The following is a 56,843-nucleotide window of genomic DNA, read 5'->3' as shown; positions in this document are numbered from 1 at the left end:
CGAACTGAACGAAGACCAGATCGCCTTCCAGCAAAGCGCCCGCGATTTCGCCGAGCATGAGCTGGCGCCGCACGCGGCCGAATGGGACGCCGAGTCCCTCTTCCCGCTGGACGTGATCCGCAAGAGCGGCGACATGGGCTTTCTGGGCCTGTACACGCCGGAAGCTTACGGCGGCCTGGGCCTGTCGCGGCTGGACTCCGCCATCGTGTTCGAGGAGCTGGCCGCCGGTTGCACCTCCACCGCCGCCTACCTGACCATCCACAACATGGTCAGCTGGATGATCGCCAGCTTCGGCAGCAAGCAACTAGCTGAACAATGGGTGCCGAAAATGGTGACCGGCGAAGTCTTGGGCAGCTACTGTCTGACCGAGCCGGGCGCCGGCTCCGACGCCGCCTCGCTGAAGACTCGCGCCGAGAAGAAAGGCGAGGTCTATGTGCTGAACGGCGGCAAGATGTTCATCTCCGGCGCCGGCAGCACCCAGGTGCTGGTGGTGATGGCCCGCACCGGCGGCCCCGGCCCCAAGGGCATCTCCGCCTTCGTGGTGCCGGCCGACGCGCCGGGCGTCAGCTACGGCAAGAAGGAAAAGAAAATGGGTTGGAACAGCCAGCCCACCCGCGCCATCACCTTCGACAACGTCGAAATCCCGGTGGCAAACCGGCTGGGCGAGGAAGGCCAGGGATTCGCCTTCGCCATGAAGGGACTGGACGGCGGCCGCATCAATATCGCCACCTGCGCCGTCGGCACCGCCCAGGCCGCGCTGAACGCCGCGCAGCGCTATGTGCAGGAACGCCAGCAATTCGGCCACCCGCTGGCAGAATTGCAAACCGTGCAGTTCCGCCTGGCCGACATGCTGACCGAGCTGGTGGCCGCGCGCCAGATGGTGCGCCTGGCCGCCTGGAAGCTGGACAATGCCAGCGCCGACGCCACCGCCTATTGCGCGATGGCAAAGCGCCTGGCCACCGATCTGAGTTTCAATATCGCCAACAACGCGCTGCAGTTGTTCGGCGGCTACGGCTATCTGCAGGACTTCCCGCTGGAGCGCCACGTGCGCGACCTGCGCGTGCACCAGATTCTGGAAGGCACCAACGAAGTGATGCGGATGATAGTCGGCCGCAAGATGCTGCAGGACGGCGCGCTGGAAACGCTGCGCTAGGCAAGGCCGGCAAAATCCCTGATGCTGCGTTGCGCCGGCTGGCCGTACTCATATGTACTGTCTGCGCCGGCGCGCCTTGCCTCAGCCGCTGCGCTGGATTTTTCCAGCCTTGCCGGTTCAAAACAGAATTCATAAAGGCATAAATATGAATAGCTACGCCCACCTGAACGTGGAAAAACGCGGCCACACCGCCGTGGTGACCATAGACAACCCGCCGGCCAACACCTGGAACCGCGCCAGCCTCACCGCGCTGAAGCAGTTGGTGGCCGACCTCAACGCCGACCGCGACATCTACGCGCTGGTGATCACCGGCCAGGGCGAGAAATTCTTCTCCGCCGGCGCCGACCTGAACCTGTTCGCCGATGGAGACAAGAAAGTCGCCACCGAGATGACCCTGCTGTTCGGCGAAGCCTTCGAGGCGCTGTCGGCTTTTCGCGGCGTCAGCATCGCCGCGATCAACGGCTACGCCATGGGCGGCGGCCTGGAGTGCGCGCTGGCCTGCGACATCCGCATCGCCGAGGAGCAGGCGCAGATGGCGCTGCCGGAAGCCGGCGTCGGCCTGCTGCCCTGCGCCGGCGGCACCCAGAACCTGCCGTGGCTGGTCGGCGAAGGCTGGGCCAAGCGCATGATCCTGTGCGGCGAACGCGTCAACGCCGCCACCGCCGAACGCATCGGCCTGGTGGAACAGGTGGTGGCCAAGGGCGAGGCGCTGGCCGCTGCGCTCAAGCTGGCCGAAGGCGTGGCCAGGCAGTCGCCGTCGTCGGTCGGCGTGTGCAAGCAGCTGGTGCAGGCCGCCCGCACCCAGCCGCCGGCCTGGAACCTGATCAAGGAACGCGAAGCCTTCATCAAGCTGTTCGACACCCAGGACCAGGCCGAAGGCACCCGCGCCTTCCTGGAAAAGCGCGCGCCGAACTGGAAGAACGCCTGAAACCCGCCCATCACCCGAACGAGGTCCCGCCATGCAAGACGTGGTGCTGTTTGACGAACTGACTACCGGCGACGGCCATCGCATCGCCGTCGCCACCCTCAACGCCGAGAAATCGCTGAACGCGCTGACGCTGGACATGATCCGGCTGCTGGACGCCCGCCTCACCATCTGGGAGCGCGACGAAGGCATCGTCGCCGTGGTGCTGCGCGGCGCCGGCGAGCGCGCCTTCTGCGCCGGCGGCGACGTGCGCGGCCTGCGAGAAAAGCTGGTCAGCGAGCCGCACTACCCGCATCCGCACGCCGTGGCCTTCTTCACCGAGGAATACACGCTCGACTACCGCATCCACCGTTACCCAAAGCCGCTGATCGTGTGGGGCGGCGGCATCGTGATGGGCGGCGGCCTGGGCCTGATGGCCGGCGCCAGCCACCGCGTGGTCACGCCCGCCACCCGCATCGCGATGCCGGAAATCACCATCGGCCTGTACCCGGACGTGGGCGGCAGCTGGTTCCTGCAGCGCATGCCTGCGCACCTGGGCCTGTTCCTGGCGCTGACCGGCGCGCCGCTGAACGCCCACGACGCGCTGATCGCCAATCTGGCCGACCACGTGCTGGCGGCGGATGCCTACCCGGCGCTGCTGCAGGCCTTGCAGGCGGCAAACTGGGGCCACGACGCCCATGCGCGCCCGGCCCTGGTCAGCGCCTTGCTGAACCAGCTGGAAAGCCAGCTGGGCGACGCGCTGCCGGCGTCCAACGTCGAACGCAATCTGCTGGCGGTGCACCGGCTGATGAACAAGGGCGACCTGGCCGCCGTCAGCGCGGCCCTCACCGAAACCGCCTTCGAAGACCCGTGGCTCTCTGACGCCGCCAAGAACTTTCGCCATGGCTGCCCCACTTCCGCTGCCGTCAGCTGGGAAATCCTGGACCGCGCCAAGCACATGTCGCTGGCCGAGGCGCTGCGGATGGAACTGGTTCTATCCGTCAACTTCTGCGCCCGCTCCGACTTCCCCGAGGGCGTGCGCGCGCTGCTGGTGGACAAGGACCGCAATCCGCGCTGGAGCCGGCAGCTGGCCGACATCGACCAGGCCTGGGTGGACGGGCATTTCGAATCGCCGTGGCGCGAGGCCGACCACCCGCTGGCGGGATTGAAATAACAAGCATACAGAGGAGAACAGCATGGAAAACATCGCCTTCATCGGCCTGGGCAATATGGGCGGGCCGATGGCCGTCAATCTGCTGAACAAGGGCTTCAAGGTCAGCGCCTTCGACTTGTCGGCCGACGCGCTGGCCAAGGTGGCCGCCGCCGGCGGCCGCGCCGCGTCCAGCGCCGCCGACGCGGCCGAGAGCGCAAGCGTGGTGATTTCCATGCTGCCGGCCGGCAAGCACGTGGCCGGCCTGTATCTGGGCGATAACGGCCTGTTCGCCAGGCTGCCCAAGGGCGCGCTGGTCATCGACTGCAGCACCATAGACGCCGGCACCGCGCGCAAAGTCGCCGAAGGCGCGCGGGAAAAAGGCCTGTCCATGCTGGACGCGCCGGTCTCCGGCGGCACCGCCGGCGCCGCCGCCGGCACGCTGACCTTCATCGTCGGCGGCGCGGCGGAAGACCTGGCCCACGCCCGCCCGGTGCTGGAGGCGATGGGCAAGAATATCTTCCATGCCGGCGGCGCCGGCGCCGGCCAGACCGCCAAGATCTGCAACAACATGCTGCTGGGCATCCTGATGGCCGGCACCGCCGAGGCGCTGGCGCTGGGCGTCAAGAACGGCCTGGACCCGAAAGTGCTGTCCGAGATCATCAGCAAGAGCTCGGGCCGCAACTGGGCGACCGAGCTCTACAACCCCTGGCCCGGCGTAATGGACAACACGCCGGCCAGCCGCGGCTACGCCGGCGGCTTCATGTCCGAGCTGATGCTGAAGGATCTGGGCTTGGCCGAGGAAACCGCACTGCAGAGCCACGCCGCCAATCCGCTGGGCGCGCTGGCGCGCAATCTGTATGAGGAGCACGTGCACCAGGGCAACGGCAAGCTGGACTTTTCCAGCATCGTCAAACACTTTCACTCGCTGAATTGAAACAGGTCCAGATAACTGCCACAGCGATATGACATGTGATAAATTCATGTCATGTCTGCGACAGGGAGGGCGCTCAGGCGCCCTCCTTTCTTGTTTCGGCAGCTCCGAATCGGATAAGAACAAAGTCTACCAAGGATGAATATGTCTCATTCCCTCGCCCTGAAAGGCATCGCCGCCGCGACGCTGCTGGCTTGCGCCTTGCCCGCCGCTATCGCCGCCGGCTACCAGCAACCGCCGGCCAATATCCTCAAAGTGATGCGCGCGCCATCGCTGCCCGGCCCCAGCCTCAGCCCGACCCAGGACAATATGCTGCTGGTCGCCTGGCAGGAATATCCGTCCATCGCGCGCGTGGCCGCGCCCTATCTGAAACTGGCCGGCACCCGGATCGAACCGGCCAACCGCAGCAAGCACGACACGCCGGGCGGCTACGGCATCGCCCCGTGCGCGGAAAGCTTCAAGCTGGTGAGCGTCCCCGGAGGCAAGGAAACACCGATCGCGCTGCCGGCCGGCGCCTGCCCGGACGCGCCGCTCTGGTCCGCCGACGGCAAGCGCTTCGCCTTCGCCAACACCACCCGCGACGCGGTGGAGGTATGGGTGGGCGACGCCGCCAGCGGCAAGATCCGCAAGATTCCCGGCATCCGCCTCAACCCGATGCTGAACGACGAGCTGCAATGGATGCCGGACCAGAAAACCCTGCTGGTCAAGGCCGTTCCGGCCAAGCTGGGCGCGGCTCCGGCGCAAGCCAATACCCAGGATGGCCCCAGCGTGCAGGACAGCGGCGGCGGCAAGGGCGAGAGCAGCACCTACGAAACGCGCGACACCCTGTCCAGCCCGCACGACGAGGCCTTGTTCGACTACTACGGCGCCTCGCAGCTGACGCTGGTGGACGCCGCCAGCGGCAAGGCCACCCCGCTGGGCCAGCCGGCCATCTACGACGGCGTGGGCCCGGCGCCGGACGGCAAGCACATCCTGGTGTCCAGCGTGCGCAAACCCTATTCCTACGTCACCACCTACGAACGCTTCCCGCATCAAGTGGAAGTCTGGAATATCGCCACCCCCGGCCGCGTGGCGGTTCATACCATTGCCTCGCTGCCGCTGGCCGACCGCGTGCCGGTGCACGGCGAGCCGCTGGGCCCGCGCGACTTCTTCTGGCGCGCCACCGAGCCGGCCACGCTGCTGTGGGCCGAGGCGCTGGACGGCGGCGACTGGAAAAACACCGCACCGGCCCGCGACAAGGTGATGATGCAAAAGGCGCCGTTCACCGCGCCGCCGGTGGAGGTGCTGCGCACCGCCCAGCGCTTCGCCGGCCTGGACTGGACCGAGCGCGCCGACATCGCGCTGGCGAGCGAAGTCGATCTCAACAAGCACTGGCGCCAGACCCGCGTCGTCAACGTCGACCAGCCGCAACAAGCCGGCAAGCTGCTGTGGGACCTGTCCTACGACGACAAATACGCCGATCCCGGCAGCCCGGTGCGCCGCGCGCTGCCCAACGGCGAACGGGTGATCCAGCTGGATGGCGACGCCATCTATCTAGCCGGCGGCGGCGCGTCGCCGCAGGGCAACCGGCCCTTCCTCGACAAGCTGGACCTGAAGACCGGCGACAGCCAACGCCTGTTCCGCAGCGACAAATCCGCCTACGAGCGCTTCATCGGCCTGTCCGGCAAGGACGGCGGCAGTTTCCTCACCTGGCGCCAGACCCCGGCCGAAGCGCCCAACGCCTTCCTGCGCAAGCTGGGGGCGCCGATCCGAGCCGACAAGGGCGAGGCCGCTTTCGCCTCCACCGCAGCCGCCGTCACCCGCATTGTCGATCCGACGCCGGAGCTGCGCCAGATCAAGAAGCGTCTGGTGAAATACAAACGCGCCGATGGCCTGGACCTGTCGTTCACGCTGTACACGCCGCCAGGCTACCAGGAAGGCACCCGCGTACCCGCCATCCTCAACGCCTACCCGCTGGACTACGCCGACGCGGCCAGCGCCGGCCAGATCAGCGGCTCGCAGCAGACCTTCACCAGGCTGTATCAGTACAAGTATCTGCTGCTGGCTGGCTACGCCGTCATCGACCAGGCGTCGTTCCCGGTAGTGGGCAACCCGAAGGCCGCCTACGACAACTACCTGGACCAGCTGAAGATGGACGCAGAAGCGGCGGTGAACGAGGCGGTGAAGCTGGGCGTGGCGGACCCCGACCGCGTGGCCGTCACCGGCCACAGCCACGGCGCGCTGATGACGGCGAACCTGCTGGCGCACACCGACCTGTTCCGCGCCGGCGCGGCCACCAGCGGCTCGTACAACAAGACGCTGACGCCGTTCGGCTTCCAGAGCGAGCGCCGCTCGGTGTGGGAGGCGCCGGACGTCTACCGCAAGGTGTCCACCTTCTTCTACGCCGACAAGCTGAAGACGCCGATCCTGATCATGCACGGCAGCGACGACGCCAACCCCGGCACTACGCCGCTGCAGGCCAGCAAGTTCTACGAGGCGATCCGCGGCAACGGCGGCACCGCCCGCCTGGTGATGCTGCCGCATGAGCCGCACTGGTACGCGGCCCGCGAATCGAACGAGCAACTGGTGTACGAGATGCTGAGCTGGTTCGACAAGTATGTGAAAAACGCGCCGCCGCGCGCGGTGAAGAGCGCGCAGAGCCAGCCGCTTCCGGCCCAGCCGTAAGCGCCCGGCGCGGTCTGATCGAACGCCCCGCGCGCGGGGCGTTTTCGCTTTCGCCGTTCGCGGCAGCAGGCACGACGGCCGGCCCCGCCCCCCTCTAGCGCTGCCGCGCCGCCTTGTTGCGGACCTTCCACTCCCGCCGCTGCTGCTGGCGCTGCAGCGCGGTCTGCTCATGGCGCGCCATCTCGCGCCTCAGCTTGTGGTAGTTGCGCAGCCGGTCGCCATCCACGCCGGCCCTCACCGCGCAGCCCGGCTCCTCGCGGTGGCTGCAGTCGCGGAACTGGCAGCGGCCTGCCAACGCCTCGATGTCGGCGAAACTGCCCGCCAGCGCGCCGGCGTCGGGCGGCGCCTGCAGGGTGCGCACGCCGGGCGTGTCGATGATGCAGGCGCCGTCGGGACACTTCAGCAAGGTGCGCGCGGTGGTGGTGTGGCGGCCTCGGCTGTCGTCCGCCCTCACCCCGCCCACCGCCTGCGTCTCCTCCCCCTGCAACGTATTGCTGAGCGTGGACTTGCCGGCACCGGACGAGCCCAGCAGCACCAGCGTCTGCCCCGCGCCCAGCCACGGCCGCAAGGCGTCGCGGCAAGCCGGGTCGGTGCCGTTCAGCAACAGGATGGGCGGCAGCGGCCGCAGCCGCTGTTCCAGTTCGGCCAGCCTGGCCTCGGCGTCCGCGCACAGATCCGCCTTGCTCAACACCACCACCGGCGCCACGCCGGCCGCCGCGGCCAGACCCAAGTAACGCTCCAGCCGCCGCGGGTTGTAATCGCCATCCAGCCCCATCACCAGCAGGGCGGTGTCGACGTTGCTGGCGTAAGCTTGGCGCGCGCCTTCGTCATTGACGCGGACCAGCTGGTTGAATGGCTCCAGGCGCTCAAGCAAGCGCCATGGCTCATGCTCCCGCGGCTGGCACAATACCCAGTCGCCCACCGCCAAGTCGGCGTGAACGCCGGGCAAGGCATGGGCCTGGCGTTCCTCTTCGCCATCGTGCACCCATGCGCAGTCCCGCTGCACGCGGCATACGCGCGCCAGTTGCAGATCGCCGTCGCCCGCCTGGGCCAGCGCTTGTTGCAGCAATGCCGGCGTCAAGCCAATGGCGGCCAGACGCGGAAAATCGAAATTCAACATGGAAACTCCCGCGAACGCTCGCAAGCCGATCGCGCCAGACGCAACTTGGGCTCGATCAAGCATTCGGAAATGAATAGGGGAAACGCGCCTGATGAACAGGCTTGCTCACCGCGCGGATGCGGTGAAAGGGAACATGCCGGGGAACGGCCGCCGAGCGGCGCCGCTTACAACGGGAAAACTATCGGAAAATGAAACGACCGGGGCAACGGTTCAGCCGGCACGCCCTTGAAATTGAATATCGCGGCTCATTGGGTTCTCCTTTTCACTATGCGAAAAGAAAAGATTATGCCAATTGAAACCGGCGTCCGCAAGCCGAAATCATCGCCACGCGCGCGCAAAGCTTGGAAAAAATCCTGCCGGTTCTATAGATAGGAAAACAAGTTCGACCACCCGCCCGCCCTGATACCGACACTTGCCTGGAGAAATGAAGCGATGAGAACCTTGCCCCTGCTGATCGCCGCCGCCATCGGCGCCCCCATCCTGACCGCCTGCGCCAGCCCCGAGGAGATTCGGGCGATGGATCAGCAAGCCTGCGCCAACTACGGCTTCAAGCCAGGCACCGACACTTTCGCCAACTGCATGATGAAGCGCTCCGACAAACGCGCCGACGATATGCGGGCCAATATGCAGAATATGTCGCACCCCGCCGCGCAAGCTCCCGCCGCGCCGGCCACCACCGTCATCGTGATCCCGACCGACGGCAAGCCCAAATTGCCGGACTGCCGGATGCAGGACCCCGGCGTCACCCTCAACAGCGACGGCAAATGGGAAGGGCCAAACTGCACGCCGGCGCGCTGAGCCCGCCAGGCGTCATTCTCAAAAGACAGGCCGGCAACGGCCTGTCTTTTGTCCGCTCACGGCAATAGCGTGCGCGCCGGCTGCGCCCAGAACGCCGAATCCAGCGCATAATCCCCGTCCCGCTCCGCGCGCCCCGGATTGGCCAGCGTCAGCTGCAACCTGGGCGGCGCGCCTGCCGGCAGCGCGATCCTCCAGCCCGCCAGCGTATGCTCGCGGCCGCTCCGCCACAGGCTGTTGTCCGGCCCGTCATGGCGATCCCGGCTCAATCGCTCGAACTCGGAAAGCGTATGCGCCGGATGCTGATCCAGCAGGAAGCGGATGCGCTCGAGCCGCGCCTGGCTGCTGGGGCCGATTGTCTGCGCCCCATCCAGCAAGGACGTATCGGCATAATGGTTGGTATGCGCCAGCGTGCCGCTCTGCTGGCGGATGAGCCGGTAACGGCCATGCTGGCCGATTTCCACCTGCATCAGGCCGCCGGCGTCGGCCAGCAGCAGAAACACCGGACGCGCCTGCGCGAACAGCTTGTCCGCGGCGGACGCCACCTCGTCCAGCGAACCGTAATCGCGCAACAACCGCGTCAAAACGCCATGGCGCGCGCTATCGGCCCGTAGCGCGCGCGGCAGACTGCTGGCTTCGGCGGCGACGACCGCCAGTCCCTTCTGATTGACGCCGGCCTTGATGCCCGGCTCGCTGCCGTTGTCGGCGTACAGGCCCAGGTAGGCGTAGCCATGCTCAGGATGAAGCAGCCGCAACGACTGCGCATGGTCGGGCTTCCAGTCTCGGTTCTTGGCCAGCAATGATCCTTCCATGCTGGCCGTGCCCGCCGCGCCCCACAGCGTGCAGGCATCGACGGGCGGAAAAGCCAGTAAACCGGCAATGCCGGCAACAGCCAGCCATGAGTGGCGCATGACATTCATCCAGACATGGAAAAGAAAGCCGATTCTCCCACGGAGCTTGGAACGATCGGCGTTCAGCTTGCAAACAAATGTAGATCGGTCGCCCAGTCGGAGTCAGGCCGGCTCCGATGAAAACAGGTATTCCAGCACCTCATCGCCATAGGCATCCACTTCGCCGGTGGATTGCCAGCCCAGATGGCGATAAAAACCATAGGAGCGCACTGTCGGGTCGCTGCTGCATCCCAGAAACAGCCGCTGATGGCCGGCACCCCGCAAAATGTCCATCACCCGCGCCAGCAGGGTCTTGCCCAAGCCCGCCCCTTCGAACGCCGGGAGCAACGCCAGCACCGCGATTTCGCCGCTTGCCGCGCCGCCGAAGCAATAGCCGACGATGCGCCCTCCCGCCTCCGCCACCACGCCGGCCAGTTCGCCCGCGCGCACGCTTTGCGCCCAGCTCTCCCGAGTGATGCCCAGCTCATTCAAACGCGCTTCCGAAATGGCGTTCTCGCGGGTCTGTCCGCGGATGGCGACGCAGGCTGCCACATCGTCGGGATGGGCGATTCGATAAGAAATGGCGCGCATGTATTTTCTCTTTAAAGAACGACACTCGGTCCCTCTCCGACTCCGCCGCTCCCAAAATGGTTCGCAAGCCCGAAACATGCATTGGGCGCCGATTCTTCCCGGCCCATGCAAGCCGGCACAAGGACATCAACGTTCAAAATGGATTTTCATGCCGCCGCGCGGCCTCTACTCCGGATCACCCGTCCTCACTTCATATCCCAGCCCCCGCAGCGACTTCGCCCATTCAGCGATAGCGATCTCCACCAAGGCCGGCTGGCCTGTGAAGCCGAACTCGATATGCATGTCCGGAATCGCCTGATTGCCGAAATTGGGCAGGCTGGACAATTTGAGCGCCGGATAGCGGGCGGAAAAATCCTGCATCAGGCCGATCAGATCGCCCTCGCGGGCCTGAATCGCGATGCAGGACCGCTCGACGTCGGGTTGAGTCGCGAACAGATGGCGGCAATGCGTATCCAGCACCCATTCGGCCATAGGCCAGGCCATGCTGGGGAAGCCGGGCAGGAAATGGACATGGCCGTGCGAAAAGCCGGCGATCTGGTTGACCGGATTGGGGATGATGGCGGCGCCCTGCGGGAAATTCCCCATATGAATCCGGTGCGGATAGGCGTCCGCGCCGAAACGTCCCTCGATCAGCGCCTTGGCCTCCGGATGCAGCGCCAGCGGCACGCCCAGCGCGCGGGCGGCGCAAGCGCGGGTATGGTCGTCCGGCGTGGCGCCGATGCCGCCGAAGCTGAATACCAGATCGCCGCCGGCGAAGGCGCGGCGCAAGGCGGCTTCGATGCGGGCCGGATCGTCGCCCAGATATTCGGCCCAGGCCAGCTTCATCCCGCGCGCGGCCAGGATGCGGATCAAGGCCTGCATATGCTTGTCCTGGCGTTTGCCGGACAACAGTTCGTCGCCGATGATCAGCGCGCCCACTTGCATGGTTCTACTCCCTTCCGCCCTGCTCCAGCATGCGCCGGCAGACGGCGTAACAATCGTCGATATGGCTGTTGCCCACATAGCGCATCGCGGCGAAACCGATCGCCGCGTTGGCCGCCCACCCCAGCACCGGCACCAGCTTCAGCGCCTGCTTGCCGGCCCAGCGGCCGGCCGCGCGCCTGGCCACCGCGGCCAGCAACGTGCGGGTGACCTCCAGACCCAACAGCGCGCCGCCGGCGCGGCGGATCAGCTGATACAGCATCTGCTTGCGCGCCGCGTCGTAACCGGCGATCTGCTCCGGCGCCACGCCGAAGCGCTGGTTGATCGCCGGGATCAGCTGCAGCAGGATGGCCACGTCGGCGGCGATGTCGACGCCGGGCGCCGGCAAGGCGGACGCGCCGGCGGACAGCGCCGCCCGGCCGTTCACCATCGCCCGGCATTGGTCGCGGATGGCGTCCAGCTCTTGCAGGCTGGCGGGCAGCATCTCAGTGCGCCTCGCCCACTTGCGGCCCGGCCAGCGCGTCCTTGGGCATCGCCAATTGCCTGACCGCCGCCTGCGCGGCGGCGAAATCCGGCGTGGCGATCAAGCGCTGCCAATCTTCGGCGCGGCTCTTGCCCGCCATGCGCTCCAGCCGCTCCGCCAGCTGGGGTTGCGGCGGCGGCGCCAGCGCGGCCAGCATCGCGTCCGCCTCTTCCGGCTGGTTGCACACCAACACCATGTCGCAGCCGGCGGCCAGCGCCGCGTCGGCGCGCTGCACGTAAGTGCCGGCGCCGGCCGCGCCGGCCATGTCCAGCGCGTCGGAGAAGATCACGCCGTCGAAGCCTATCCTGCCGCGCAGGATGTCGGTCAGCCACACCTTGGAGAAGCCCGCCGGCTGGCTATCCACCGCCGGGTACAGCACGTGGGCCGGCATCACCGCGCCCATGCCGGCGTCGGCCAGACGGGCGAACGGCACCAGATCGTCCTGTTCGATCTGTGCCAGCGTGCGATCGTCCTGCGGCATCAGATGGTGGCTGTCGCCCTCCACATAGCCGTGGCCGGGATAGTGCTTGCCGCAGCTCATCATGCCGCCGCGGCCCAGGCCTTGCTGCAGCGCTTCGGCCAGCGCCGACACCGCCTCCGGATCGCGGTGGAAGGCGCGGTTGCCGATCACCGCGCAACGCTCCCAGTCCAGGTCCAGCACCGGGGTGAAGGACAGGTCTATGCCGCAGGCGGACAATTCGGCCGCCAGCACGTAGCCCACAGTCTCGGCCAGCTTCAGCGCCTGGTCGCGGTCGGCATCCCAGGCCTCGCCCAGCACGCGCATCGGCGGCAGGCGGGTGAAGCCGTCCAGGAAGCGCTGCACGCGCCCGCCCTCGTGATCGACGGCGATCAACAGATGCGGCGTACGCAAGGCGCGGATCTCGGCGGTCAGCGCGCGCAGTTGTTCGATGTTGTGGAAATTGCGGCGAAACAGGATGACGCCGCCGACCAGCGGATGGGACAGCCGGGCGCGTTCCGCTTCGGTCAGCGCGAAGCCGGCGATGTCCACCATCACCGGGCCGCGCGGGAGATTCAAAGTCGTTTGGCTCATGGTTTCATCCTCGACCATCGGGGCAGGCATGGCCACCCCGGGTATTGCTAAAGACAGGCGCGGAGCGCCGACCGTTCCCGCGTCCTCGCGCGCGAGGCGGCCTCCCGCCTTACGATTCAAGCACGACGAAGGCCAGCGCGTGGCCGCGCTCGTCGCTGATGGACAGATGCATGCGCGCAATGCCGCGCGCGGCGGCAAAGGCTGCCAGTTCATCCGACAAGATCAACACGGGTTTGCCCAATTCATCATGGCCGACGCCTATCGCCGTCAGCAAGGCAGGCGCCACCACGCCGGTGCCCAGCGCCTTGGCGAAAGCCTCCTTCGCGGCGAAGCGCTTGGCGAGAAAGCGCGCCGGCTCGGCGTGAGCCGCGAACTCGGCCTGCTCCGCCGCGGTCAGCAGCCGCCGCCCCGCCTTCTCGCCCCAGCGCCGGCACCAGGCCTCCATCCGGGCGATCTCCACCAGGTCGGTGCCTATGCCGTAAATCATGCGCGCGCCCCTGCCGAACGGCGCAGCCATAGGCATCGGCTCGCCCACAACGCGAGGCACGGCAGCCATACGTAGAGGAACTCGGTATGGACCACGCGCCAGCCCTTGGCGCCGAACCAGCGCTTGAGACCGATCGGAGAGCCCTCGATCGGACGCCATCCGCTGAGGTAGCGATGCTCGGACCAGGGCATGAACAGCGCCGGACCGAAGCTGGCGTCGCAAATCATGTCCAGCATCGGGTGGGAGGCGACCGCCAGGAACAACAAGGCGGCGGCCGGCGCGGCAGTCAGCCCCGCTCGCTGCCAGACCGGGCGGCACAGCCAGGCCAACAAGCCGGCCAGCAACGCCGCGGCGGCCAGCGAATGCGAGAAGCCCCGGTGCCCCCATGGGCTGGCATACGGAATCCCCAGCTTGAAGGTGACCACATCCAGATCCGGCAGCATCGCGGCCGCGCCGCACAGCGCGAGCCACGGCAAAACGCCGGGCGCGGACAACGGCTTGCGGCAGGCCAAGCCGACCAGCGTGGCGCCGGCCAGCGCGTGGGTGACGACCGTCGGCATCAGCGGGCGCGCGCGCTTTCCATCAGCGCCTTCATCTCGCGCACCGCCTGCGGGAAGCCGACGAACAGCGCATGGGCGACGATGGCGTGCCCGATATTCAGCTCGGCGATCTGCGGAATCGCGGCGATGGGCTTGACGTTGTGGTAATTGAGTCCGTGGCCGGCGTTGACCACCATGCCGAGGCTGGCGCCGAATTCGGCGGCCTCGCGGATGCGGGCCAGCTCGGCTTCGCGCTCGCTGGCGTGCGGCGCGTCGGCGTAAGCGCCGGTGTGCAGCTCGATCACGCGCGCGCCGGCGTCAAACGCCTTCTGGATCTGCTCGCGGTCCGGGTCGATGAAGATGGACACGCGGATGCCGGCCTCGGTCAGCTTGCCGGTGTAATGCTTGACGTCGGCGTAGTGGCCGCGCACATCCAGGCCGCCTTCGGTGGTGACTTCCTCGCGCTTTTCCGGCACCAGGCACACGTCTTCCGGCGCCACCTGCAGCGCGTGCGCCAGCATCTCCGGCGTCATCGCCATTTCCAGGTTCATCCGCGTCTTCAGCACCGGGCGCATCGCCTTGACGTCGGCGTCCTGGATGTGGCGGCGATCCTCGCGCAAATGCAGCGTGATCAGGTCGGCGCCGCTGGACTCCGCCACCAGCGCGGCTTCCACCGGGCTGGGATAGCGGGTGCCGCGCGCCTGGCGCAGCGTGGCGACGTGATCGATGTTTACGCCCAACAAAATCATTTCCATCCCCCTTGTCTATCCGCCATCAGTCCGAAAGGGACTGGATGGCCTGCAATAATTGGCGCGACGCCAGCGGCTCGTCGCCCAGCAGCGCGGACAGCCATACCCGGCTCAGCAGGCGGGCGTGGCCGCGCGTGGCCGGCTCGCGGTAGTCGTCTGCGTCCAGCGCCAGCAGCGCCTCGCCCGGCAGCCGGACCACTCGTCCGACCGGCGCCAGCTCCGGATGCTCGTCCGGCTCCGGCAGCGCCGCGTCGCGGCACAGATAATGGCGATCGGCGGCGATGGCCTCGCCGCGGCTGTCCCGGCTCAGCGCCGGCGCGTAGCCCAGCACCTGGGCCAGCCGGAGCTCGTAGCGGCGCAGCGCCGTCGACAGCGGCGCGCCGCCGGCCAGCTCCCGCACCGCCCGGTCGTAAACGGAAAAAGCCCGCGGCTCGGGATCGTCCCGCGCCGTGAGCTTCATCATCAGTTCGTTCAGGTAAAAGCCGCAGACCAGCGGCAGGCCGGTCAGCGCGCGCACGCCGCCATCCCAATCCGCCGCGTGCAGCGTGCGCAACTCGCCCTTGCCGAACCAGGACAGCGTCAACGGCTGGAACGGCAGCAACACGCCGCGCAGATCCGATCTGGGCCGGCGCGCGCTGCGCGCCACCAGGCTGAAACGGCCATGGTCGCGGCTCAGCACCTCCAGCAGCAGGCTGGTCTCGCGGTACGGCTGGGTATGCAGGATATAGCCCGGCTGCTTGTCCACCCTGCCCGGCTGGCTCATGCCGTCGCGCCTCCGGCCTGGCGGACCAGGATGGAAACCGCTTCGTCCGCGCCGCGCCCAAGGCGCTGCCTGGCCAACAGCTCCACCCGGGCGCGCCAGGCGGCGATGGCTTCGACGCTGTCCCAATAGGTGACCCGGTCCTCCGCCGTCACGCCCAGGCAGCCTGGCTGGCTTTCCGCCAGCCTCAGCGCGCAGCGCGACAGTTCCGCCGCCGCGCCGTCGCCGGCAAGGTTCGCCGCCCAGCAAGCCTGCGCCGGCGGCCTGTCCAATACTGTCATCAGTCCAGACCAAACTCGCGCAGGAAGCGGACGTCGTCGGCCCAGCCGGATTTGACCTTCACCCACACCTGCAGGAATACCTTGCCGTCGAACAGCTTTTCCATGTCCAGGCGCGCCTCGGTGGAGATCTTCTTCAGCTTCTCTCCGCCCCTGCCGATCACGATGGGCTTCTGGTGCTCCTTGTCCACCAGCACCGCGATGTGGATGCGGCGCAGCGCGCCGTCCATCTCGAACATTTCCACTTCCACGTTCATCTCGTACGGCAGCTCTTCGCCCAGGTAGCGGAACAGCTTCTCGCGGACGATCTCGGCGGCCAGGAAGCGCTCGTTCTTGTCGGTGATCATGTCCTCCGGATACAGGGGCATCGACTCCGGCAGATGCGGACGCACCTGGTCCAAGAGCTCGGCCAGCCGCTGGCCGTGCTTGGCGCTGACCACTTCCACGCCGGCGAACTCGAATTCGGCGGTCACCTCATCGATGAAAGCCTGCAGGGTCAGCTTGTCCTTGGCCTTGTCCAGCTTGTTCACCACCAGGATCACCGGGGTCTTCTTCGGCAGCAGCGCCATCACCTCGCGGTCGGCGGCGGTGAAGCGCATCGCCTCCAGCAGGAACAGCACGCAGTCCACGCTGCCCAGGGAATCCTTGACGCTCTTGTTCAGCGCCTCGTTCAGCGCGCCCTTGTGATAGGTCTGGAAGCCGGGCGTGTCGACAAAGACGAACTGCGCCGCGTCCTCGGTATGGATGCCGGTGACGCGATGGCGCGTGGTCTGCGACTTCTTGGACGTGATGCTGATCTTCTGGCCGATCAGGTGGTTCATCAGCGTGGACTTGCCCACGTTGGGACGGCCGACGATGGCGACGAAGCCGCAGTGGAATGGGGTATCGGTCATGATCTTTTCTTGCTTGCTGCGAGTTTCTGTTCCAGCAGGGTCAGCGCCGCTTCGGCGGCCTGCTGTTCGGCGGCGCGGCGGCTGCCGCCGTCGCCGGTGGAGATCAGGGCCATTTCGCCCAGGTCACACTCCACCTTGAACCATTGTTCGTGCGCCTCGCCGCTCTGCGACAGGATGCGGTACTTCGGCAGCGCCAGCTTGCGCGCCTGCAGCGCTTCCTGCAAGCGGGTTTTGGCATCCTTGGCCTGGCGCGTGGTGTCTATGGTGGCGACGCGCTGATTGTACAGGCGGCGCACCACCTGTTCGGCGGCGGCGAAATCGGCGTCGAAGCTGACGGCGGCGAAGGTGGCCTCCAGCGCATCGGCCAGGATGGACGGCCGGTTGAAGCCGCCGCTCTTGAGCTCGCCCTCGCCCAGATACAGGTAGTCGCCCAGCTTCAGCTCATGGGCGATTTCCGCCAGCGTGTTCTGGTTGACCAGGTTGGCGCGCAGCCGGGACAGCTCGCCCTCGGTCAGCTGCGGGAACTGGTCGTACAGCATGCGGGCCACGGTGTAATTGAGGATGCTGTCGCCGACGAATTCGAAGCGCTCGTTGTTGGCGCTGCTGTAACTGCGGTGCGTCAGCGCCTGGCGCAGCAGTTCCGGCTTTTGAAAAGCATAATCCAGCGCCTGGGACAGGCGCCGGAATCGATTGTCTATCTGGGTCACGGTATGGTTATTGCGCAGGCGGTTGTCCCGCCTGGGTATCGAAATGGAAAAGCAGGCTGACGTTGGCGAACAGCGGCACCTCGCGCTGGTACTTCGCGCGCAGGTAGTTGCTGCCGTTGCCGGACACCACCACCAGGTTCTCGCCCTTGATGGAGACGATGCCGGCGACGCTGGCCTTGCCGTCGAATTCCTGCCTGAGCGTCTGCTCGCCGACATTGGTCTCGGTGGCCAGCGTCGTCAGCGCGTTCTTGACGTCGCCGTATTCGGTGTAGACCGGCACGATCTTGAACACCAGCATCAGGCCGGCGCCGACGAGCGCCAGAACCAACAAAATCGCAATTACCGACAAGCCTTGCTGCTTCTTCATGCGTTTCTCCCGGTCATGGCCGCTCGTGGCCTGATTGTTTTTACTGGATCTGCGTGCCGATGCGGGACAGCTGGGTGAAATTCATCCAGATCATGAAGGCCTTGCCCACCATCAGCTTGTCGTCGACGAAGCCCCAGTAGCGGCCGTCCGAGCTGTTGTCGCGGTTGTCGCCCATCATGAAGTAATTGCCCTGCGGCACCTTGCAGACGAAGCCATCGTCATCGTAGCGGCAATTGTCGCGATAGGGAAAGTCCTGCACCTGGCTCAAGGCCACCACCGGCGCTTCGGCGTTGTTCAATACATGGTAGGTCTTGCCGCCCTGACTTTCCCGGAAACGCTGCGCGGTGATCTGCGCCAAGCCTTGCTCGATGTAGTCGTAGGTGCCGTCCTCGACATCGGTCAGCGGCTTGCCGTTCACGGTCAGCCGCTTGTTGCGGTACTCGACGGTATCCCCCGGCAAACCGATCACGCGCTTGATGTAGTTGACCTTGGGATTGGGCGGATAATTGAACACCACCACGTCGCCGTGCTTGACCTGGTTGACCGGGACCAGCACGTTGTTCAGCACCGGCACGCGGATGCCGTAGGTGAACTTGTTGACCAGGATGAAGTCGCCGACCACCAGGCCCGGCCGCATCGAGCTGGACGGAATCTGGAACGGTTCAACCAGGAAGGAGCGCAGCACGAACACCACGAGGATCACCGGGAAGAAGCCGCGCGAATAATCGACGAAATGGCCGGGCTGCGCGCCGCTGGCGGCGCGCTTCTTGGCCAGCATCCACTTGTCCAGCGCCCACACCGCGCCGGTGATCACGACGAACACCAGCATCACCGCGGTGAAGCTCATGTAGTCGGACAGCAGGCCGAAGCCGCCGATCACCAGGGCCAGATAGCCCCACTGCACCGATTGCGGCCAATCCTTGGCGCCTTCCTGCTTCTTGCCGCCCAGCAGAATCAGCAACAGGCCGACCACGACCGCGGCCGAGAACACCCAGAACAAGTTTGCACCCACTTATTTGTCCCCTACTTGAAGAATGGCAAGGAAGGCCTCTTGCGGAATTTCCACGTTGCCGACCTGTTTCATCCGCTTCTTGCCGGCCTTTTGTTTTTCCAGCAGCTTTTTCTTACGCGTGATGTCGCCGCCATAGCACTTGGCCAGCACGTTCTTGCGCAGCGCCTTCACCGTCTCGCGGGCGATGATGTGGCCGCCGATGGCCGCCTGCACCGCGATGTCGAACATCTGGCGCGGAATCAGCTCGCGCATCTTGGCCACCAGCTCGCGGCCGCGATACACGCTGGAGGCGCGGTGCACGATCAGAGACAACGCGTCCACCTTCTCGCCGTTGACCAGCACATCCAGCTTGACCAGATCGGCGCTCTGGAATTCCTTGAACTCGTAGTCCAGCGAGGCGTAGCCGCGGCTGGTCGACTTCAGCTTGTCGAAGAAGTCCATCACCACTTCGTTCATCGGCAGATCGTAGGTCAGCATCACCTGGCGGCCCATGTACTGCATATTGCGCTGCACGCCGCGCTTCTGGTTGCACAGGGTCATCACCGAGCCGACATAGTCCTGCGGCACCAGGATGGTGGAGGTGATGATGGGTTCGCGCAACTCGTCGTACTTGCCGGCTTCCGGCATCCGCGACGGGTTGGACACTACTTCCACCGTGCCGTCCTTCATCACCACTTCATAGTTCACCGTCGGCGCGGTGGTGATCAGGTCCATGTCGAACTCGCGCTCCAGCCGCTCCTGAACGATTTCCAGGTGCAGGAGGCCAAGGAAGCCGCAACGGAAGCCGAAGCCCAGCGCCTGCGACACTTCCGGCTCGTATTTCAGCGAAGCGTCGTTCAGCTGCAGTTTTTCCAGCGCGTCGCGCAGCGCTTCGTAATCGTGGCTTTCCACCGGGTACAGGCCGGCGAACACCTGGGACTGCACGTCCTTGAAGCCAGGCAGCGCCTCGGTAGCCGGTTTGGACACCAGGGTGATGGTGTCGCCAACCTTGGCCGATTTCAGTTCCTTGATGCCGGCGATGACGAAACCCACCTCGCCCGCGTTCAGGCTCGGGCGCTGGACCGACTTGGGCGTGAACACGCCCACCTGCTCGCACAGGTGCTCGGCGCCGGTGGCCATGAACTTGATCTTGTCCTTCGGCTTCAGCGAGCCGTCGATCACGCGCACCAGCATCACCACGCCGACGTAGTTGTCGAACCAGGAGTCGACGATCAGCGCCTTCAGCGGGCCGTCCGGATCGCCCTTCGGCGGCGGGATCTTGTTGACCACCTCTTCCAGGATGTCCTCGATGCCGATGCCGGACTTGGCCGAGGCGCGCACTGCCTCGACGGCCTCGATGCCGATGATGTCCTCGATCTCCTGGGAAATGCGCTCGGGATCGGCGGCCGGCAGGTCGATCTTGTTCAGCACCGGCACCACTTCCACGCCCAGGTCGATGGCGGTGTAGCAGTTGGCCACAGTCTGGGCTTCCACGCCCTGCGACGCGTCCACCACCAGCAGCGCGCCTTCGCAGGCGGACAGCGAGCGCGACACTTCATAGCTGAAGTCTACGTGCCCCGGGGTGTCGATCAGATTCAGGTTGTACACCTGGCCGTCGCGGGCCTTGTATTGCAGCGCGGCGGTCTGCGCCTTGATGGTGATGCCGCGCTCCTTCTCGATGTCCATGGAGTCGAGCACCTGGGCGCTCATCTCGCGCAATTCCAAACCGCCGCAAAACTGGATGAAACGGTCGGCCAGCGTCGATTTACCGTGGTCGATATGGGCAATGATCGAAAAATTTCGGATGTTCTTCATCGGTTTCCAGCAAAAGATAAGGGCACGCTAGCGTGCCCGGGGCTGCTGACGGATGGCCCTTCCGGGGGACCCCGCGGGTCCGGCGGCTGCCGGAAGCCGATCAGCAAGCGGGGGCGCGACCAGCGCGCCCCCGGTTTTACTCACACTGGCGCGGATTTTAGCCGATTTCGCCCAAGTGTGCAGCCAATCTCGCGCCATCCAGATGCCAATGGCAGATTTCGGTCTCGCCATCCATCAGCACCGGCACCAGCTCGTTGAAGCGAGCTTCCAGCGCCGGATCGGCATCGACGTCCACCACCTCCAGCTCGAAGCCGTGGCGCTCGCGCCAAGGCGCGAGCTCCGCCAGCATCTGGTGGCACAGGCTGCAATATTCGCGGAAGTACAGCGTCAGCGTCACTTGGCTTCGTCCACGGTCAGCGGCACGAACATGGTCACGCCCTGACGCATCACCTGCAAGGCCACGGCGCCGCCTTTCTTGGCCTGGTTCAGCGCATTCTTCAGCTGGGCGAAGTTCTTCAGCGGATCGCTGCCGATGCCGACGATGATGTCGCCCGGCTGGATGCCGGCGCGCATCGCCGCGCCGTTGGCGCCGCGCACCAGCAAGCCGTAATCGATGCCGGCGCGCTGCAGCTGGACGGGGCTCAGCTCCTGCAGGCGCAAGCCGATCTGGGCCAGGTTCTGCTCAGCCTCGGCGCCGGGCTTGCGGTATTCGCGCTTGGCGACGCGGGCATCCTCCTCCACCAGTTCGTCCGGCACCACGCGGACGCTGGTCTGCGCGCGGCTGCGCCAGACATCCAGCGTGATCGCCTTGCCCGGCGGCAGGTCGCTGATCAGGCGCTGCATGTCGCCGCCGTTCTCCACCGCCTGGCCATTGATGCGCAGCACGATGTCGCCCGCCTTCAGGCCGGCCTTCTGTGCCGGCCCCTTGGGATCGAGCGCGTTGATCAGCACGCCGCTGGGCTTGGCCAGGCCGAAGGACGCCGCCAACTCCTTGCTCAGCTCCTGCACCACCACGCCGATGCGGCTGCGGGTGACCTTGCCCTTGGCCTTCAACTGGTCGGCGACATTCATCGCGGTATCGATCGGAATGGCGAAGGAAATGCCCATGAAGCCGCCGGAACGGCTGTAGATCTGCGAATTGACGCCGACCACCTCGCCCTTCAGATTGAACAGCGGGCCGCCGGAATTGCCGGGATTCACCGCGGCGTCGGTCTGGATGAACTGCACGGCGCTCTCATCCGGCAGCATGCGGTTCTTGCCGGACACGATGCCGGAAGTCGCGGTGTTCTCAAAACCGAAGGGCGAGCCGATGGCCAGCACCCACTGCCCCACCTTCAGGCTTTTCGGATCGCCCATCCGCACCACCGGCAGGTTCTGGGCATCGATCTTCAGCAGCGCCACGTCGGAACGGGCGTCGGAACCGATCACCCGCGCCTGGAATTCGCGCTTGTCGTTCAGCTTGACGGTAATCTTGTCCGCGCGGGCCACCACATGCGCATTGGTCAGCACATAGCCGTCCCGCGAAATGATGAAGCCGGAACCCAGCGAGCTTTCCTGATGCTCGCGCTGCTGCGGCGGCGCGAAGCGGCGGAAGAACTCGAAGAACGGATCCCCCTCCATGCCCTCCGGCAGGCCGGAAACCATCTCCTTGACCGTGGAGGTGGTGCTGATATTGACCACCGCCTTGCCTTCGGCCTCGACGATCTGGGCGAAATCCGGCAGGTCCGCCGCCATCGCGGCAGGCGCCGCGGCAGTCAGGACAGATGCCGCCAGCATTGCAGAAACAATCAGTTTTTTGACCGACATGCGCGCTCCATCTTTGGAATGTTGTGGACTGTATATGCCGGCGGACGCCGGCTTTGCAACCATCGGATCGGGAAACGGCGCCACGCCGCGCCCCTCACGCTCCCTTGCGACGCGCCTGCCGGCGCATCACGCGAAACTGGCCACCCCGCATCGACTCGATTCGGAATGGCCAGCCATGATCATCACCGGACGGCGAACGGCGCACCCGCGGAAGAATCCCCGCGCGATGCCCAATCCGCTCCCGCGCCGGACACGGGCTCAGTCACCCTTGCCGTTGACATGCAAGCCCTTGAGCAGAGCCATCATCGCGGTTTGCGGCATGTCGCCCACCGCGGTCAGCTGCATATCCCCCTGGTAGCTGGTGGCCATGTTGATCGCCCCGTGCAGATTGCCCACCTTTTCCAGGCGCGCATGCTCCGGCGGCGGCGGCTCGACGAACACCGACAGCATGACCAGGCCATCGCTCAGCACCATGTGGCGAACCGGCTTGCCGCCCTGGCCGGGCAGCACGCGCTGCACCGACCGCAACAGCCGGAAGCCCTGCGGAAGGCCCGTCACCTCGCTTTGCGAAGCGGCCGCCTCCTCGCTCCCCGCGGATGCGCCGGAGCGCAGCTGGAAGCGCTGCGACAGCCTGGAAGCATACGCCCGCTTATCCTTGGCCCCGCCCAGCTCCACATCCGTGAAGGTGAACTGCTCGACTGCGTCGCCGCGCGGCGACAAGGTCATCACTTTCAGAGGGAGATAGGTCGCGGGCTCGATGCACATCCGCATCGTGTAACGCTGCGCGTCGCGCGGCTGCAGATCCAGCCACTGGCAGTCGCGCTTGGCCACGCGGTCGTGGCCGGTGCGCTTGAGGGCATAGGAGCGGGTAATGTCGTCGAGGTCGTCGGGCAGCAAGGCGGGGAACAGCCTCATCGCGCTGATCTTGCACGCCATCAGGGCGCGCTTGTCGGGCGCGAAGCAGGTGAGCTCCCTTCCCTTGCGAACCACCTCCCGCGTCGGACCGTCCAGCGAAGTGCGCTTTTCGCGCACATTGTCGCCTTGCCCCTGGCGGACGATGCGGAAGGTTTCCAGCGTGCCATTCATCTGATGCAGATAGGTGCCATCCAGCGGCTGCTGCCTGCCGGCGTTGCCGACATTGCGCAGCAGCTGCATGTCATCCTCCGCATGGGCCGCGCACGCGGCCCCGAACATCAAAACACCAATCAGAGGAACGACACGCATCAGTGGCGAGCTCCGTTTCCATAGGACACTCGCATCACGCTCTGGTCTGCGGTCACCTCCTGGTGCGCCAGCACATAGGGATCATCCTGGTCCATCACCGCCGCGGGGTTCGCGATCTGCACCGGCACGCCGCGATCGGCGATCGCCGACGGCGGAGCGTTGCGGTGGGACAGCTGCTGCCAACCCACTACGGCTGCGAAGCTGACGCTCGCGGCCAGCGCCACCGCGCTCGCGGCGCGCGCCTTGCGCGGACGCGTCCAGCGACGCGGCGCCAGGACCGTCGGCTCCTCCGCCAGCCGCGCCGCCACCTTGGCCCTCACATTGAGCGAGGACAGGCGGTTGGCGCGCATGGCGTCGCCGATCAGATGATACTGTTCCCAGGCATCATCCAGGTCCTTGTCTCCGGCGATGGCGGCGATTGCCTTGTCGGCATCGGGCCCGTCCAGTTCGCCGTCCATCAGTGCGGATATCGTTTCTTTCATACTTACCACCTTCTGTTCTTGGCCGTATCCAGCAAAGGCCTGAGCTCAGCAGCAATCGCCTCGCGTGCGCGGAAAATCCGCGAACGCACGGTACCTATCGGGCAATCCATCACCCTGGCGATCTCATCGTAGGACAGCCCTTCCATCTCCCTAAGCGAGATGGCAGTACGCAACTCCTCCGGCAAGGCCTCCACGGCGGCATTGACCGTAGCCAGAATCTCCTTGTTCATCAGCTCGGTTTCGGGCGTGTTCAGGTCGGGAATTTGCGACGCCATGTCGAAACTCTCGCCGTCCTCGTCCTCGATCTCGCTGTTCACCACCGGACGACGTCCGTTGGCGCTGAGGAAATTTTTGGCCGTATTGATGCCGATCCTGTACAGCCATGTGTAAAACGCGCTCTCACCTCGGAACGACGGCAAGGCGCGATACGCTTTGATAAACGCTTCCTGCGTCACATCCTCGATGTCAGAACCGTCGCGTATGAAACGCGACAACAGCCTGGCGAGACGTCGCTGATACTTGGCAACAAGCAGATCGAAAGCTCTTTTTTCACCTCGCTGGGCACGTTCCACCAACTGTTGATCGATGTCCCGATCACTCATAGTCGTTGTTATGCTCCCTGGTTTGCCCACTGTTCTATGTGGTCGTTACGTGGACTGTGTTCTAGACCACGGCTTAATGCCCGAGTTCCCACTGGCGAGGACGTTGCGAAACATATCACTCCCGGCACAAAACTTGAACATCCGAATATCAACTATTGCCAGCAATTTCTAGAGCCTTTACACTCCAACCAAGCACTTGCTTGAATGACAGGCAATTAATCCAATCCACCGTCAGGAGCATTCCATGAGCACTCCCGGGCAGCGTTTCCGCCAGGCCGTGGCCGCCGAAAAACCATTGCAAGTGGTGGGGGCGATCAACGCCTACGCTGCACGTTTGGCCGAACACTCAGGTTTCAAGGCCCTGTACCTGTCCGGCGGCGGCGTCGCCGCCTCGTCCTGCGGCATCCCGGACCTCGGCATCACCACGCTGGAAGACGTGCTGATCGACGCGCGCCGCATCACCGACAACACCGACCTGCCGCTGCTGGTGGACATCGACACCGGCTGGGGCGGCGCCTTCAACATCGCCCGCGCGGTGCGCAGCCTGGAGAAGGCCGGCGTCGCCGCCGTCCACATCGAAGACCAGGTGCAGCAGAAACGCTGCGGCCACCGCCCGAACAAGGCCATCGTACCTCAAGATGAGATGGTGGACCGCATCAAGGCCGCCACCGATGCCCGCCGCGACGCCAACTTCGTCATCATGGCGCGCACCGACGCGTTGGCCGTGGAAGGCCTGGACGCCGCCATCGCGCGCGCCATCGCCTGTGTGGAGGCCGGCGCCGACATGATCTTCCCCGAAGCGATGACCGACCTGGCCATGTACAAGCGCTTCGCCGAAGCGGTGAAGGTGCCGGTGCTGGCCAACATCACCGAATTCGGCGCCACGCCGCTCTACACCACGGAAGAGCTGGCCGAGAACGGCGTCAGCCTGGTGCTGTACCCGCTGTCCGCCTTCCGCGCGATGAGCCAGGCCGCGCTGGAAGTGTACGGCGCGATCCGCCGCGACGGCACCCAACAGGCGGTGCTGGACAAGATGCAGACCCGGATGGAGCTGTACGACCACCTGGGCTACCACGAATACGAAAAGAAACTGGACCAGCTGTTCGCCGCCGGCAAGCAATAACAATCAAGGCAGCGGCATCGCCCCAAGTCTGACAAAGGAGAAACAGCATGACCGAAGTGGTTCTGACCGGCAAACCGAAGAAATCCGTTGCCCTGTCCGGCGTCGCCGCCGGCAACACCGCGCTGTGCACCGTCGGCCGCAGCGGCAACGACCTGCACTATCGCGGCTACGACATCCTGGACTTGGCAGGCCACTGCGAATTCGAGGAAGTCGCCCACCTGCTGGTGCACGGCAAGCTGCCCAACAAGGCCGAGCTCGCCGGCTACAAGAAGAAGCTGAAATCGCTGCGCGGCCTGCCGGCCTCGGTCAAAGCCGCGCTGGAAGCGCTGCCCGCCGCCGCCCATCCGATGGACGTGATGCGCAGCGGCGTGTCGGCGCTGGGCTGCGCGCTGCCCGAGAAGGACGACCACAACCTGGCCGGCGCCCGCGACATCGCCGACCGCCTGATGGCCTCGATGGGTTCCATGCTGCTCTATTGGTATCACTACAGCCACAACGGCAAGCGCATCGAGGTGGAAACCGACGACGACAGCATAGGCGGGCACTTCCTGCATCTGCTGCACGGGGTCAAGCCTTCCTACGAGTGGGTTCGCGCGATGCACACCTCGCTGAACCTGTACGCCGAGCACGAATTCAACGCTTCCACCTTCACCGCCCGCGTCATCGCCGGCACCGGCTCCGACATGCACAGCGCCATCACCGGCGCCATCGGCGCGCTGCGCGGCCCGAAGCACGGCGGCGCCAACGAGGTGGCGTTTGAAATCCAGCAGCGCTATGAAAATCCGGACGAAGCCGAAGCCGACATCCGCGCCCGCGTGGAACGCAAGGAAGTGGTGATCGGCTTCGGCCACCCCGTTTATACGATTTCCGATCCGCGCAACAAGGTCATCAAGGAAGTGGCTCGCGAGCTGTCCAGGAGCAACAGCGACATGAAGATGTTCGACATCGCCGAACGGCTGGAGTCGGTGATGTGGGACGTCAAGAAAATGTTCCCCAACCTGGACTGGTTCTCCGCCGTCAGCTACCACGCGATGGGCGTGCCGACCGCGATGTTCACGCCGCTGTTCGTGATCTCGCGCACCAGCGGCTGGGCCGCTCACGTGATCGAGCAACGCCAGGACGGCAAGATCATCCGTCCGTCGGCCAATTACATCGGACCGGAAGACCAGGCCTTCGTGCCGCTGGAGAAACGCTGAGCCATGCAGCAAGCGACGCGGCCGGACAGCCGCGTCGGCAAGACTGGAGCAGTCAATGAAGCAAATGTTGTTCTGGCAGCGCCTGGACTGCCCGGGACTGGAGCAGGCGGAAATCGAAACCGGCGCCGGACTTTCCCTTTCCGCCAGCGGCAGCCTGCTGCACGCCGACACCGGCGCCAGCCTGCGCTACCGGATGCAGCTGGATCACCACGGCAGGCTCAGCCACGCCCACATCGACCTCTCCGCGCCCGACGCGCGCCAACTGACGCTGCAGCACGCCGAAACCGGCCGCTGGCTGGTCAACGGCCAGCCGGAACCGGCCTGGGACGGCTGCCCGGAGCTGGATCTGCAGGCCTGCGGCCTGACCAATGCTTTCCCCATACGCCGGCTGAAGCTGGCGGTCGGCGACAGCGCCGAGCTGTCGATGCTGTTCATCCGGCTGCCCGCCCTGACGCCCGCCGTCTGTCCGCAGCGCTACACCCGACTGCCGGACCGCGACGGCATGCCCTGCTACCGCTATGAATCCCCGGGCTTCGCCGCCGACATCGTCGTCGACCAGCAGGGCTTCACCGTCCATTACAGCGACTTCCTGCAACGGCTGCCCGCGGCGGCCGCGACTGAGCGAAAGTAAACACATGAACCGCCAATACCGTACCGCCCTGCCCGGCACCGGGCTGGATTATTTCGACGCCCGCGCCGCCGTGGAGGCCATCCGGCCCGGCGCCTGGGACAAGCTGCCCTATACCGGCCGCATCCACGCCGAGAACCTGGTCCGCCGCTGCGAGCCGGCCATATTGAGCGAATGCCTGCAACAGATCGTCCATCGCAAGCGCGAGCGCGACTTTCCGTGGTTTCCGGCGCGCGTGGTCTGCCACGATATCCTGGGCCAGACCGCGCTGGTGGACCTGGCCGGCCTGCGCGACGCCATCGCCGATCAGGGCGGCGATCCGGCGCAGGTCAACCCGGTGGTGCCGGTGCAGCTGATCGTCGACCACTCGCTGGCGGTGGAGTGCGGCGGCTTCGACCCGCAGGCTTTCGAGAAGAACCGCGCGATCGAGGACAGGCGCAACGAGGATCGCTTCCACTTCATCGAATGGACCAAATCCGCCTTCGACAATGTGGACGTGATCCCGGCCGGCAACGGCATCATGCACCAGATCAATCTGGAAAAGATGTCGCCGGTGATCCACAACGACCACGGCGTAGCCTACCCCGACACCTGCGTCGGCACCGACAGCCACACGCCGCACGTCGACGCGCTGGGCGTGATCGCCGTAGGCGTCGGCGGCCTGGAGGCGGAAAACGTGATGCTGGGGCGCGCCTCGTGGATGCGGCTGCCGGACATCGTCGGCGTCGAGCTGTCCGGCAGGCCGGCGGCCGGCATCACCGCCACCGACGTGGTGCTGGCGCTGACCGAATTCCTTCGCCAGCAGAAGGTCGTCGGCGCCTACCTGGAGTTTTACGGCGAAGGCGCGGCGGCGCTGACCCTAGGCGACCGCGCCACCATCTCGAACATGGCCCCCGAGTACGGCGCGACCGCCGCGCTGTTCTTCATCGATGCGCAAACCATCGATTATTTGAAACTGACCGGCCGCAGCGATCAGCAAGTCAAGCTGGTGGAAGCCTACGCCAAGACCGCCGGCCTGTGGGCGGACAGCCTGAAGACAGCCGAATACGAGCGCGTGCTGAAGTTTGATCTCTCCACCGTCGCCCGCAACCTGGCCGGTCCATCGAATCCGCACAAGCGGCTGCCGGTGTCGGCCCTGGCCAAACGCGGCATCGCCGGCAACCTCGCCGAAGCCCGCGCGCAGGAAGCGCAAGGCCTGCTGCCGGACGGCGCGGTGATCATCGCCGCCATCACCAGCTGCACCAACACCAGCAACCCGCGCAACGTGATCGCCGCCGGCCTGCTGGCGCGCAACGCCAACAAGCTGGGCCTGGTGCGCAAACCGTGGGTCAAGTCTTCGCTGGCGCCCGGCTCGAAGGCGGTCGAGCTGTATCTGAAGGAAGCCGGCCTGCTGTCCGAGCTGGAGAAGCTGGGCTTCGGCATCGTCGCCTTCGCCTGCACCACCTGCAACGGCATGTCCGGCGCGCTGGACCCGAAAATCCAGCAGGAAATCGTCGATCGCGACCTGTACGCGACCGCGGTGCTGTCCGGCAACCGCAACTTCGACGGCCGCATCCACCCCTACGCCAAGCAGGCCTTTCTCGCCTCGCCGCCGCTGGTGATCGCCTACGCCATCGCCGGCACCATGCGCTTCGACATCGAGAAGGACGTGCTGGGCATCGCGGACGGCAAGGAAATCCGCCTGCAGGACATCTGGCCCAGCGACGCGGAAATCGACGCCGTGCTGAAGCAATCGGTCAAGCCGGAACAGTTCCGCCAGGTCTACGAGCCGATGTTCGCCATCCATCGCGACAACGGCGCCAAGGCCAGCCCCTTGTACGCCTGGCGGCCGCAGTCCACCTACATCCGCCGCCCGCCATACTGGGAAGGCGCGCTGGCCGGAGAGCGCACGCTCAAGGGCATGCGCCCGCTGGCGCTGCTGCCGGACAACATCACCACCGACCACCTGTCGCCGTCCAACGCCATCCTGCCGGACTCCGCCGCCGGAGAATACTTGGCCAAGATGGGTTTGCCGGAGGAAGACTTCAATTCCTACGCCACCCACCGCGGCGACCACCTGACAGCGCAGCGCGCCACCTTCGCCAACCCCAAGCTGTTCAACGAAATGGTGCTGAACGACGACGGCTCGGTCCGCCAGGGCTCGCTGGCCCGCGTCGAGCCGGAAGGCGAGACGATGCGGATGTGGGAGGCGATAGAAACCTATATGGACCGCAAGCAGCCGCTGATCATCATCGCCGGCGCCGACTACGGCCAGGGCAGCTCGCGCGACTGGGCGGCCAAGGGCGTGCGCCTGGCCGGCGTCGAAGCCATCGTCGCCGAAGGCTTCGAGCGCATCCACCGCACCAACCTGATCGGCATGGGCGTGCTGCCGCTGGAATTCAAGCCCGGCGTCAACCGCAAGACGCTGGGGCTGGACGGCACCGAGACCTACGACGTGATCGGCCAGCGCCGGCCGCGCGCCGACCTGACGCTGCTGATCCACCGCCGCGGCGGCGAGACGGCGCAGGTTCCGGTGACCTGTAGGCTGGATACCGCGGAAGAGGTGTCGATCTACGAGGCAGGCGGCGTGCTGCAGCGTTTCGCGCAGGACTTCCTGGCAGCGGCGCAAGCCTGATCAAGCAACACGGCCGGCGCCAGCCGGCCATTCAACAAAGAAACAGGATGGACAGCATGGCTCACCCCGCCCAGATCCGCATTCCCGCCGCTTATATGCGCGGCGGCACCAGCAAAGGCGTGTTCTTCCGGCTGCAGGATCTGCCGGAAGCCGCCCGCCAGCCCGGCGCGGCGCGCGACGCGCTGCTGCTGCGCGTGATCGGCAGCCCGGACCCTTACGGCAAGCAGATAGACGGCATGGGCGGCGCGACGTCCAGCACCAGCAAGACCGTCATCGTGTCCCGATCCGCGCGCCCGGACCACGACGTCGATTACCTGTTCGGCCAGGTCGCCATCGACAAGGCCTTCGTCGACTGGAGCGGCAATTGCGGCAACCTGTCCGCCGCCGTCGGCCCTTTCGCGATCGCCAACGGCCTGATCGACCCCGCTCGCATCCCGGCAGACGGCTTCTGCACCGTGCGCATCTGGCAGGCCAATATCGGCAAGACCATCGTCGCCCACGTGCCCGTCGCCAACGGCCAGGTGCAGGAAACCGGCGACTTCGAGCTGGACGGCGTCACCTTCCCCGCCGCCGAAGTGCGGCTGGAATTTCTCGACCCGGCCGACGAGGGCGAAGGCGACGGCGGCGCGATGTTCCCCACCGGCAAGCTGGTGGACACGCTGGAAGTGCCCGGCGTCGGCGCCTTTCCGGCCACGCTGATCAATGCCGGCATCCCCACCATCTTCGTCAACGCCGCCGACATCGGCTATACCGGCACTGAGCTGCAGGACGCGATCAACTCCGATCCGGCCGCGCTGGCGCGCTTCGAAACCATACGCGCCCACGGCGCGCTGAAGATGGGGCTGATCAAGCGCCTGGACGAGATCGCCAGCCGCCAGCACACGCCCAAGATCGCCTTCGTCGCGCCGCCGGCCGACTACGTCTCGTCCAGCGGCAAGCCGGTGAAAGCATCCGACATCGACGTGCTGGCGCGGGCGATGTCCATGGGCAAATTGCACCACGCGATGATGGGCACCGCCGCGGTGGCCATAGGCACGGCGGCGGCCATTCCCGGCACGCTGGTCAACCTGGCCGCCGGCGGCGGAAAACGCCAGGCGGTGCGCTTCGGCCACCCATCCGGCACGCTGCGCGTGGGCGCGCAAGCCCGCGAGGCACACGGCGAATGGGTGGTGACCAAGGCGGAAATGAGCCGCAGCGCCCGGGTGCTGATGGAGGGCTGGGTGCGGGTGCCCGGGGACGCTTTCTAGACGCCGCTCCCTGCCGGCAAGGCAAACGATGGGGGTGTCGGGCATCCTCCCTGTTTTCACATCCCTCCGGCCAGGCCGCCGGCGATTTTCGACGGGGTTTCGTGAGATAATGACGACTGGAGCGAATGGCGGCGGCCGACATACCGCAAGCATTGCCGCGTCCGCTCCTACCGTCTGACCACCAACCGGAATACCCCGACATGAGCACCCCCGCCCCGATACTGACCGCCTCCGCCGATTGGCACTGGAGCCCCACCCCCTACCCCGGCGTGGACTTCACCTGGTTGCGCCGCAACCCGGACGGAGGCGGCTCGGCCCTGCTGAAGTTGGCCAAGGGCGCGAAGCTGCCGCTGCACCAGCACCCGGGCACGGAACAGGTATTCGTCACCGCCGGCCGGCTCAAGGTGGGCGAGCACGTGCTGAACAAAGGCGACCACCTGTTCATCGACGCCCACGTCCCGCACGCGGTGGAGGCTTTGCAGTCCACCGTCTACCTGACGCTGTCGGAAAACGACGGCGTGGAGCTGCTGGAGCCGGGACAGGCGATCTGACCCGGCTCCTTGCCGCGAATGGCTAGAAAGGCTGGATCGCCACCTTCAGCACGCCGTCGCGCTGATGCGAGAACAGGTCGTAAGCCTCGACGATCTGGTCCAGCTTGTAGCGATGCGTGACCAGCGGCGACAGGTCCAGCCTGTCGCTCTCCAGCACGTTCATCAGCCGCCGCATCCTCTCCTTGCCGCCCGGGCACAGCGAGGACACGATGCGCTTGTCGCCGAGCCCGGCGTTGAACGCGTCCAGCGGAATCCTCAGATCGCTCGAGTACACGCCCAGGCTGGACAGCGTGCCGCCCGGCTTCAACACCCTGAGCGCCGACTCGAACGTCCCCTGGGTGCCCAACGCCTCGATGGAGGCGTCGACGCCGCGCCCGCCGGTCAGCTTCATGATCTCGGCGATCACGTCCACTTGTTTGAAATTGAGCGTGACGTCGGCGCCCAGCCGGCGGGAAATGCCCAAGCGTTCGTCCAGCCCGTCCACCGCGATGATGCACGAAGCGCCGCGCAGCCTGGCGCCGGCCACCGCGCACAGGCCGATCGGCCCCTGGGCGAACACCACCACCACGTCGCCTATCCTGATATTGGCCGCCTCCGCGCCGGCGAAGCCGGTGGACATGATGTCCGGACACATCAGCACCTGCTCGTCGCTCAGCCCGTCGGGGATCGGCGCCAGGTTCGCCTGGGCGTCCGGCACCAGCACGTACTCGGCTTGGGTGCCGTCTATGGTGTTGCCGAAACGCCAGCCGCCCATCGGCTTGTAGCCGTGGCATTCGCAGCCGCCGTCCTGCGCCGGATGGCCGTCCTGGCAGCCGTAAGAAGTGAAGCTGGGACAGATCGCGCCGGCGATCACCCGCTGCCCCTCGCGGTAGCCCTTGACGTCCGCGCCCAATTTCTCGATCACGCCCACCGGCTCGTGCCCTATCGTCAGGCCGGACGCCACCGGATACTCGCCCTTGAGAATGTGCACGTCGGTGCCGCAGATGGTGGTGGTGGTGATTTTCACCAGCGCGTCGCCGGGGCCGACTGCCGGAATCGGCTTCTCCCTCAGCTCTATCCTGCCGGGTCCGACGAATACCGTTGCTTTCATGCTGCTCATGGCTTGCCTCCTGTCGTGGCGGAGCCCGCCCGGCCATGACCGCAACCGGCTCCAGGATGGAAACGAAACGCATCCTTAACACTAGGCCGCAAACCGGCGGCGCGGGCAACTGCCCGGTCGGCCCATGCGGGCGGCTGATGATCTGCATCAAATGATTTGTCGCCATGCTGCCATGCAAGACCGCCCATCCCGATCGCATCGCATTTGACGTAACAACTGGTTTACAATCCATCGTTACACATAAAATATCTTTACATAAAACAAACGAGAGACATCGATGAATCAAGCGATGCTGTACGCGCTCGCCGCGATCGCCATGTGGGCCTCTGTCGCCACCCTCAGCGCCCTCACCCATACCCTGCCGCCGTTCTTCGTCGCCGGCGTCGGCCTGATCCTCGGCAGCCTGCTGACCGCGCGCCGCGTCAAGGAATGGAAGGTGCCGCCCAAGAACTTCGCCAATGGCGTCTACGGCATATTCGGCTTCTATTTCTTCCTGTTCAACGCCTACCGGCTGGCGCCGGTGATGGACGCCACCGTGCTCAGCTATGTCTGGCCGCTGTTGATGGTGCTGCTGTCTCCGCTGCTGCTGCCGGGCACCCGGCTGGGCGCCAACCACATCCTGGGCAGCCTGATCGGCTTCGCCGGCGCGGCGCTGATCGTCACCGGCGGCAAGCTGTCGCTGTCGATGTCCGCGCTGCCCGGCTACCTGATGGCCTTGGGCGCGGCCGTGGTGTGGGCCACCTACAGCCTGTTCACCCGCCGCCTGCCCGCCACCTCGGACAACGCGGTCGGCGGCTACTGCCTCGCCTCCGGCCTGCTGGCGCTGGGCCTGCATTTCGCCACCGAGCCCGCCGCCCATCCCTCCTCTGTCCAGTGGCTGATGATCGCCGTGCTGGGCCTGCTGCCCATGGGCGCGGCCTTCCTGTGCTGGAACCGCGCGATGCAGCTGGGCGACCCGCGCCAGACCGGCGCGCTGGGCAACGCCACCCCGCTGCTGTCCACGCTGATGCTGGTCGCCTCCGGCCAAGCCGCGCTCGATGGCAGCGCCGCGCTGGCCATCGCCATGATCGTCGGCGGCGCCGCGCTGGGCACCCTGCCGGCGGAGCGCCTGCTGCCCGGCTGGCTGCGCGCCTGAACTACAGTGCCGGCGGGCGCGCCGCGCCCGCCTGGCGGGCTATAATCGCAAGCCTTCACCCCAACAAGGAGTTTAGCGATGAAGCCCTGCCTCCTCGCCCTGCTGGCGCTGTTCGCCAGCCATGCCGCCCTGGCCGAAGACGATCCCTGCCAGAACGCCAACAACACGCTGGAAATCAACGACTGCAAGCAAAAGCAGTTCGACGGCCGCGACAAGCTGCTCAACGAACGCTACCGCGCGCTGCTGCAGAAACTGCGCGCCGACGAAGCCCAGGGCGGCGCCAAGGACAAACCGTCCGCGCTGCTGATCCAGGCGCAGCGCAAATGGATCGCTTTCCGCGACGCCGATTGCAACACCAAGTACCAGATTTACATCGACGGCAGCATCCGCAACGCCGTCTTCCTCGACTGCAAGATCGAGCGCACCGAACAGCGCATCAAGGAGCTGGATCCCAAGCTTTGGTAAGCGCCGCGGGTTCCCGCGCCCAGGGGCGAGGAGTATCATCCCTGCCTGTCTTCACGCAAAAATAAAAAGGGGCTGACATGGCAAAACACTGGGGCAAGGTGCTGACCGCGATGGTGACGCCGTTCGACGGCGACGGCCGGCTCAACCTCGACGCGGCGCGCGCGCTGGCGCGCCACCTGGCGGATAACGGCAGCGACGCGCTGGTGCTGGCCGCCACCACCGGCGAGGCGCCCACGCTGGACGACGCCGAGCGCTTCGACCTGATCCGCGCGGTCAGCGACGCAGTGACCATTCCGGTGCTGGCAGGCACCGGCAGCAACGACACCCGCCACGCGCTGGCGATGACCGCCCGGGCCGAGGCGGCCGGCGCCGCCGGCGTGTTCCTGGTCTCTCCGTACTACAACCGCCCGCCGCAGGCCGGCATCGAGGCCCACTTCCGCGCGCTGGCCGCCGCCACCCGGCTGCCGGTGATGATCTACGACGTCCCCGGCCGCACCGGCCGCCGCATCGCCCACGACGTGCTGCTGCGGCTGTTCCGCGAGGTGGACAATATCGTCGCCTTCAAGGACGCCACCTGCGACCCCGCCGCCGCCGCGCGGCTGGTGGCCGAGGCCGGAGAGCATTTCGAGCTCTACTCCGGCGACGACGCGCTGACCCTGCCCCTGCTGGCGGTCGGCGCGGTGGGCGTGGTGGGCACCTCCACCCACTGGACCGGCCCGGAGTTCGCCGAGATGATCGCCGCCTTCGAGCGGGGCGACGCGGGCCGCGCCCGCGAGATCAACGCCGCGTTGATGCCGTCCTATGCCTATTCCAACACCGACGATTCGGTGTACTCGATGTCGGTGAAGGCGATGCTGCGCGCCCTGGGCCTGGCTGTCGGCGAATGCAGGCTGCCGCTGCCGGCGACGCCTGCCGGCGTCGAGGCGCGCGCCGCGGAAATATGGCGCGAGCTGGAGGCCTGGCGCGCCGCCCAGCGCTGAGCGGCCGCCGGCAATAAAAAAGGAGACCCTTGGGTCTCCTTTTTCGTGACTGGCGCGCCGCGCGGCGGGAGTCAGTCGCGGAAGTTGTTGAACTGCAGCGGCGCGCCGTTTTCCAGATCGGACGCGATCTCGGCCTTCAGCAGCGCGATGGCTTCCTGCAGCACGTCGCGCTTGGCGCCGGACACCCGCACCGCCTCGCCTTGGATGCTGGCCTGCACCTTCATCTTGGAGTCCTTCAGCAGCTTGACGATCTTCTTCGCCAGATCGCTGTCCAGGCCTTCCTTGATCTTCAGCACCTTTTTCACCTTGTTGCCGGACACCTTCTCCAGCTTGCCGTAGTCCAGGCTGCGCACGTCGACGCTGCGCTTGGACAGCTTGTTCACCAGAATGTCGTTGACCTGGTCCAGCTGGAACTCGGTATCGGCGAACAGCGTCACTTCCTTGTCGTTGAATTCGATGCGGGCGTCACTGCCCTTGAAATCGTAACGGGTGGACACTTCCTTGTTGGCCTGGTCCAGCGCGTTGCGCACTTCCACCTTGTTTACTTCGGAAACGACATCAAAAGACGGCATAAAACGATCCTCGCTAATAACCTGCCGCATTCTAGTAGCGGCGTTGCCGCTTGTCACCCGTCATGCCATTGCCAAGACAGGCCGGAAATGGTTTTATCGACGACAATCAAACAAATCCCGGAAATCCGCCATGCTCGTCACCCTGCCGCAACTGGCCGCCTTTCTCGCTGCCGCCATGCTGATCACCGTCACCCCCGGGCCCGACAACCTGATGGTGCTGAGCCAGGGCATCTCCCGCGGCCGCCGCCAGGGCATGGCCTTCGGCCTGGGCTGCGCGCTGGGTTGCCTGAACCACACGCTGCTGGCCGCGCTGGGCGTCAGCGCGCTGATCGCCGCCTCGCCGCTCGCCTTCGCCGCGCTCAAGATCGCCGGCGGCGCTTACCTGGTTTACCTGGGCTGGGGCGCCATACGCAGCTCCGGCGCCAGCTTCGACGCGGACGCCCAGGTCGGCGGCCCCCAGGGATCGCTGGCCGCCACCTTCCGCCGCGGCCTGATCGCCAACGCGATCAATCCCAAGGTGGTGCTGTTCTTCCTTGCCTTCCTGCCGCAGTTCGTCAATCCGGCGCAAGGCCCTGTCGGCCTGCAGACCGCCATCCTGGGCGCGCTGTTCACGCTGCAGGGCGCGCTGATCTTCGGCGCGCTTGGCTATTTTTCCGGCCACGTCTGCCAGTGGCTGGCGAAAAGCCGCAAAGCCAGCCAGCGGCTTGATCGCGTGGCCGGCACCGTTTTCATCGCGCTGGGCCTGCGCCTGATTCTGGCGCGCTGAGCGCGCGAAAAAGGCGGCCCGGGGCCGCCTTCCGCCATCCATCCCGATCGGGTCAGATCGCCTGCTCGTTGGTTTCGCCGGTGCGGATGCGCACCACCTGTTCCACCGGCACCACGAAGATCTTGCCGTCGCCGATCTTGCCGGTGCGGGCGGTCTCGACGATGGTTTCGATCGCGCGCTCGACCAGGTCGTCCGGCAGCACCACCTCTATCTTCACCTTGGGCAGGAAATCCACCACGTACTCGGCGCCGCGGTACAGCTCGGTGTGGCCTTTCTGGCGGCCGAAGCCCTTGACCTCGGACACGGTGAGGCCGTTGATGCCGATCTCCGACAAGGCCTCGCGCACCTCGTCCAGCTTGAACGGCTTGATGATGGCTTCGACCTTTTTCATTGCGCAATGCTCCCGAATAAAACCAATGACATTAGAGTAAAAAAGCAAAAAATGCCGCGGGGCGGCGGTATCTTCCGGACACGCCTTAAATGCGGCGATGTTTTGCTGTATTATGACGCCCTTTCCTGGTACTTGTCGCGGGTGTCTAATGTCTTACATTACCAAGCTGCGCGGTGGCGTCGCCCTGTCACCGTTTCGTCTCGAAAAACTGCAGGCGGCAGCTGCCGATGCCGGTCTGAAGGATATCGTCCTGACTGCCGAGCACTGGCATTTTGCGGAAAGCGACAGCGAGCTTTCGCTGGAGGAAATCGGCGTGCTGGGCCAATTGCTCAGTTACGGCGAGGCGCCGCTGAACACCGAGCCCGAAGGCGAACTGTTCCTGGTGACGCCGCGAATCGGCACCTTGTCGCCATGGGCGTCCAAGGCCACCGACATCGCCCGGCACTGCGGGTTGCCGAATATCCGCAGAATCGAACGCGGCACCGCTTTCCGAGTAAAGTCCGCCGCTAAATCTTTAAGTGAAGAGGCTCGCCACACCCTGGCGGGCCTCTTGCACGATAGGATGACGGAAACCGTGCTGTCCTCGCTGGAGGACGCCGACAAGCTGTTCGTCCACTTCGATCCGCAGCCGATGACCAGCGTGGACATCCTGGCCGGCGGCCGCGCGGCGCTGGAGGCGGCTAACGCCCAGCTCGGCCTCGCGCTGTCGGACGACGAGGTCGAATACCTGGTCGAGAACTTCACCAAGATGAAGCGCAATCCCAGCGACGTCGAGCTGATGATGTTCGCGCAGGCCAACTCCGAGCACTGCCGCCACAAGATCTTCAACGCCCAGTTCATCATCGACGGCGTCGAACAGGGCAAATCGCTGTTCCGCATGATCCGCGACACCCACGACGCCAATCCGCAGGGCACGCTGGTGGCGTACAAGGACAACGCCTCGGTGATCGAGGGCGCCTTCATCGAACGCTTCTACCCGCAGCCGGGCAGCCACCAGTACGCGTACACCAGCGAACCCACCGACATCCTGATGAAGGTGGAGACGCACAACCACCCGACCGCGATCTCGCCCTTCCCCGGCGCCTCCACCGGCAACGGCGGCGAAATCCGCGACGAAGGCGCCACCGGCCGCGGCTCCCGCCCCAAGGCCGGCCTGACCGGCTTCACCGTGTCCAACCTCAACATCCCCGGCTTCAAGCAGCCGTGGGAAGCCTACCGCGACGGCCAGCCGGAATACGGCAAGCCGGGCCGCATCGCCTCGGCGCTGCAGATCATGCTGGAGGGTCCGATCGGCGGCGCGGCATTCAACAATGAATTCGGCCGCCCCAACCTGGCCGGCTACTTCCGCGCCTTCGAGGAAGAATTCAACGGCGAGATGCGCGGCTACCACAAGCCCATCATGCTGGCCGGCGGCCTGGGCAACATCCAGCAGCAGCAGATCCACAAGAACGAGATCCCGGAAGGCGCGCTGCTGATCCAGCTAGGCGGCCCCGGCCTGCTGATCGGCCTGGGCGGCGGCGCGGCCTCGTCGATGGACACCGGCGCCAACAGCGAAAACCTGGACTTCGACTCGGTTCAGCGCGGCAACCCGGAAATCGAGCGCCGTTGCCAGGAAGTGATCGACCGCTGCTGGCAGCTGGGCGAAGCCAACCCCATCGTCTCCATCCATGACGTGGGCGCAGGCGGCCTGTCCAACGCCTTCCCCGAGCTGGTCAACGACGCCGGCCGCGGCGCGATCTTCCACCTGCGCAAGGTGCACCTGGAAGAAAAAGGCATGACGCCGATGCAGATCTGGTCGAACGAAGCGCAAGAGCGCTACGTGATGGCCATCCTGCCGGAAGACCTGGACCGCTTCACCGCGCTGTGCGAACGCGAGCGCTGCCCGTTCGCGGTGCTGGGCGTGGCCACCGACGACGGCCACCTGCAGGTGCGCGACGACCACTTCGGCAACAACCCGGTGGACATGCCGCTGGAAGTGCTGCTGGGCAAGCCGCCGCGGATGACCCGCGACGCCAAGACGCTGGAAATCGCGCCGCAGACCTTCGACGCGTCCAAATACCCGCTGCGCGAAACCGCCTACCGCGTGCTGCGCCACCCGACCGTGGCCGACAAGTCCTTCCTGATCACCATCGGCGACCGCACCGTAGGCGGCATGACCGCGCGCGACCAGATGGTGGGCCGCTGGCAGGTGCCGGTGGCGGACGTGGCCGTCACCACCATGGGCTTCAACACCTATCGCGGCGAAGCGATGGCGATGGGCGAGCGCACCCCGGCCGCGCTGTTCGACGGCCCGGCCTCCGGCCGCATGGCCATCGGCGAGGCGCTGACCAACATCGCCGCCGCTTTCGTCGGCCACCTGGGCAACGTCAAGCTGTCCGCCAACTGGATGGCCCCCGCCGGCCATCCGGGCGAGGACGCCAACCTGTACCGCACCGTGCAGGCGGTGTCCGAGCTGAGCCAGAGCCTGGGCGTCAGCATCCCGGTGGGCAAGGACTCGCTGTCGATGAAGACGGTATGGCAGGAAAACGGCGAGCAGAAGGCCGTCACCGCGCCGCTGTCGGTGGTGATCTCCGCCTTCTCGCCGGTGGACGACGTGCGCAAGACCGTCACCCCGGATCTGAAGGACGTCAAGGACAGCGACCTGATCCTGATCGACCTCGGCTACGGCCGCTGCCGCCTGGGCGGCTCGATCTACGGCCAGGTGTGGAAGGACATGAAGGGCCGCGCGCCGGACGTGGAAAGCCCGCTGCAGCTGGCCGCCTTCTTCGGCGTGGTGCAGTCGCTGCTGCGCGACGACAAGCTGCTGGCCTACCACGACCGCTCCGACGGCGGCCTGTTCGCCGCGCTGGCGGAAATGATGTTCGCCGGCCACGTCGGCGCCAGCATCGATCTGCAGGAGCTGGTGATCGAGCGCCAGAACACCCAGCGCATCATCGACGACTACGTGCAGCCGACAATGGAGGCCGCCACCCACGGCCGCATCATGCGCGTGCTGTTCAACGAGGAGCTGGGAGCGGTGCTGCAGGTGAAGAAGGCCGACACGCCGGAAGTGATCGCCCGCTTCATGAAGGCCGGCATCGGCCGCGAGCTGTTCGTCATCGGCCGCACCAACGGCCACGACCGCCTGGTGATCAAGCACAAGGGCAAGGACCTGTTCAGCGAAAGCCGCAGCGAGCTGTTCTGCGCCTGGTCCGAAACCAGCGCCCGCATGCAGCGCCTGCGCGACAACCCGGCCTGCGCCGACAGCGAGCAGCTGCTGCGCAGCCACGCCAAGTCGCGCGGCCTGTTCGCGCAGCTGTCCTTCGACGTGCACGGCGACCCGGCCGCTCCCTACATCGGCACCGGCAAGCGCCCGCGCATGGCCATCCTGCGCGAGCAGGGCGTCAACGGCCAGCTGGAGATGGCCGCGGCCTTCGACCGCGCCGGCTTCGACGCGGTGGACGTGCACATGAGCGACATCATCGCCGGCCGCGTGCAGCTGGCCGACTTCAAGGGCCTGGCGGCCTGCGGCGGCTTCAGCTACGGCGACGTGCTGGGCGCCGGCGAAGGCTGGGCCAAGAGCATCCTGTTCAACCCGCGCGCGCGCGAGCAGTTCGAGGCCTTCTTCGGCCGCGGCGACACCTTCGCGCTGGGCGTGTGCAACGGCTGCCAGATGATGTCCAACCTGTCGTCCATCATCCCGGGCGCCGAGCACTGGCCGAAGTTCCACCGCAACGCGTCGGAACAGTTCGAGGCGCGCTTCGCGATGGTGGAAGTCACCGCGTCGCCGTCCATCTTCCTGTCCGACATGGTGGGCAGCCGCCTGCCGGTGGTGGTCAGCCACGGCGAGGGCCGCGCGGTGTTCGCGCCGGGCGCGCAGGAGCAGGCGCTGACCGCGCTGCGCTACATCGACTTCGACGGCCGCGCCACCGAAACCTACCCGTTGAACCCCAACGGCTCGCCCGCCGGCATCACCGGCGTCACCACCGCCGACGGCCGCTTCACCATCATGATGCCGCACCCGGAACGCGTGTTCCGCACCGTGCAGAACAGCTGGCATCCGGCCGAATGGGGCGAGAACGGCGGCTGGTACCGGATGTTCGCGTCCGCCCGCCGCTGGGTGGGCTGATCGACGCCGCCTGCCGCAGCGCAAAGCAAACGGAAGCCTACGGGCTTCCGTTTTTCATTCCTCGCCGCGGCGAAGAAACGTTCAACCGCCCGCCATCACCGGAAACAGCGTCAGCACCACCTTGCCCAGATTGCGGTTGTCCGCGACGTAAGCGTGCGCGTCCCGCACCTGGGTCCAGGGATAGCTGCTGTCCACCACGGCGCGCGCCCGGCCCTCCAGCAAGGCCGGCAGGATCAGATCGCGCAGCGCGGCGGCCAGCTCGGCCTTGACCGCCAACGGCTGCGGACGCAGCGTGGAGCCGATCAGGCTGATGCGCTTCATCAGCAGGCGGCCGAAATCCAGTTCGGCCTTCAGGCCGCCCATCAGGCCGATATTGACCAGGCGTCCATCCGGGTTCAACGCCTGCAGGTTTTCCGCCAGGTGGCTGGCGCCCACCGGGTCCAGCACCACGTCGGCGCCGCCCCAGGCCTTGACCCGCTCGCCGAAAGCCGGCGTCTCATGGTAGTTGAACACCTGGCTCGCCCCCAGTTCGCGGCAGAAGGCCAGTTTCTCGGCGCTGCCGGCGCTGGCGAAGGCTTCCGCGCCGAGCAGCCTCGCCAGCTGGATCGCCGCGACGCCGACGCCGCTGGCGCCGGCATGGATCAAGGCCCGTTCGCCGGCCTGCAGCCCGGCCTTCACCACCAGGTTGAACCAGGCCGTCATCCAGGCCTCCGGCAAGCCGGCGGCCTCCACCCAGGACAGCTGGTCGGGCTTGGCGATCGCCAGCGACTGGTCCAGCAGCGCGTATTCGGCATAACCGCCGCCCTCCACCAGGCCGAACACCGCGTCGCCCGGCTGGAAGGCGGAATCGCCGACCGCCTCCTCCACCACGCCGGCCACCTCCAGGCCCATCAACGGGCTGGCGCCCGGCGGCGGCGGATAGCGGCCCTCGCGCTGCATCAGGTCGGCGCGGTTGACGCCGGCCGCCATCACCCGCACCAGCAATTTGCCCGGCGCCGCGCGCGGCTTGTCCCACTCCCCCATTTCCATCGTTTCCACGCCGCCCGGCGCCTGCTGCACGATGGCCGACATTTTTTCCATTCGGACTTCCCCCTTGATTGATATCCGACAAATGCGGACATGCGCCCCGAGCGCAAGCGCCGCGTTGAAATAATCCGCATCGAAAAACATTGCCATGCGCTGGATCAAGCATCGCGCGCCGGCTTTGATTACAATCCTACGTCATGAGCGAGAACTGTTTCCATTGCGGTTTGCCGGTGCCCGCCGGCGCCAGCTTCCCCATCCGCTACCGCCAGCGCGAAGAGCCCGCCTGCTGCGCCGGCTGCCAGGCGGTGGCCGCCACCATCATCGAATCCGGCCTGTCCGACTACTACAAGCACCGCACCGAGGGCGCGGCCCGCGCCGAGGCGCTGCCGCAAGCGGTGCTGGAGCAGATCAAGCTGTACGACAGCGAGGAGCTGCAGCGCGGCTTCGTCCGCGTCGAGAGCGAAAACATCCGCGAAGCCTCGCTGATGCTGGAAGGCATCACCTGCGCCGCCTGCATCTGGCTGAACGAGCAGCACATCCGCCGCCTGCCCGGCGTGCTGGGCGTAGACATCAACTACAGCACCCAGCGCGCCCGCGTGCGCTGGGACAACGGCCGCGTGCAGCTGTCCGCCATCCTGGAGGCGGTGGCGGCGATAGGCTATCGCGCCCATCCCTACGACGCCGACCGCCAGGAAAAGCTGCAACAGAAGGAGCGCAAGCAGGCGCTGACCCGGCTGTGGGTGGCCGGCCTGTCGATGATGCAGGTGATGATGTACGCGGTGCCGGTCTATCTGGCGCCGGACGGCGACATCGCGCCCGATTTCCTGTGGCTGCTGCACTGGTCCAGCTTCATCCTGACGCTGCCGGTGCTGCTGTATTCGGCCCTGCCCTTCTACCGCAACACCTGGCGCGACTTGAAAACCGGCCGCGTCGGCATGGACACGCCGGTCAGCATCGGCATCCTCACCGCCTTCGCCGCCAGCTTCTGGGCGCTGATCCACAAGGTGGAGCATGGCATCTACTTCGACTCGGTGTCGATGTTCGTCTTCCTGCTGCTGGGCGGCCGCTACCTGGAAGGCATCGCCCGCCGCAAGGCCGGCGCCGCCAGCGAAAGCCTGGTCAAGCTGGTGCCGGCCTTCGCCCACCGGCTGGACAACTGGCCGCACAGCCGGGACAGCCGCGAGGCCACGGTGGCCGGCCTGAACCCCGGCGACGTGATCCTGGTCAAGCCCGGCGAAACCATTCCCGCCGACGGCGTGGTGCTGGACGGCCGCAGCGCCAGCAACGAATCGCTGCTCACCGGCGAGAGCCGCCCCATCGCCAAAGCGCCCGGCGACGCGGTGATCGCCGGCAGCGTCAACACCTCCAGCCCGCTGGTGCTGCGCGTGGAACAGGCGGGCCAATCCACCCGGCTGGCCGGCATCGTGCGGCTGCTGGACCAGGCGCTGGCGGAAAAACCCCGGCTGGCCGTGCTGGCCGACCGCTTCGCCAGCTGGTTCGTCGCGTTCTTGCTGCTGGCCGCCGCCGGCAGCTACATCGGCTGGCATTTCATAGACCCAGGCCGCGCGCTGTGGATCATGGTGGCGGTGCTGGTCATCTCCTGCCCCTGCGCGTTGTCGCTGGCCACCCCGGCCGCGCTCACCGCCGCCAGCGGCCGCCTGGCCTCGCTGGGCGTGCTGACCACCCGCGGCCACGCGCTGGAAACGCTGGCCAAGGCGGACGACGCGGTGTTCGACAAGACCGGCACCCTCACCCACGGCCAGATGCGGCTGCTGGAAACGCGCGGCCCGCTGGACGCGCACCGCGCGCTGGCTGTCGCCGCCGCGCTGGAACAGGGATCCGAGCACCCGCTGGCGCAGGCCATCCTGGCCGCCGCGCCGGCGGACAGGCCGCAGGCGGACGGCTTGATCAACCACCCCGGCGGCGGCGTGGCCGGCGGCGTAGACGGCCGCGAGTGGCGGCTCGGCTCCGCCCCCTTCATCGCCGCCTGGCTGGGCCGCGAAGTGGACGAGGACGCCGGCTGGCAGCCGGACTGCACCCAGGTGCTGCTGGCGGACGCCGACGGCGTGCAGGCCCGCTTCGCCATCGGCGACGCCTGCCGCGACGACGCGGCGGCGCTGATGGCCGAATTGACTCGCCGCGGACTGGCCGTCCATCTGCTCAGCGGCGACGGCGAAGGCCCGGTGGCCGGACTGGCCGCCAGGCTCGGCATCACGCGGTGGCGCTCGCGCGCGACGCCGGAAGACAAGCTCGCCTACGTCGCCGCGCTGCAGGCCAAGGGACGGCGAGTGCTGATGGTCGGCGACGGCGTCAACGACGCGCCGGTGCTGGCGCGCGCCGACGTGTCCATCGCCATGGGCGGCGGCACCGACGTCGCCCGCGCCAGCGGCGACATGGTGCTGATGGGCGACCGGCTGGGCCTGATCGGCGATTCCCTGGTCCTCAGCCGGCGCGCGCTGGCGGTGATCCGGCAGAACCTTGTCTGGGCGGCCGGGTATAATGTCGTCGCGCTGCCGCTGGCGATGCTGGGCCACGTCACGCCCTGGCTGGCCAGCCTGGGCATGGCCCTGAGCTCGCTGTTGGTGGTCGGCAACGCATTGCGTCTCGTCAAACGGAATCCCTGATGGAAAGCCTCTACCTGCTCATCCCGCTCAGCCTGGTGCTGGTCTTCGTGATCGGCGCCATTTTCTGGTGGGCCACCCGCTCCGGCCAGTTCGACGACATGCAGGGCCCCGCCCATCGCATCCTGATGGACGACGACGCCACCCACGAAGACGACAAGTCCTCGGGCTAAGCGCCCTGCCCACCCCATCCGGGTAAAATGCGCCGCAGCAGGCCTTTTCCCTTTCGGGGGGATGGCCTTTTGCTGTAAAATGCCGCGCCTTCAAGCATTAGCCAATCATGATTTGGCGCGGCGCAAGGCATCCGGGACTCGACGGGCGCCGACACGCCGCCCATCGCTAGTCCAAGGGCCTCCGTGAATACCATCCAAGCACTGGCCGGCATGCTGCTTCTCGTCGCCGCCGCCTATCTGTTTTCGACCAACCGCCGCGCCGTCAACTGGCGCACCGTGCTGATCGGCCTCGCCATCCAGAACGGCCTGTTCCTGCTGATCAACTACGTGCCCGCCGTCCACCACGGCGTCTCCGCCTTCGGCGCCGGCTTCGCCAAGGTGCTGAGCTTCGCCGGCGACGGCGCGGGCTTCATTTTCGGCGATCTGGCCAAACCCAGCGGCAAGCTGGGCTTCCTGTTCGCCTTCACCGTGCTGCCGGTGATCATCTTCTTCTCCGCCTTCAGCGCCCTGCTCTACCATTTCGGCATCCTGCAGCGCGTGGTCGCCGGCCTAGCCTGGGCGATGAAGCGCAGCATGGGCATCTCCGGCCCGGAAAGCGTAGTGGCCGCCGCCAACATCTTCCTCGGCCAGACCGAAGCGCCGCTGCTGGTCCGCCCCTACATCCGCCACATGACCCGCTCCGAACTGGCCTGCATCATGATCGCCGGCATGTCCACGCTGTCGGGCGGCGTGCTGGCGGCCTACGTCGCCTTTCTCGGCGGATCGGACACGGCAGAGCAGGCGCGCTTCGCCACCTACTTGCTGACTGCCTCCTGCATGAACGCGGCCGGCGCGGTGGTGTTCTGCAAGATCATGTTCCCGGAAACCTCGCCCGAGGCGCTGTCCAGCAGCAAGCTGCAGTCGTCCAGGGAAAAGAGCGAGGGCAATTTCGTCAGCGCGGTGGTGACCGGCGCGCTGGACGGCATGAAGATGGCCGCCGCCGTCGCCACCATCCTGCTGGCCATCGTGGCGTTGATCGCGCTGGCCAACTTCCTGGTGAAGGACGGCCTGGGCGAGCTGCTGGGCGTCAACGCCGCCATCCAGGCGTCCACCCACAGCATGTTCGACGGCCTGACGCTGCAATACCTGGTGGGCCAGGTGTTCCGCGTGTTCGCCTTCCTGATGGGCATCGGCTGGAGCGAGACGCTGGGCGTCGGCAGCCTGCTGGGGCAGAAGATCGTCCTCAACGAGTTCATCGCCTACATGGACCTGGCCAAGATGAAGGCCGCCGGCACGCTGTCCGCGCCGACGGTGATGATCTCCACCTTCGCGCTGGCCAGCTTCTCCAATCTGTCGTCGGTGGGCATCTGCGTGGCCGGCATCGGCGCGCTGGCGCCGGAGCGCCAGCAGGAACTGGCCGCCATCGGCATGCGCGCGCTGGCGGCGTCCATCCTCGCCGGCTTCATGACCGCGACCGCCAGCGGCCTGTGGCTGTCGCTGTTCTGAGCGGATCCGCGACTGACAGCAAGGCGGGAATCCGTTAGCATGCGGTTCCCGCCTTTTTCATAACCGGCCATCGTGAAAGCAGACTTCTCCTTCTTCGCCACCCGGCGCTTCCTGCCCTTGTTCGGCACCCAGTTCCTCGGCGCCTTCAACGACAATATGCTGAAAACCGCCATCGTGGTGCTGATCAGCTTCCATGGCCTGGAAATGATGGGCATGCCGCCGCAGCAGCTGGTCAACCTGGCCGCCGGCATCTTCATCCTGCCCTTCTTCCTGTTTTCCGCCAGCGCCGGCAAACTGACCGAGCGCTACGACAAGGCCCGCATCGCGCGCATGATCAAGCTGGCCGAGATCGTCATCATGCTGGTGGCCGGCGCCGGCTTCCTGCTGAAGTCCGCCGCCATCCTGCTGTCCGCGCTGTTCCTGATGGGCGTGCACTCGGCCTTTTTCGGCCCGCTGAAATACTCGGTGTTGCCGCAATACCTGAAGGAGCACGAGCTGGTGGGCGGCACCGGCCTGATCGAGATGGGCACCTTCCTCGCCATCCTGCTGGGCCAGCTCAGCGGCAGCCTGCTCACCCACAGCGGCGCGCTGATGATCGTCGGCGCGCTGCTCTTGGTCGCCATCCTCGGCTACTTCAGCAGCGCCACCATGCCCTCGGTCGCCCCCGGCGCGCCGCATCTGAAGCTGTCGTGGAATTTCCTCGGCGACTCGGTGCGGCTGATCCGCGAGGCCTGGCGCATCCACGACGTGCGCTGCTCGATACTGGGCATTTCCTGGTTCTGGCTGATGGGCGCGGTCTACACCACCCAGCTGCCCACCTTCACCCGGCTGCACCTGGGCGGCGACGCCGACGTCTACACCCTGCTGCTGGCGCTGTTCTCCATCGGCATAGGCGCCGGCTCCATCGCCTGCGCCAAGCTGTCGCGCGGCAAGCTGCAGCTGGGCATCGTGCTGTTGGGCAGCGCCGGCATGACGGTGTTCGGCGGCGATCTGGCGCTGGGCGCGATGCCGTCCTACCACGGCCCGCTGGCCTCGCTGCCGGCGTTTCTGGCCAAGGCCGGCAGCTGGCGCGCCATCGCCGACGTGTCGCTGCTGGGCTTCTTCGGCGGCTTCTTCACCGTGCCGCTGTACACCTGGCTGCAAACCGGCAGCCCGGACGCTTTCCGCTCGCAAGCGGTGGCGGCCAACAACATCATCAACGGCTTCTACATGGTGGCCGCCGCCATCGGCAGCGCGCTGATGCTGAAGTGGTACGACAGCATCTCCATGCTGCTGCTGGCCGTGGCCCTGCTCAACATTCTGGCCACCGCCCACCTGGCCTGGCGCGCGCCGGTGATCTGGCGCCAGCGACTGGACTGGCTGCGGGCGCTGCGGAACGGATAGGCGCCCGCCTGCCGTCAAAAAAAAACCGTCCCGGACCGGGACGGTTTTTTCATGCCGCCAGCCTCGCCGCGCTAGGCGAGCAAGGCGTCCAGCTTTCCGCCATTCCACTCAGACAGCAGGTTCCGGTCGGCGCCGTGCTTGATCAGCGCCGCCGCCATTTCCCGATTGCCGTATTTGACTGCGTTGTCCAGCATCGTTTCGCCGCTGTTCACATGCTCGAACGGCGCGTTCACCGCCGCCCAGCCGCGGGACAGGAACTGGTCCAGGATATAGACGCTGGCGCCATGCTCGCTCAAGGCATAGTTCAGCTCGTGGTAAAAGCCCGGCGGCGCGCTGGCAAAATCCCCAGCCTCGAAACGCCAGTTGCCCAGCAGGTGGGCCGCCACCGCGTCCTTGCCTTTATCGATGGCGTGCCACATCGCCGTCACCGCGTCGCCCTTGCTCGAAACCAGGCCGGACAAAGCCGGCAGGTTCACCGAATCCACCGCTTCCTTCAGCAGCATGGGACGCAGCGGGTGCTTGGCGTAATCCGTCGTCGCCATCAGGCGCGGGATATGGAACTCGGCCTGGAAGACGCTGTTCAGCACCCGGTCCAGCGCCTGGCCGGACTGCATGGCCTGGTCGAACACGTAGGCCTTGAAGGCCGCGTCCTTGCTGTCGCGCAGAAATTCGATCAGGTGCAACGCCACTGCGGCCTTCATGTCGCGATAGTTGAATATCGGGGCGTTCTGACGGTATTTGCCCTCGTGAATCCAGCGCCCCGTCTCCGCTCCCATCTGCGGGAAGCTGCCGACGAAATCCTGATGCTCGGCCTCGCGCCCGCCGGGCACCCGGTTGAAGAAGTGATCGGTCAGCGTCAGGTAGCCATGGCGGCACGCCGGCAGCGTGTCGGGGACGACGTAGGCGTTGGCGCCGAAGTCCATCGTGCTGTGCTTATGGTTCAACGGCTTGTCTTGCTTGCCCCGCCCGGAGAACTCCACCCCGAAGAACACGAAGTCATGATTGCTCAACAGCGCCTTGTCGCCGGCGAAGGTATTGCCGCCCGAGGACCGAGATTCCCGGGCCAGCAGATGATTGGACGCGATCGCCGCCGTCTTGCCGTCGTCCAGCGCCGCATTGGACTGGTGGCGGAAATGCCAGGCGCCGGTCATGATGCGTTCCTTCAGGCCGCGCTCGGCGGAGTCCAGCGCGCCCAGCCTGGCCTCAACCGCCGCCAGATTGCGCCGGGACAGGCCGTCCAGCCGCTGCAGGGCGCTGAAGCCGTATTGCCCGCGCTTTTCCAATGCGTCGCCGGTCGCCTCGAACAGCTTGCCGTTCGCGAACATCAGGCCATAGGACTGCGCCGCCACGGCCTTGCGCAGAAAGGCGCCGATTTTTCCGGCGGCAGCGGCCTCGCCGTCGCTGCCGGCCGAGACGTGCGGCAGCGGCGCGCGGCGGATGCCGCTCAGGCGGCGTCCGATCGCCGTCGGATCGCCGGAGCCGGCCTCCGGCGGGTTCAACTTCGACAAAGACGGGGAATGGTTTTCTACTCGCATCTGGCCTCGGCTCCAATATCATCGAGCGTACATTTTTATGAAATGCCCAAACCGGCGCTTGCAAAAACCAATCACCAGAAAGCTGGCCGCCAAAGGCTTCGAACCGCGCCTTGCGCCATGAGAAAAGCCCGCGATGGCAAAAACCATCGCGGGCCGGGGGCTTGCGTCAAACAGGCGGACGCCCGCCCGGCTCAGTCCCGCGCCAGCTTCGCCGCCGCGTCGCGCAGCGCGGTGCGCAGGCCCTCTTCTATCACCGGGTGGTAGAACGGCATGTCCAGCATCTGCTCTACGGTCAAGCCCTGCTGATGGCTCCAGGCCAGCAGATGGGCCAGGTTCTCGGCACGCGGGCCTATCATCTCGGCGCCCAGGAAACGGCCGGTCGCCTTGTCCGCATACACATGCAGCAGGCCCTTGTTGACGCCCATCACCCGGCTGCGGCCCTGATCCTCGAAGCTGACTTCCCCAACCGCGAAGTCCCCCTCCGGCAGATCGGCGAAGCGGCGTCCCACCATCATCATCTGCGGGTCAGAGAACACCACCGCGATGGGCGAGCGGCGCAGTCCAGCCGATACCGCCGGATAGGCGGCGGCGTTGGCGCCGGCGGTCTTGCCCTCGTCGGCCGCTTCGTGCAGCAGCGGCAGGATGTTGTTGGCGTCGCCGGCGATGAACACCGGCGCGCCGACGCACAGCAGCGTTTCCGGGTCGAACAGCGGCACGCCGCGGGCATCGAGCCGCACGCTGGTATTCTCCAGCCCCAGGCTGCGGACGTTCGGCGTGCGGCCGGTGGCGGCCAGCACGTAATCGAAGCGCTCCTCGACCTCTTCTCCGTCCAGGTTCACGTAGCGGATGCGCGCGGCATCGCCGTCATTGGCCATCTCCAGCACCTTGGCGTCCGGATCCAGATAGAACTGCTCGGACAAGGCCTGGCGGGCGTAGCCGCGCACCGCCGGATCGGACAGCGGGCCCACGCCGCCGCCCAAGCCGAACACGCGTACCCGCACGCCCAGCCGGGACAGCGCCTGGCCCAGCTCCAGGCCGATCACGCCGGGGCCGAACACCGCCACGCTTTGCGGCAGCGCATCCCATTCGAATACGTCGTCATTGACGATCAAACGGTCGCCGAACGCCTTGAACGGCGCCGGGACGGCCGGCGACGAGCCGGTGGCGATCACCACCCGCTTGGCCTGGACGATGGTGTGGTCATCGACCTGCAGCGTGGTGTTGTCGACGAAACGGGCATAGCCGGGCAGCTTGTCTTCGGCCGGAATGCCGTCCACGCTGCGCACCACGAAGCCGACGAAGCGGTCGCGCTCGCTGCGCACCCGGGCCATCACCTCGCGGCCGTCGATGCGGACCCCGCCATCCACATGCACGCCGAACATGTCAGTGTGGCCGGCGTGATGGGCGGCCTCGGCGGCGGCGATCAACAGCTTGGACGGCATGCAGCCGACGCGGGCGCAGGTGGTGCCGTAAGGACCGCCCTCGATGATCAGGGCGGAGGCGCCGCCGGCCTTGGCGGCGCGGTAGGCGGCGAGGCCGGCGGTGCCGGCGCCGATGACGGCTACGTCGATGTGGATGGTTTTCATGGTTCTTATCCTCTATCTGGCGGGGATGCGGCGCGGCACGCAGCGCGCAATGGGCATGCCGTCCCGCATCCCGGCTGGAAAAAACGGCCGGCAGGAGTACCGGCCCAAAGATTGCCGATGGCGTCAGGGCCCGAAACCATCGGCGACGAACGTCTTACTTGGCGAAGCGCTTTTCCACTTCGTCGGCGGAACCGATCAGCTCGCCGTTGATGAACACCTGCGGGGCGGTCATCGCGCCGGACACCGCGCCCAGCACCTTGCCGCGGATCTTGTTGTCCAGCGGCACTTCGACGAAGTCGTAGCCGTTTTCGGCCAGCACGGCCTTGGCGCGCGCGCAGTGCGGGCAGCCCACCTTGGTGAAGACGACCACTTGGTCAGGCTTCTTGGCGCTCGGGTTGATGTAGTTCAGCAGGGTGTCGGCGTCGGACACCTTGAACGGATCGCCCGGCTCCTGCGGCTCGACGAACATCTTGTCCACCACGCCGTCCTTGACCAGCATCGAGTAGCGCCAGCTGCGCTTGCCGAAGCCCAGGTCCTGCTTGTCCACCAGCATGCCCATGCCTTCGGTGAAGTCGCCGTTGCCATCCGGGATCATCACGATGTTCTGCGCTTCCTGGTCCTTGGCCCATTCATTCATCACGAAGGTGTCGTTGACCGATACGCACAGGATGGCGTCCACGCCGTTGGCGAAGAAGGCCGGCGCCAGCTCGTTGAAGCGCGGCAGGTGGGTGGAGGAGCAGGTCGGAGTGAACGCGCCCGGCAGCGAGAACAGGGCGACGGTTTTGCCGTCGAACAGCTCGGCGGTGGTAACATTCTTCCACTCGTTGTTTTCACGGATGCGGAAAGTGACGTTCGGTACGCGTTGGCCTTCACGATTTTGCAGCATGGCTATCTCCTTGAGGGTTGACTGCGGTTGTTAGCTATCGATGAGTGCATTCTGATAGCCATGACAAAATTCGTCTAATTGATTGTCACAAGACTTTTGATTGTCTTTTTCAATGCCCATCCTCCCCGCTGGGCAGCCCGCCCGCCGCGACGCTAAAATGGCGGCATCCGGCAACACCCAGCCTCAACAGCCATGCATATCACCGGCCTGCACCACGTCGCCATCATCGCTTCCGACTACGCGCGCTCGCGCGACTTCTACTGCCGCATCCTCGGCCTGAAGGTGATCGCCGAGAACTGGCGTGCCGACAGGCAATCCTGGAAGCTGGACCTGGCGCTGCCCGGCGGCGGCCAACTCGAACTGTTCAGCTTCCCCGCGCCCCCGCCCCGCCCCACCCGGCCGGAAGCCTGCGGCTTGCGCCACCTGGCGCTGGCCACAGCGGACGCGGAAGCCGCGCGCGCGCATCTGCGGGATCGCGGCGTGAGCGTGGAGGCGTTGAAAATGGATGAATACACCGGCGCGCGCTTTTTCTTCTGCGCCGATCCGGACGGTTTGCCGATCGAGTTCTACCAGGCCGCGCCAGCGGCCTGAAAACGCGGGCCATGAAAGCGAGCGTTCTGCGCCGCGGCCTGTCATATTGAAATAAACATCGCGCGCGCGGGACATCCCGCCGCCGCCGCGCCGCCCAGCTGCGCGGAGACTCCAACAGACGGAACGAAAATGAAAGCTTTGACCACCCCCATCCGCCTGGCGGGCCTGACCCTGGCCCTGGGCGCCGCCCTGCCCGCCTTCGCCGGCCCGGACGACACCCTGCTCTCCGCCCGCGACGCCTTCCGCGCCAATGACCTGGCCAAGCTGGCCGCCATCGGCGACAAGCTGCCGGACACCTATCCGCTGAAGGACTACCCCGATTACTGGCTGACCTGGAAGGCGCTGGACCGCAACGACGACGCCCAGGTGCGGCGCTTCCTGTCCCGGGTGCAGGAAGGCCTGATGCCGGAGCGGATACGCAACGAATGGGTGAAGAAGCTGGGCCAGCGCGAGGACTGGACCGCCTTCGCCGAGGAATGGAAGAAGCTGCCGGCGGAGGGCCGCGACGAGGAATCGAACTGCTATGGCCAATTGATGCAGCTGCGCCAAGGCCAGAAGCCCGACAACCTGGACCGTTTCCTGGAAGGCAAACCCGCGCCTGACGGCTGCAACCGGCTGATAGACATGGCCTACGCCCGCGGCGCGCTGAGCCAGGACTGGCTGTGGCGCCGCGCCCGGCTGCTGCTGGCCGGCAACTACCTGACCCAGGCGCGCCAGCTGGCCAGCGACACCCAATTGCCGCTCGACAACGCCGCGCTGAACAAGCCCGCGCTCGCCAGCCCGGCCACGCCGGGCGGCCAGGAGGCCATCCTCTACGACGTGGTGCGCAAGGGCAAAACCGATCTGGACGGCGCGGCGGCGATGCTGTCTCGCATCGGCGGCGAACTGACGCCGGACCGCGCCGGCTTCGGCTGGGGCCAGCTGGCGCTGCTGTCCGCCCGCAAACAGCAAGCCGGCCAGGCGCTGCAATGGTTTGAAAAGGCCGACCCGCGCCAGCTAACCACGGACCAGTGGGAATGGTGGGCGCGCTCGGCGCTGCGGCTGGAGCAATGGAGCCAGCTGGACGGCATCATCCGCCGCATGCCTCAGGATCTGGCGAGCAAGCCGTCCTGGCGCTACTGGCTGGCCCGTTCGCTGAAACAGCAGGGCAAGCCCGCCGAGGCCCTGCCGCTGTTCAGCCAGGCCAGCGTCGGCCACAACTACTACGCGCTGCTGTCGCTGGAAGAGCTGGGCAACAGCCTGTCCGCATCCGCCAGCAAGACCACGCCGACCAGCCAGGATGTCAGCAAGCTGAAGTCCGACCCGGCCATCCGCCGCTCGCTGGCGCTGTTGTCCGTCGCCGAAATCTACACCAAGCCCGAATTCCGCACCGACGCGCAGCGCGAATGGCGCTGGGCGATGCGCGGCCGCAACGACATGGAGCTGCTGGCCGCCGCCGAGATCGCGCGCAAGGAAGGCTTCTACGACATGGCCATCTACAGCGCGGAGCGCACCAAGGAAGAACACGATTTCTCGCTGCGCTACCTGACGCCCTATCGCGAAGTCACGCAGAAATACGCGCGCCAGCTGGACATCGACGACGCCTGGGTTTACGGCCTGATCCGCCAGGAAAGCCGCTTCATCACCATGGCGCGCTCCGGCGTAGGCGCCTCCGGCCTGATGCAGCTGATGCCGGCCACCGCCAAGTGGGCGGCCAAGAAGATCGGCCTCACCCACTTCGCGGTCAACGACATCGACACCAATGTCCAGCTCGGCACCTGGTACCTGCGCTACGTGCTGGACAATCTGTCCGGCAACCAGGTGATGGCCACCGCCGCCTACAACGCCGGCCCCGGCCGCGCCCGCAACTGGCAGGCCGACCGCGCGCTGGACGGCACCATCTACGCCGAGACCATACCCTTCAGCGAAACGCGCGACTACGTGCAGAAAGTGATGGCCAACGCCGCCTACTATTCCAGCACCTTCGGCCACGCCAATATTTCGCTGAAGAACCGCATGGGCATCGTGCCCTCGCGTTGAGGACGCCCGCCGTGATGAACGCAAGGAAAACGACATGACAGCGCTGAAAATCTGCCTGATAGGCGGCAGCGGCTTCATCGGCCGCCACCTGGCCGCCCAATTGGCCAGCCGCGGCCACCGCATCACCATCGCCAGCCGGCGGACCGGCTTGCCGGACTTCCGCGTGCTGCCGTCGGCCGAGCTGGTGTCCGCGGACATCCACGACCCCGGCCAGCTGGCCGGACTGATCGCCGGCCATGACGCGGTGGTCAGCATGGTCGGCATCCTGCACGGCAGCCGGGCACAGTTCGAAAAAGCCCATGCCCAGTTGCCGGAAAAGATCGTCGACGCCTGCCGGCGCCAGGGCGTGCGCCGCCTGGTGCATGTCAGCGCGCTGGGCGCCGCCCAGGATGCGCCCAGCGACTATCAGCAGACCAAGGCGCTGGGCGAGCTGGCCGTGGAATCCAGCGGGCTCGACTGGACCATCCTGCGTCCGTCGGTCGTATTCGGACATGGCGACGCCTTCCTCAACATGTTCGCCGGCCTGCAGAAACGGCTGCCGGTCCTGCCTTTGGCCGGCGCCGGTTGCAAGATGGCGCCGGTGTGGGTGGAAGACGTCGCCCGCGCCGTATGCGAGTGTTTGGCGCGCAAGGAAACCGAGGGCAGGAAGCTGGATCTGGCCGGACCAGAAACCTATACCCTGGCGCAACTGGCCCGCCTGGCCGGCCGCGCCAGCGGCCATCCGCGCCCGGTGTTCGGCCTGCCCTACGGCCTGGCCATGCTGCAGGCGGCGCTGATGGAATGGCTGCCCGGCCCGACGCTGATGAGCCGCGACAATGTCCGTTCGCTGCAATGGGACAATGTCAGCGACCAGCCTTTCCCCTCCGCCCTGCTGGGCTTCGAACCCGCCGCGCTGTCGGCGCTGGCGCCCGGCTGGCTGGCCGGCCGCGACCGCAACGACACCGCGTCCCGCTACCGCGCGAAGGCGGCGCGCTGATATGGAAATCTACATCGTCGGCGGCGCCGTCCGCGACCGTCTGCTGGGCCTTCCGGTCAAGGACAGGGACTGGGTGGTGGTCGGCTCTACTCCGGACGAGATGCTGGCGCAGGGCTACCGCCCCGTAGGCAAAGACTTCCCCGTGTTCCTGCACCCTGAAACCCAGGAGGAATACGCGCTGGCGCGCACCGAACGCAAGATTGCCAAGGGCTACCACGGCTTCACCTTCCATACTTCGCCCGAGGTGACGCTGGAAGAAGACCTGGCCCGGCGCGACCTGACCATCAATGCGATCGCCGAAGCGGCCGACGGCAGCCTGACCGACCCGTATGGCGGGCAGGAAGACCTGAAGGCGGGCGTGCTGCGCCACGTCAGCGAGGCTTTCGCCGAAGACCCGGTGCGCATCCTGCGGCTGGCCCGCTTCGCGGCCCGCTTCGATTTCGCGGTGGCGCCGGAAACCATGGCGCTGATGCGGCGGATGGTGGACGACGGCGAGGCGGACGCGCTGGTGGCGGAGCGGGTATGGCAGGAGTTGGCCAAGGGCCTGATGGAGGACAAGCCGTCGCGCATGTTCCTGACGCTGCGCGAATGCGGCGCGCTCGCGCGCATCCTGCCCGAGGTGGACGCGCTGTTCGGCGTGCCGCAGCGCGCCGACCACCACCCGGAGATAGACTGCGGCGACCACGTCATGCGGGTGCTGGACTACGCCGCGGCCGCCGGCCAGCCGCTGGCGGTGCGCTTCGCGGCGCTGGGGCACGACCTGGGCAAGGCGCTGACGCCGGCCAAGGTGCTGCCGCGCCACATCGGCCACGAAGAAGGGGGCATCGCGCCGCTGGCGGAACTGTGCCGCCGGCTGCGCGTGCCCAACGACTGCCGCGACCTCGCCCACATCACCATGGTGCACCACACCAAGGTGCACCGCGCGCTGGAACTGCGCCCCGACACCGTGCTGCGCCTGCTGAAGGACTGCGACGCGCTGCGCCGTCCCGAACGCTTCCTGCAGATGCTGGACGCCTGCCTGGCAGACACTCGCGGCAGGCTCGGCTTCGAACGCGCGCCCTATCCGCAAAAGGACTACCTGCAAGCGCAGCTGGCTGCTACGCTGCAAATTGACGCCGGCGCCATCGCCGCCGGCTGCGCCGACAAGGCCGCGATTCCGGCCACGATAGACGCCGCGCGCACCGCAGTCATCGCCAAGTGCAAGGAGGAATGGAAGGAGGACTGATGGACAACGGCTATCGCCTCGCCGCCACGCTGATGCGCGGCGGAACCAGCAAGGGGCTGTTCATCC

Annotated in this window: 54 protein-coding genes (2 of these 54 running past the window's edge); 26 read left to right on the top strand and 28 right to left on the bottom strand. The window is 66.5% G+C overall.

The window, feature by feature from the left end:
• The 5 genes from CV_RS10185 to CV_RS10165 form a co-directional block, all read left to right on the top strand.
• A protein-coding gene (locus tag CV_RS10185) for an acyl-CoA dehydrogenase family protein (RefSeq protein WP_011135632.1) crosses the window boundary here: on the top strand, nt 1–1,153 show its 3' portion. It extends 8 nt beyond the left edge of the window; the window shows 1,153 of its 1,161 coding nt (coding positions 9–1,161); the start codon falls outside the window, past its left edge; the stop codon is at nt 1,151–1,153.
• Between the two features lie 145 nt (nt 1,154–1,298).
• A complete protein-coding gene (locus CV_RS10180; RefSeq protein WP_043596005.1) occupies nt 1,299–2,081 on the top strand; it encodes an enoyl-CoA hydratase in 783 nt (260 codons plus the stop codon).
• A gap of 31 nt (nt 2,082–2,112) precedes the next feature.
• Entirely contained in the window at nt 2,113–3,231 is a 1,119-nt protein-coding gene (locus CV_RS10175; protein ID WP_043596004.1) for an enoyl-CoA hydratase/isomerase family protein, read from the top strand.
• 22 nt (nt 3,232–3,253) lie between these two features.
• A complete protein-coding gene (mmsB, locus tag CV_RS10170) occupies nt 3,254–4,144 on the top strand; it encodes a 3-hydroxyisobutyrate dehydrogenase (RefSeq protein WP_011135629.1) in 891 nt (296 codons plus the stop codon).
• A 141-nt stretch (nt 4,145–4,285) separates the two neighbouring features.
• Nucleotides 4,286–6,805: an alpha/beta hydrolase family protein gene (locus tag CV_RS10165; RefSeq protein WP_115610148.1), complete on the top strand. Its 2,520-nt coding sequence runs from the start codon at nt 4,286–4,288 to the stop codon at nt 6,803–6,805.
• Between the two features lie 94 nt (nt 6,806–6,899).
• On the opposite strand, the gene rsgA is transcribed toward CV_RS10165, so the two are convergent.
• Nucleotides 6,900–7,925: a ribosome small subunit-dependent GTPase A gene (gene rsgA, locus CV_RS10160; RefSeq protein WP_011135627.1), complete on the bottom strand. Its 1,026-nt coding sequence runs from the start codon at nt 7,923–7,925 to the stop codon at nt 6,900–6,902.
• 432 nt (nt 7,926–8,357) lie between these two features.
• Here rsgA and CV_RS22150 point away from each other — a divergent pair, with 432 nt between their 5' ends.
• Nucleotides 8,358–8,723, top strand: coding sequence for a hypothetical protein (locus CV_RS22150; RefSeq protein WP_011135626.1), 366 nt, complete (start codon nt 8,358–8,360; stop codon nt 8,721–8,723).
• A 56-nt stretch (nt 8,724–8,779) separates the two neighbouring features.
• Here CV_RS22150 and CV_RS10150 read toward each other — a convergent pair whose 3' ends face one another.
• The 20 genes from CV_RS10150 to rpoE form a co-directional block, all read right to left on the bottom strand.
• The gene (locus CV_RS10150) at nt 8,780–9,631 is read right to left on the bottom strand and encodes a carcinine hydrolase/isopenicillin-N N-acyltransferase family protein (RefSeq protein WP_043596000.1); all 852 of its coding nucleotides are present in this window, start codon (nt 9,629–9,631) and stop codon (nt 8,780–8,782) included.
• Between the two features lie 102 nt (nt 9,632–9,733).
• Complete coding sequence (locus tag CV_RS10145) at nt 9,734–10,201, bottom strand: GNAT family N-acetyltransferase (RefSeq protein WP_043595996.1); 468 nt, start codon at nt 10,199–10,201, stop codon at nt 9,734–9,736.
• Nucleotides 10,202–10,366: 165 nt separating this feature from the next.
• Nucleotides 10,367–11,125, bottom strand: a complete 759-nt coding sequence (locus tag CV_RS10140) for a competence/damage-inducible protein A (RefSeq protein WP_011135623.1) — start codon at nt 11,123–11,125, stop codon at nt 10,367–10,369.
• A gap of 4 nt (nt 11,126–11,129) precedes the next feature.
• Complete coding sequence (locus CV_RS10135; protein WP_011135622.1) at nt 11,130–11,606, bottom strand: hypothetical protein; 477 nt, start codon at nt 11,604–11,606, stop codon at nt 11,130–11,132.
• Between the two features lies 1 nt (nt 11,607).
• Complete coding sequence (gene nagZ, locus CV_RS10130) at nt 11,608–12,696, bottom strand: beta-N-acetylhexosaminidase (RefSeq protein ID WP_043597790.1); 1,089 nt, start codon at nt 12,694–12,696, stop codon at nt 11,608–11,610.
• A gap of 109 nt (nt 12,697–12,805) precedes the next feature.
• On the bottom strand, nt 12,806–13,183 hold the full coding sequence (gene acpS / locus CV_RS10125; protein WP_011135620.1) for a holo-ACP synthase: 378 nt from the start codon (nt 13,181–13,183) through the stop codon (nt 12,806–12,808).
• Nucleotides 13,180–13,743 carry a metal-dependent hydrolase gene (locus CV_RS10120; RefSeq protein ID WP_011135619.1) on the bottom strand — a complete coding sequence of 188 codons (564 nt, stop codon included), beginning with the start codon at nt 13,741–13,743 and terminating at the stop codon, nt 13,180–13,182. The genes acpS and CV_RS10120 overlap by 4 nt, the downstream gene beginning before the upstream one ends.
• Nucleotides 13,743–14,471: a pyridoxine 5'-phosphate synthase gene (gene pdxJ / locus CV_RS10115; RefSeq protein ID WP_011135618.1), complete on the bottom strand. Its 729-nt coding sequence runs from the start codon at nt 14,469–14,471 to the stop codon at nt 13,743–13,745. The genes CV_RS10120 and pdxJ overlap by 1 nt, the downstream gene beginning before the upstream one ends.
• Nucleotides 14,472–14,496: 25 nt before the next feature.
• Nucleotides 14,497–15,234, bottom strand: coding sequence for a DNA repair protein RecO (recO, locus tag CV_RS10110; RefSeq protein WP_011135617.1), 738 nt, complete (start codon nt 15,232–15,234; stop codon nt 14,497–14,499).
• Entirely contained in the window at nt 15,231–15,512 is a 282-nt protein-coding gene (locus CV_RS10105) for an antibiotic biosynthesis monooxygenase family protein (protein WP_011135616.1), read from the bottom strand. Before CV_RS10105 ends, recO begins: the two co-directional genes overlap by 4 nt.
• Nucleotides 15,512–16,402, bottom strand: coding sequence for a GTPase Era (gene era / locus CV_RS10100; RefSeq protein ID WP_011135615.1), 891 nt, complete (start codon nt 16,400–16,402; stop codon nt 15,512–15,514). The genes CV_RS10105 and era overlap by 1 nt, the downstream gene beginning before the upstream one ends.
• Entirely contained in the window at nt 16,399–17,109 is a 711-nt protein-coding gene (gene rnc, locus CV_RS10095; RefSeq protein ID WP_011135614.1) for a ribonuclease III, read from the bottom strand. Before rnc ends, era begins: the two co-directional genes overlap by 4 nt.
• A 7-nt stretch (nt 17,110–17,116) precedes the next feature.
• Entirely contained in the window at nt 17,117–17,476 is a 360-nt protein-coding gene (locus tag CV_RS10090; RefSeq protein ID WP_011135613.1) for a DUF4845 domain-containing protein, read from the bottom strand.
• Nucleotides 17,477–17,516: 40 nt separating this feature from the next.
• A complete protein-coding gene (gene lepB, locus CV_RS10085; protein ID WP_011135612.1) occupies nt 17,517–18,488 on the bottom strand; it encodes a signal peptidase I in 972 nt (323 codons plus the stop codon).
• Complete coding sequence (gene lepA / locus CV_RS10080) at nt 18,489–20,282, bottom strand: translation elongation factor 4 (protein WP_011135611.1); 1,794 nt, start codon at nt 20,280–20,282, stop codon at nt 18,489–18,491.
• A gap of 157 nt (nt 20,283–20,439) precedes the next feature.
• The gene (locus tag CV_RS10075) at nt 20,440–20,679 is read right to left on the bottom strand and encodes a glutaredoxin family protein (protein WP_011135610.1); all 240 of its coding nucleotides are present in this window, start codon (nt 20,677–20,679) and stop codon (nt 20,440–20,442) included.
• Nucleotides 20,676–22,088, bottom strand: coding sequence for a DegQ family serine endoprotease (locus tag CV_RS10070; protein ID WP_011135609.1), 1,413 nt, complete (start codon nt 22,086–22,088; stop codon nt 20,676–20,678). The genes CV_RS10075 and CV_RS10070 overlap by 4 nt, the downstream gene beginning before the upstream one ends.
• Before the next feature lie 258 nt (nt 22,089–22,346).
• On the bottom strand, nt 22,347–23,243 hold the full coding sequence (locus CV_RS10065; protein WP_052278806.1) for a MucB/RseB C-terminal domain-containing protein: 897 nt from the start codon (nt 23,241–23,243) through the stop codon (nt 22,347–22,349).
• A 68-nt stretch (nt 23,244–23,311) separates the two neighbouring features.
• Nucleotides 23,312–23,794 (bottom strand): sigma-E factor negative regulatory protein, encoded by a 483-nt coding sequence (locus CV_RS10060; protein WP_011135607.1) that lies wholly within the window; start codon nt 23,792–23,794, stop codon nt 23,312–23,314.
• Between the two features lie 2 nt (nt 23,795–23,796).
• On the bottom strand, nt 23,797–24,396 hold the full coding sequence (gene rpoE, locus CV_RS10055) for an RNA polymerase sigma factor RpoE (RefSeq protein WP_011135606.1): 600 nt from the start codon (nt 24,394–24,396) through the stop codon (nt 23,797–23,799).
• A gap of 244 nt (nt 24,397–24,640) precedes the next feature.
• Here rpoE and prpB point away from each other — a divergent pair, with 244 nt between their 5' ends.
• From prpB to CV_RS22140, 6 genes are all read left to right on the top strand, one after another.
• The gene (gene prpB, locus CV_RS10050; RefSeq protein WP_011135605.1) at nt 24,641–25,519 is read left to right on the top strand and encodes a methylisocitrate lyase; all 879 of its coding nucleotides are present in this window, start codon (nt 24,641–24,643) and stop codon (nt 25,517–25,519) included.
• A 47-nt stretch (nt 25,520–25,566) separates the two neighbouring features.
• Nucleotides 25,567–26,715 carry a bifunctional 2-methylcitrate synthase/citrate synthase gene (prpC, locus tag CV_RS10045; RefSeq protein ID WP_011135604.1) on the top strand — a complete coding sequence of 383 codons (1,149 nt, stop codon included), beginning with the start codon at nt 25,567–25,569 and terminating at the stop codon, nt 26,713–26,715.
• 55 nt (nt 26,716–26,770) lie between these two features.
• The gene (locus tag CV_RS22145) at nt 26,771–27,346 is read left to right on the top strand and encodes a putative glycolipid-binding domain-containing protein (RefSeq protein WP_011135603.1); all 576 of its coding nucleotides are present in this window, start codon (nt 26,771–26,773) and stop codon (nt 27,344–27,346) included.
• A gap of 4 nt (nt 27,347–27,350) precedes the next feature.
• Entirely contained in the window at nt 27,351–29,957 is a 2,607-nt protein-coding gene (acnD, locus tag CV_RS10035; protein WP_011135602.1) for a Fe/S-dependent 2-methylisocitrate dehydratase AcnD, read from the top strand.
• A gap of 56 nt (nt 29,958–30,013) precedes the next feature.
• Nucleotides 30,014–31,204 carry a 2-methylaconitate cis-trans isomerase PrpF gene (gene prpF, locus CV_RS10030; protein WP_011135601.1) on the top strand — a complete coding sequence of 397 codons (1,191 nt, stop codon included), beginning with the start codon at nt 30,014–30,016 and terminating at the stop codon, nt 31,202–31,204.
• 200 nt (nt 31,205–31,404) lie between these two features.
• A complete protein-coding gene (locus tag CV_RS22140) occupies nt 31,405–31,755 on the top strand; it encodes a cupin domain-containing protein (RefSeq protein WP_052278805.1) in 351 nt (116 codons plus the stop codon).
• Nucleotides 31,756–31,777: 22 nt separating this feature from the next.
• Here the strand turns inward: CV_RS22140 and CV_RS10015 are convergent, their stop codons facing one another.
• Nucleotides 31,778–32,854: an NAD(P)-dependent alcohol dehydrogenase gene (locus CV_RS10015; RefSeq protein ID WP_011135599.1), complete on the bottom strand. Its 1,077-nt coding sequence runs from the start codon at nt 32,852–32,854 to the stop codon at nt 31,778–31,780.
• A 277-nt stretch (nt 32,855–33,131) separates the two neighbouring features.
• On the opposite strand from CV_RS10015, the gene CV_RS10010 reads away from it, so the two are divergent.
• The 3 genes from CV_RS10010 (at nt 33,132) to dapA (ending at nt 35,434) form a co-directional block, all read left to right on the top strand.
• The gene (locus CV_RS10010) at nt 33,132–33,989 is read left to right on the top strand and encodes a DMT family transporter (RefSeq protein ID WP_011135598.1); all 858 of its coding nucleotides are present in this window, start codon (nt 33,132–33,134) and stop codon (nt 33,987–33,989) included.
• Between the two features lie 78 nt (nt 33,990–34,067).
• Entirely contained in the window at nt 34,068–34,454 is a 387-nt protein-coding gene (locus tag CV_RS10005; RefSeq protein WP_011135597.1) for a lysozyme inhibitor LprI family protein, read from the top strand.
• Nucleotides 34,455–34,531: 77 nt separating this feature from the next.
• Nucleotides 34,532–35,434 (top strand): 4-hydroxy-tetrahydrodipicolinate synthase, encoded by a 903-nt coding sequence (dapA, locus tag CV_RS10000; RefSeq protein ID WP_011135596.1) that lies wholly within the window; start codon nt 34,532–34,534, stop codon nt 35,432–35,434.
• A 71-nt stretch (nt 35,435–35,505) separates the two neighbouring features.
• Here dapA and CV_RS09995 read toward each other — a convergent pair whose 3' ends face one another.
• A complete protein-coding gene (locus tag CV_RS09995) occupies nt 35,506–36,006 on the bottom strand; it encodes a YajQ family cyclic di-GMP-binding protein (RefSeq protein WP_011135595.1) in 501 nt (166 codons plus the stop codon).
• Between the two features lie 130 nt (nt 36,007–36,136).
• On the opposite strand from CV_RS09995, the gene CV_RS09990 reads away from it, so the two are divergent.
• A complete protein-coding gene (locus CV_RS09990; protein WP_011135594.1) occupies nt 36,137–36,772 on the top strand; it encodes a LysE family translocator in 636 nt (211 codons plus the stop codon).
• 52 nt (nt 36,773–36,824) lie between these two features.
• On the opposite strand, the gene CV_RS09985 is transcribed toward CV_RS09990, so the two are convergent.
• Nucleotides 36,825–37,163: a P-II family nitrogen regulator gene (locus CV_RS09985; RefSeq protein ID WP_011135593.1), complete on the bottom strand. Its 339-nt coding sequence runs from the start codon at nt 37,161–37,163 to the stop codon at nt 36,825–36,827.
• A gap of 148 nt (nt 37,164–37,311) precedes the next feature.
• On the opposite strand from CV_RS09985, the gene purL reads away from it, so the two are divergent.
• A complete protein-coding gene (purL, locus tag CV_RS09980) occupies nt 37,312–41,271 on the top strand; it encodes a phosphoribosylformylglycinamidine synthase (protein WP_011135592.1) in 3,960 nt (1,319 codons plus the stop codon).
• Between the two features lie 81 nt (nt 41,272–41,352).
• On the opposite strand, the gene CV_RS09975 is transcribed toward purL, so the two are convergent.
• Entirely contained in the window at nt 41,353–42,351 is a 999-nt protein-coding gene (locus CV_RS09975) for an NAD(P)H-quinone oxidoreductase (protein ID WP_011135591.1), read from the bottom strand.
• Nucleotides 42,352–42,494: 143 nt separating this feature from the next.
• Between CV_RS09975 and CV_RS09970 the strand changes: the two genes are divergently transcribed.
• From CV_RS09970 to CV_RS09955, 4 genes are all read left to right on the top strand, one after another.
• Nucleotides 42,495–44,921 carry a heavy metal translocating P-type ATPase gene (locus CV_RS09970; protein WP_011135590.1) on the top strand — a complete coding sequence of 809 codons (2,427 nt, stop codon included), beginning with the start codon at nt 42,495–42,497 and terminating at the stop codon, nt 44,919–44,921.
• Nucleotides 44,921–45,091 (top strand): cbb3-type cytochrome oxidase assembly protein CcoS, encoded by a 171-nt coding sequence (gene ccoS / locus CV_RS09965; protein WP_011135589.1) that lies wholly within the window; start codon nt 44,921–44,923, stop codon nt 45,089–45,091. The genes CV_RS09970 and ccoS overlap by 1 nt, the downstream gene beginning before the upstream one ends.
• 183 nt (nt 45,092–45,274) lie before the next feature.
• Nucleotides 45,275–46,576: a NupC/NupG family nucleoside CNT transporter gene (locus tag CV_RS09960; RefSeq protein ID WP_011135588.1), complete on the top strand. Its 1,302-nt coding sequence runs from the start codon at nt 45,275–45,277 to the stop codon at nt 46,574–46,576.
• A 72-nt stretch (nt 46,577–46,648) separates the two neighbouring features.
• A complete protein-coding gene (locus CV_RS09955) occupies nt 46,649–47,959 on the top strand; it encodes an MFS transporter (RefSeq protein ID WP_011135587.1) in 1,311 nt (436 codons plus the stop codon).
• Nucleotides 47,960–48,030: 71 nt separating this feature from the next.
• Here CV_RS09955 and copC read toward each other — a convergent pair whose 3' ends face one another.
• From copC to CV_RS09940, 3 genes are all read right to left on the bottom strand, one after another.
• On the bottom strand, nt 48,031–49,494 hold the full coding sequence (copC, locus tag CV_RS09950; RefSeq protein ID WP_011135586.1) for an arginine ADP-riboxanase CopC: 1,464 nt from the start codon (nt 49,492–49,494) through the stop codon (nt 48,031–48,033).
• A gap of 191 nt (nt 49,495–49,685) precedes the next feature.
• Nucleotides 49,686–51,080: a dihydrolipoyl dehydrogenase gene (locus tag CV_RS09945; protein ID WP_011135585.1), complete on the bottom strand. Its 1,395-nt coding sequence runs from the start codon at nt 51,078–51,080 to the stop codon at nt 49,686–49,688.
• Nucleotides 51,081–51,234: 154 nt separating this feature from the next.
• Complete coding sequence (locus tag CV_RS09940) at nt 51,235–51,966, bottom strand: redoxin family protein (RefSeq protein ID WP_011135584.1); 732 nt, start codon at nt 51,964–51,966, stop codon at nt 51,235–51,237.
• A 192-nt stretch (nt 51,967–52,158) separates the two neighbouring features.
• Between CV_RS09940 and CV_RS09935 the strand changes: the two genes are divergently transcribed.
• The 5 genes from CV_RS09935 to CV_RS09915 form a co-directional block, all read left to right on the top strand.
• On the top strand, nt 52,159–52,557 hold the full coding sequence (locus CV_RS09935) for an SMU1112c/YaeR family gloxylase I-like metalloprotein (protein ID WP_011135583.1): 399 nt from the start codon (nt 52,159–52,161) through the stop codon (nt 52,555–52,557).
• Nucleotides 52,558–52,686: 129 nt separating this feature from the next.
• The gene (locus tag CV_RS09930) at nt 52,687–54,576 is read left to right on the top strand and encodes a lytic transglycosylase domain-containing protein (protein ID WP_011135582.1); all 1,890 of its coding nucleotides are present in this window, start codon (nt 52,687–52,689) and stop codon (nt 54,574–54,576) included.
• 34 nt (nt 54,577–54,610) lie between these two features.
• On the top strand, nt 54,611–55,552 hold the full coding sequence (locus tag CV_RS09925) for a complex I NDUFA9 subunit family protein (RefSeq protein WP_011135581.1): 942 nt from the start codon (nt 54,611–54,613) through the stop codon (nt 55,550–55,552).
• Between the two features lies 1 nt (nt 55,553).
• Nucleotides 55,554–56,777 (top strand): multifunctional CCA addition/repair protein, encoded by a 1,224-nt coding sequence (locus tag CV_RS09920; RefSeq protein WP_011135580.1) that lies wholly within the window; start codon nt 55,554–55,556, stop codon nt 56,775–56,777.
• A protein-coding gene (locus tag CV_RS09915) for a 2-methylaconitate cis-trans isomerase PrpF family protein (RefSeq protein WP_011135579.1) crosses the window boundary here: on the top strand, nt 56,777–56,843 show its 5' portion. Its footprint extends 1,043 nt past the window's final position; the window shows 67 of its 1,110 coding nt (coding positions 1–67); its start codon is at nt 56,777–56,779; its stop codon lies beyond the right edge, outside the window. Before CV_RS09920 ends, CV_RS09915 begins: the two co-directional genes overlap by 1 nt.

The sequence above is a fragment of the Chromobacterium violaceum ATCC 12472 genome, from assembly GCF_000007705.1.
Taxonomy (GTDB): domain Bacteria; phylum Pseudomonadota; class Gammaproteobacteria; order Burkholderiales; family Chromobacteriaceae; genus Chromobacterium; species Chromobacterium violaceum.
The sequence above is the reverse complement of the archived record's forward strand: the minus strand, read 5'-3'. Positions and strand labels throughout refer to the sequence as shown.

Bases quoted from the DNA above. Each gene is read 5' to 3' on its own strand.
- CV_RS10180 (WP_043596005.1), top strand. From the start codon at position 1,299: ATGAATAGCTACGCCCACCTGAACGTGGAAAAACGCGGCCACACCGCC.
- CV_RS10175 (WP_043596004.1), top strand. From the start codon at position 2,113: ATGCAAGACGTGGTGCTGTTTGACGAACTGACTACCGGCGACGGCCAT.
- mmsB (WP_011135629.1), top strand. From the start codon at position 3,254: ATGGAAAACATCGCCTTCATCGGCCTGGGCAATATGGGCGGGCCGATG.
- CV_RS10165 (WP_115610148.1), top strand. From the start codon at position 4,286: ATGTCTCATTCCCTCGCCCTGAAAGGCATCGCCGCCGCGACGCTGCTG.
- rsgA (WP_011135627.1), bottom strand. From the start codon at position 7,925: ATGTTGAATTTCGATTTTCCGCGTCTGGCCGCCATTGGCTTGACGCCG.
- CV_RS22150 (WP_011135626.1), top strand. From the start codon at position 8,358: ATGAGAACCTTGCCCCTGCTGATCGCCGCCGCCATCGGCGCCCCCATC.
- CV_RS10150 (WP_043596000.1), bottom strand. From the start codon at position 9,631: ATGCGCCACTCATGGCTGGCTGTTGCCGGCATTGCCGGTTTACTGGCT.
- CV_RS10145 (WP_043595996.1), bottom strand. From the start codon at position 10,201: ATGCGCGCCATTTCTTATCGAATCGCCCATCCCGACGATGTGGCAGCC.
- CV_RS10140 (WP_011135623.1), bottom strand. From the start codon at position 11,125: ATGCAAGTGGGCGCGCTGATCATCGGCGACGAACTGTTGTCCGGCAAA.
- CV_RS10135 (WP_011135622.1), bottom strand. From the start codon at position 11,606: ATGCTGCCCGCCAGCCTGCAAGAGCTGGACGCCATCCGCGACCAATGC.
- nagZ (WP_043597790.1), bottom strand. From the start codon at position 12,696: ATGAGCCAAACGACTTTGAATCTCCCGCGCGGCCCGGTGATGGTGGAC.
- acpS (WP_011135620.1), bottom strand. From the start codon at position 13,183: ATGATTTACGGCATAGGCACCGACCTGGTGGAGATCGCCCGGATGGAG.
- CV_RS10120 (WP_011135619.1), bottom strand. From the start codon at position 13,743: ATGCCGACGGTCGTCACCCACGCGCTGGCCGGCGCCACGCTGGTCGGC.
- pdxJ (WP_011135618.1), bottom strand. From the start codon at position 14,471: ATGATTTTGTTGGGCGTAAACATCGATCACGTCGCCACGCTGCGCCAG.
- recO (WP_011135617.1), bottom strand. From the start codon at position 15,234: ATGAGCCAGCCGGGCAGGGTGGACAAGCAGCCGGGCTATATCCTGCAT.
- CV_RS10105 (WP_011135616.1), bottom strand. From the start codon at position 15,512: ATGACAGTATTGGACAGGCCGCCGGCGCAGGCTTGCTGGGCGGCGAAC.
- era (WP_011135615.1), bottom strand. From the start codon at position 16,402: ATGACCGATACCCCATTCCACTGCGGCTTCGTCGCCATCGTCGGCCGT.
- CV_RS10090 (WP_011135613.1), bottom strand. From the start codon at position 17,476: ATGAAGAAGCAGCAAGGCTTGTCGGTAATTGCGATTTTGTTGGTTCTG.
- lepA (WP_011135611.1), bottom strand. From the start codon at position 20,282: ATGAAGAACATCCGAAATTTTTCGATCATTGCCCATATCGACCACGGT.
- CV_RS10070 (WP_011135609.1), bottom strand. From the start codon at position 22,088: ATGTCGGTCAAAAAACTGATTGTTTCTGCAATGCTGGCGGCATCTGTC.
- CV_RS10065 (WP_052278806.1), bottom strand. From the start codon at position 23,243: ATGCAGCTGCTGCGCAATGTCGGCAACGCCGGCAGGCAGCAGCCGCTG.
- CV_RS10060 (WP_011135607.1), bottom strand. From the start codon at position 23,794: ATGAAAGAAACGATATCCGCACTGATGGACGGCGAACTGGACGGGCCC.
- rpoE (WP_011135606.1), bottom strand. From the start codon at position 24,396: ATGAGTGATCGGGACATCGATCAACAGTTGGTGGAACGTGCCCAGCGA.
- prpB (WP_011135605.1), top strand. From the start codon at position 24,641: ATGAGCACTCCCGGGCAGCGTTTCCGCCAGGCCGTGGCCGCCGAAAAA.
- prpC (WP_011135604.1), top strand. From the start codon at position 25,567: ATGACCGAAGTGGTTCTGACCGGCAAACCGAAGAAATCCGTTGCCCTG.
- CV_RS22145 (WP_011135603.1), top strand. From the start codon at position 26,771: ATGAAGCAAATGTTGTTCTGGCAGCGCCTGGACTGCCCGGGACTGGAG.
- acnD (WP_011135602.1), top strand. From the start codon at position 27,351: ATGAACCGCCAATACCGTACCGCCCTGCCCGGCACCGGGCTGGATTAT.
- prpF (WP_011135601.1), top strand. From the start codon at position 30,014: ATGGCTCACCCCGCCCAGATCCGCATTCCCGCCGCTTATATGCGCGGC.
- CV_RS22140 (WP_052278805.1), top strand. From the start codon at position 31,405: ATGAGCACCCCCGCCCCGATACTGACCGCCTCCGCCGATTGGCACTGG.
- CV_RS10015 (WP_011135599.1), bottom strand. From the start codon at position 32,854: ATGAGCAGCATGAAAGCAACGGTATTCGTCGGACCCGGCAGGATAGAG.
- CV_RS10010 (WP_011135598.1), top strand. From the start codon at position 33,132: ATGAATCAAGCGATGCTGTACGCGCTCGCCGCGATCGCCATGTGGGCC.
- CV_RS10005 (WP_011135597.1), top strand. From the start codon at position 34,068: ATGAAGCCCTGCCTCCTCGCCCTGCTGGCGCTGTTCGCCAGCCATGCC.
- dapA (WP_011135596.1), top strand. From the start codon at position 34,532: ATGGCAAAACACTGGGGCAAGGTGCTGACCGCGATGGTGACGCCGTTC.
- CV_RS09995 (WP_011135595.1), bottom strand. From the start codon at position 36,006: ATGCCGTCTTTTGATGTCGTTTCCGAAGTAAACAAGGTGGAAGTGCGC.
- CV_RS09990 (WP_011135594.1), top strand. From the start codon at position 36,137: ATGCTCGTCACCCTGCCGCAACTGGCCGCCTTTCTCGCTGCCGCCATG.
- CV_RS09985 (WP_011135593.1), bottom strand. From the start codon at position 37,163: ATGAAAAAGGTCGAAGCCATCATCAAGCCGTTCAAGCTGGACGAGGTG.
- purL (WP_011135592.1), top strand. From the start codon at position 37,312: ATGTCTTACATTACCAAGCTGCGCGGTGGCGTCGCCCTGTCACCGTTT.
- CV_RS09975 (WP_011135591.1), bottom strand. From the start codon at position 42,351: ATGGAAAAAATGTCGGCCATCGTGCAGCAGGCGCCGGGCGGCGTGGAA.
- CV_RS09970 (WP_011135590.1), top strand. From the start codon at position 42,495: ATGAGCGAGAACTGTTTCCATTGCGGTTTGCCGGTGCCCGCCGGCGCC.
- ccoS (WP_011135589.1), top strand. From the start codon at position 44,921: ATGGAAAGCCTCTACCTGCTCATCCCGCTCAGCCTGGTGCTGGTCTTC.
- copC (WP_011135586.1), bottom strand. From the start codon at position 49,494: ATGCGAGTAGAAAACCATTCCCCGTCTTTGTCGAAGTTGAACCCGCCG.
- CV_RS09945 (WP_011135585.1), bottom strand. From the start codon at position 51,080: ATGAAAACCATCCACATCGACGTAGCCGTCATCGGCGCCGGCACCGCC.
- CV_RS09940 (WP_011135584.1), bottom strand. From the start codon at position 51,966: ATGCTGCAAAATCGTGAAGGCCAACGCGTACCGAACGTCACTTTCCGC.
- CV_RS09935 (WP_011135583.1), top strand. From the start codon at position 52,159: ATGCATATCACCGGCCTGCACCACGTCGCCATCATCGCTTCCGACTAC.
- CV_RS09930 (WP_011135582.1), top strand. From the start codon at position 52,687: ATGAAAGCTTTGACCACCCCCATCCGCCTGGCGGGCCTGACCCTGGCC.
- CV_RS09925 (WP_011135581.1), top strand. From the start codon at position 54,611: ATGACAGCGCTGAAAATCTGCCTGATAGGCGGCAGCGGCTTCATCGGC.
- CV_RS09920 (WP_011135580.1), top strand. From the start codon at position 55,554: ATGGAAATCTACATCGTCGGCGGCGCCGTCCGCGACCGTCTGCTGGGC.